We start from the raw sequence: 57,671 nt of genomic DNA on the forward strand, positions 1-57,671 counted from the left end.
AGCCGAAGCCGAAGCCGAAGCCGAAGCCGAAGCCGAAGCCGAAGCCGAAGCCGAAGCCGAAGCCGAAGCCGAAGCCGCTTCTGAGCCTGTCGAAGAGGTTGCACCTGCAGAAGAGAAAGTAGTCGAACGCACCGTCGAAAAGCGCGGCGGGTTTGTTCCGGCGCTGCTGGGCGGCGTTGTTGCGGCCGGAATCGGGTTTGCCGTGGGCAGTGGTGGTTTTATAACCAGTGGGACAGATAGCTCGGACGCGATTTCCGCGCTCGAGTCGAAGCTAGCGGAACAATCCGATCAGATTGCCCAACTGACCAAATCTCTTGCTGATGGCCCCGATGTCTCGGGCCTTTCGGATCAGATCAGGGCTTTGTCTGACAAGCTAACGCCGGTCGAAAGCGATCTGGGTGCCGTGAAGACAAGTGTCGAAGGTCTGACCGGTAAGGTCGGTCCGTTGGAGCAACGACTGACCGCGCTTGAGAAACAACCGCTTGAGGCAAATGTCTCGCCCGAGGCGACCGCCGCGTTCGAGTCAGAGTTGAAGAAACTGCAGGATTCCCTGGCCTCGCAGCGAAGCGAAGTGGAAAAGATGGTCTCAGATGCGCAGGCGCTTGAGGCGAAGGCCTCAGCCGAGGCTCGCGCGGCGACCAACGCTGCAATCCTGTCGCGTCTGCATGGCCAATTGGATGCCGGTCAGCCCTATGAAGAACTGGTTGCTGAGTTGAAAGCCGGGGGTGTTGACGTGCCGGATGCTTTGGCTGCGTCAGCGACGGACGGGGTTGAGACGCTCTCAGCCTTGCGCTCGACGTTTGCCCCTGCTGCGCGCACTGCGCTCGCCGATGCACGCGATGCCAACAAGGGGACCGGCTTGGTTGCCTTCCTGCAGCGCCAGACGGGCGCGCGGTCGGTGACACCGCAAGAGGGGGACGACCCGGACGCAGTCCTGTCGCGCGCTCAGGCGGCGTTGGCGGATGGTGATGTCTCAAAGGCGCTGACCGAACTGAAATCACTGCCCGAAGCGGCGCAGACCGCATTGGCGGACTGGGAGCAGGCGGCGCAGACGCGGGTCTCTGCCGTCGAGGCCGCAAATACGCTTGCTTCAAGCCTGAACTCGAACTGAAGGACCTGCCATGCTGTGGTCATTGTTAAAGATCCTTGTTTTTGTTGCGATTATCGGCCTGCTGGCCATGGGTGCAGGGTTCCTGATGGAATCATCCGGCGGGGTGCAGATCACCGTCGCGGGCACGGAATACACGCTTGGTCCGCTGCAATCGGTGATCGCGCTGGGCGTGCTGGTGTTTGCGGTCTGGTTGTTCTTCAAACTGCTGACGCTACTGATCGCGACGTTGAAATTCCTCAACGGTGATGAAACCGCCCTGTCGCGGTATTTCGACCGCAGTCGGGAAAAGCGCGGATATCAGGCGCTGGCGGACGGGCTGATGGCGCTGGCCTCGGGTGAGGGGCGCGTGGCGATGACCAAGGCCAACAAGGCCGAGAAGCTGCTGAACAAGCCGGAACTGACCAATCTGCTGGTGGCACAGGCCGCTGAGATGACCGGCGATACCAAGAAAGCAACCGAGACCTACAAGAAGCTGGTCACCAACAACGCCACACGATTTGTCGGCGTGCGCGGGATCATGAAGCAGAAACTGGCTGAAGGTGACGATGAAACCGCACGCAAGCTGGCCGAGAAGGCTCTGGCCTTGAAGCCCCGGCACGAAGAGACGCAGGATGTGCTGCTGAACCTGCAGACCAGAGCGCAAGATTGGGCCGGCGCGCGCTCCACGCTGACGTCAAAGCTGAAGGCCGGGTATTTGCCGCGTGATGTGTTCAAGCGGCGCGATGCGGTTTTGGCCTTATCCGAGGCCAAGGTGCTGCTGGATGATACGGCAACGGTCGAACAGCAGGAACACGCGATTGAGGCAAACCGCCTGTCGCCCGATCTGGTCCCGGCAGCTGCTATGGCCGCGCGGGCCTATATCAAAAAGGGCAAACCGCGCGCGGCAACCAAAATAATTAAAAAGGCATGGGAGGTTCAGCCTCATCCCGATCTGGCCCATGCCTTTGCTGAGATTGCGCCGGATGAAACCCCCGATCAACGCGTCAAGCGGTTCACGGCGCTGACTCGGATTCACCCGGAGAACATGGAGACCCGCTTGATCCTGGCCGAGCTCAACATCGTAGCCGAAGACTTCCCCGAAGCGCGCCGCGCGCTGGGCGATGTGGTTGAAAAGCAGGGGGATGCCAGGGCCTACACGCTGATGGCTGCGATTGAACGGGGCGAAGGTGCCTCGGACGCAGTGGTTCAGGGTTGGCTGGCCAAGGCGTTGAACGCACCGCGCGGGCCGCAATGGGTCTGCGACAATTGCCACGATATTCAGCCCGAATGGGGCCCGGTCTGCCAGAACTGCGGCAGCTTCGACACACTCAGTTGGCAGACACCGCAGACGCCTGAAATCGCCAGTGCGACAGGTGTGCACATGTTGCCGCTGATCGTCGGAGCGCTTGAGGATCAATCGGAAGCCGAGGAAGAACCAGAAGTCGACGATCCAGAGGTGGAAGAAGTGATTGAAGTAAACGCCGAGCCCGTCGAAATCGAGCAAGAGAAACGGGCCTAATGGTTCGATAATTCGTTAGGGCTGTTTATTAGCAAGCTCTGAGCTGTAATCAGGCGTGGTGGATTCTTTGCTACTACGTACTATCAGTCATTTCTGCGACGCCAACAGTCCCAACCAGGCTTTCAATCGTTTGGCAGCTCAGCCGATCGGCACGGGTTCCATGGCAATACAGGCCGCCTACCCCGATCGGTCACGTCATTCATATGATCCCTTCTTGTTTTAGTGCGTCAATTTCTGCGTCAGATAAGCCAAGCTCGGACCAGATCACAGCGTTATCGGCACCGAGGGTAGGCGGGGCAGCTTGGGGAGTTCTCCGCTCACCATCCATGACTATCGGACTGCCTGCAAGGCGCAAGTTTTCACCGTGAGCTGACAGGCTCGCTATCAATCCCCTCCCTTCCAGTTGTTTGTCTGACAAAGTCTCAGGCACTGTAAAAACCTGCCCCGTCGGAACGCCGAGCGCATTCAATTCGCGAACCCAATCCTCGGCCGGACGGGCGATCAACACACGTTCGAGTTCTTGTCGAAGGGCATGCCGGTTTTGTTTGCGATCCTCACGGGTCTGATAGTTGGGATGGGTCAGCAAATCGTCTCGGTTTAGATGCTTTGCCAGGGCCTGCCATTGCTCATCCCGATTGGCCGCGATGTTAATCGGGCCGTTGGACGTGGCGAATGTACCGGACGGGGCCGAGGTGGTGTTTTCGTTGCCATGGGCATCTGGCAACACGCCTCCCAAAAGATAGTTCGAAACGACCCAACCCATTGTCGAGACAACGGCCTCAGTCATTGCAACGTCCAGAAATGTGCCGCGTGGATTGGCGTTCAAGGCCGCGCTGATGGCAAAGGCTGCGGTCAATCCGCCCACAGTATCTGCCAGAGGATAGCCGACCCGGTAAGGTGCCGTATCGGGGGTGCCCGTGATCGACATGACACCGCTGATACCCTGAACAATCTGGTCATAGGCGGGATCGTCACGCCTCGGTCCGTCCTGACCGAATCCGCTGATCGCACAATAGATCAGGTTGGGATTTTCGTTGCGCAGAACCTCATAACCCAACCCCAGTCGATCCATGACACCGGGGCGGAAATTCTCAACCAGAACGTCGGCGGTTTGAACCAGCCTTTTGAGTAGCGCCTTCCCCTGCTCAGCCTTCATGTCCAGCGTAACAGACTTTTTATCGGCGTTTTGAGCCAGAAAGCTAATGCCCATTCCGGCCTTGTTGCGTTCAGAATCCGCGCCCAGCACTCGGGCCAGGTCCCCGCTGCCGGGGCGTTCAACTTTAATGACTTCGGCGCCCATCAAGGCAAGTTGATAGCAACAATAGGGGCCTGCCAGAACATTGGTCAGGTCAAGGACGCGGACCCCTGAGAGTGGCTCAGTCGCCATCGGCGATCCCGGCCGCCCGTGCCCGTGCTCGGCGGGCGCGGTAGCTGGGCAGCAGCACCAACAGCACGGCGATGACGAGTAGCGCCAGTGTCATCGGGCGCTCCCAGATAAATCCGATACCATCGTAAAGCTGCATGGAGCGTGCGAAGTTGTCCTCCATCATTCCACCAAGGATAAAGCCAATCAGCAGGGGAGCGAGTGGATAATCTGCGAACTTAAGAGCCGTCGCGCAGACCCCGAAACCGACCAGTATCAACAGTTCGGTGGCGTTGTTCTGGCCGATATATGCACCCATCAAGGTGAAGAATAGAATGAACGGGATCAGATAGTTGCGCGGAACGGCCAGCACTTTGGCGATATAGGGGATCAGTGGCAGGTTCAGGATCAGCAGGACGAGGTTACCGATGAACATCGACATGATGACTGCCCAGAAGATCTGCGGCTCATCAATCATCAAGCGAGGACCCGGAGTAACGTTCAGCGCAATCAGTGCGCCTAGCAGAATCGCGGTGGTGCCCGATCCGGGAATGCCCAATGTCAGCAGCGGCACAAACGAACCGGTACAGGCCGCGTTGTTTGCAGCCTCAGGTGCCGCAAGCCCTTTAATAGAGCCTTTTCCAAACTCTTCCTGCTCTTTTTTTGGCGCGATGTTGCGCTCGACCGCATAGCCAAGGAAGCTCGCAATAGTCGCGCCCGCGCCCGGCAGGACCCCGATGAAAAAGCCCTGAGTCGATTGGCGTCCAATAACCGGCGCGATGGCTTTTGCCTCGTCTTTGGTGATGCGCAGATCTTTGATTTCACCATCATCGCCTTGCAGATTCTTGGGCTTGAGGACGAGGAAAAGCGCCTCGGGCAAGGCAAACATTGCCATGGCCAGCGTGATGAAGCCAAAGCCGGATTGCAGGTCCATGATGCCCATAGTGAAGCGCGGCAGGTTGAACAGCGCACCCTCGCCAACGGTGGCCATGATCAGTCCGAGAATGGTCATGATCAGCGCCTTTGCCACCTGACCTGAACCGGCAAATGCCGCAATGGCTGACAAGCCAACGACCATCAGCGCGAAATATTCGGCGGAATGAAACAACAGCGCCACGGAAGACAGCGCCGGGGCGAATACCATCAACAAGATTGCCCCGATCGTACCTCCTGCGAAACTTGCGATCGCAGCAATGGTCAGCGCTTTACCGGCTTTGCCTTGTCGCGCCATAGGATAGCCATCAAAGCTTGACGCTACTGTGCCCGCGACCCCCGGCGCGTTCAGCAGGATTGACGAGGTCGAGCCACCGAAAATCGCACCATAGTAGACGCCCGCGAGAAGGATCAGAGCAGCGGATGGGTCTCCCATCGAAATTGCGACCGGGATCATGATCGCGATGATCGACATTGGCCCCAACCCGGGCAACATGCCGATGAATGTACCGATCAGGCACCCCGCGATGACCATCAGTAGGTTTTGAAGCGAAAAGGCCGTTTGCAGACCGATCAGAAGTCCTTCAAGCATGTCAGCCTCCGAAAATGCCGGGCAGTGGGCGCATGTAAATTCCAAGAACTTCCTGAACCAGATACCAGACCGATCCGGTTGCGATCAGGGCCACAGGCACCATGATATGCCATTTGCGTTCACCCAGAATGTACGAACCGATAATCAAAAAGCCCGATGTCGCGATCAGAAATCCGACGGGGCGCAGACATAGGGCGTAGACGACCATCAGAACCAGCAGCGAAATCGCCTGCCCAAGGTGGTATTCGCCAAGGCGGCGGTAGTCGATATCCGCCTCTTTTATTTCACTTTTCTCAAAGCCCAGAAGAATGATTGTGCAGGCGATTATCCCCAGTATGGACAGGACCTTGGGGAAGGTGCTGGGCCATATCGGGTTTCTTTGCATGAAAGGGGGCAGGCTGCCGTCCATCGTGAACCAGGCTGCATAGCCATAGGTTAGACAAATCCCCAGCAGAACAAGCGCGATCCAACGATCCAGCGCCATGGTGTCCCCTCCCGTATTATTGTTGTGAGTTTGGGGGCAGAGCGGAGGACCGCTCTGCCGAAGCCACCTTTAGAGGAAGCCCAGTTTCTTCATCAGATCGCTGATCTGCTTTTCTTGATCTTCAAGGAAAGCCGAGAAGTCGTCGCCCGAGTTGTGGATGTTCACCCAACCGTTGCGCGCGCGTACTTCTTCCCATTCAGGTGTGTCATACATTTTTGTGATGGCGTCCTGATAGGCGACCAGCTTGTCTTCGGGCAGTCCGGGTGCCGCAAAGAATCCACGCCAGTTGACGAAGGTGGTGTCGATACCCTGTTCCTTCATGGTTTGGGCATCAGGTGCCGCGTCTACGCGCTCCTCAGAGGTAACGCCGATGATCTTCACCTCACCCTGATTGGCCAGATCGACAGCTTCCGAGAAGCCAGTCGACAAGGCTGCGATTTCGCCAGACAGCAGTGCCGCCATGGCCTTACCGCCTGCGTCGTACGGGATGTATTTGACGCCCAGCGCATCTTTCCCGGCTGCTTCCATCACCATGGCTGCCACCAGATGGTCCATGCCGCCCGGAACCGAGCCGCCGCCAATGGCGGTGGCACCCGGATCGGCGTCATAGGCTGCCAGTAGGTCTGCCATAGAGTTGATCGGGCTGTCCTTGCCAACAACGATTGCTGCATAGTCACCGATGGTGCCAGATACCAAAGTCAGGTCGCGGAAGTTATGCGGGAACACGCCCGTCAGAGACCGGATTACGATGGGTGTCGAATTGACCATCAGCGTTCCGTGATTGCTTTCGGCGTTTTCGATCAGATAACCGATGGCTTTACCGCCACCGCCGCCTGACATGTTCTCGTAGGACGCCGTGCCCACAAGACCTGCATTGGTCAGGGCCTCGCCAGTTCCGCGTGCGGTTCCGTCCCAACCGCCGCCGGCGCCACCGGGGATCAGAAAGTGGATGCTGTCCACGACCTGGTCTTGCGCCAATGCAGGTCCGGTTAAACCAACGGCAGCAACGGCTGCGATCAGGGCACGACGGCCCAGTTTGAATGTTGTCATGATGTCCTCCCATTTGACATCCGGCCGCGGGGCGGCTCAGATTATTCTGAAGTTTAACCACACGAACCTGACATCAACCTGTCACGCGTTAGGATGCGACCCAGCCCTCATGAAATTCCTTCTGGTCGAAGATAACCTAGATCTTGCAAATGCGATGTGTGCCCGCATGCGCCTGGATGGTCATGTCGTTGATCATGCAGAGAAATTGGACGACGCAACAGCCTATGCTGAGATCGAGGAATATGATCTGATCCTGCTGGATATCATGCTGCCCGATGGAGATGGCCGGGACTTTTTGCAGCGTCATCGGGCCCGTGATCCGGATACTCCAGTTATCGTTTTGACCGCGCGTAGTCAGGTTTCGGATCGAATCGGATCGCTCGATCTGGGGGCGGATGACTATGTAACCAAACCCTTTGATCACGCCGAGCTAGAAGCCCGTTGCCGGGCCGTCTTGCGGCGCAAATCAGGGATTGCCAAATCAAGGATCGAGGTCGGCGGGATCGTGTTTGACCCTGTCGCAGGCTATTTGAGCGTGCGGGGAGAAACGATATCCTTGCGCAATCGCGAGCTGCGGATGATGGAGTTGTTCATAAACGCGCCAGGTCAGGTTTTTTCGAAACAGAAGCTGGCCGACAGGTTGTTTTCTTACGACGACAACATCTCGGACAACGCGATCGAGGTCTATGTGGGTCGACTGCGCAAGCACCTTGAGAAATCCGAGCTGAAAATCACCACGTTGCGCGGGCTGGGCTACAGGCTGGACCATGACGGTTAGTCCGGCTGTTTATGGATCGCTCAGAAATCGGCTTGTGCTGGCGCTGATCAGCGGCGCGGCATTATTGGCCGTTCTACTGTTCTTCGCGGTCCGAAATTATGCAGCGCAAGTGGCGCAGCAGGGGCAGGACAACATCCTTGGCGCGTCGGCGGCCTCGATCCTGGATGCGGCTGCGCTGCGTGATGGGCAGCTCGAGATCGATATTCCCTATGCCGCGTTTTCTATGCTGGCGACCCCGTCGGATGACCGAGTGTTCTATGCAATCTATCAGGATGGTGCATTCATATCGGGCTATGACGATCTTCAGCTTGCCCAAGATGCGGGTGATGGCAATTGGACCTTCGGTGCAGGTGAGCTTCGAGGTGAGCGCATTCGGCAGGTCAACGCCAGCCGCACATTGGTTGGTCTGGGCCGTCAGACCGAAATCGAGGTCGCGCTTGCGCAGACGCAGGATGCATTGGCCGAAACGCTGGATCAGATTTCACGCAATGCGGCCTTTTTGGGGATCGGGTTTTTTGTGCTGACAGCGGCGCTGTCTTTTTGGGTTACAACAGCAACCATCGGACAGCTGAACAAGCTGACCACCTCGGTGACCCGTCGCGGACCGCAGGACCTGAGCCCGTTCCGAAAACCGGTGCCCAAGGAAATGGCCCCTCTGGTGTCTTCGCTGAATTCCCTGATGGGGCGGCTGGATCAATCTCTCAGCCAGTCCGAGGATTTCATCGCAGAGGCGGCGCACCGGGTGCGTACTCCGTTGGCGACCGTCCGGTCCTATGCCGAGGCGACCTTGCAACGCGTCGAACGCAAGGAAAATCGCGAAGCTTTGCGTGCGATGGTGCGGGCTATTGACGAAAGCTCTCGGGCGGCAGGGCAACTTCTGGATCATGCCATGATCACATTCCGGGCCGATCATCTGGAACGAGAAGACCTCGATCTTGTTGCTTTGACCCATGAGCTTGTGCAGCGCCTGACGCCCATCGCCGAAATGAAAGACCTTTCGTTGTCTCTGACGGGTGACGCTTCGGTTCAGTACTCAGGTGATCCGATCCTGTTGCAGAACGCCGTGCGTAACATGGTCGACAACGCTCTGAAATACGCACCCCCCGACAGCACCGTTGAAATCAACGTCACCGCAACGCCTCAGATCCAGATCAGCGTCAAAGATTCTGGCCCGGGGTTTCCACCTGATGAGATTGACACGTTGACCCGCAGGTTTGAGAGAGGCCAGAACGCCACAGGGACCATTGGTTCGGGCTTGGGGCTGACCATTGTACAGGACGTGGCAACAGCCCACGGCGGCACGCTGGTTCTGACCAATCAATCAGAGGGCGGCGCATGCGTTATTTTATCGCTCTGATATTTTTGCTGCTTCCGCATGTTGGAACCGCGGACGACTGGGAAGATCGCCGGTTGTTCAACGATGGCGCGGAGGGCACGCCCTTGCGTGTCATATCGAGCACCGACACCGTTCTGTTCGCACCGTTCATCGAAGAGTTTGTTGCAAGAAACCCTCAGATTAGTGTCGAATATTTGGTGTCAGGGACTGCCGATATCTATGAGCGCGTTCGGGCAACACCTGATGCATTTGACGTTGTCATCTCAAGTGCCATGGACCTGCAATTGAAACTCGCCAATGACGGGTTTGCGCTGCCTCTGGACGGTATGCCCGTTCCTGTTTGGGCGCAGTGGCACGACAGTCTGTTTGCCTTTACCTCCGAGCCCGCCACCATTGTGGTCAACCGCGCTGCTTTCGAAGGCCAAACCATCCCGCAAACGCGTCAGGGCCTGATCGAAGCGCTGCGAGAACGGCCTGAGGTGTTTCGAGGCAAGGTTGGAACTTATGACGTACGACAATCCGGGCTGGGCTATCTGTTCGCCACGCAGGATGCGCGTGCGTCGGAAACCTATTGGCGCCTGATGGAGGTGATGGGCGGTCTGGGCGTCCGGCTATATTGCTGCTCTGGCGATATGATCCGCGATCTGGCTGACGGGAAAATTCTGGTCGCCTATAACGTGCTGGGCAGCTACGCGGCGGCTCGGACAGAAGGTGAGGGTGCTCTTGAAATCATATTGCCGTCTGACTTCCAGACTACGATGATGCGAACGGTCATGGTTTCTAAGGCGACACAAAAACCCGAGGTTGCCGAAGCATTTGTGCGTTATCTGATTAACGGTACGGCACAAAGTCCTGAGCGCTCGCCTCTGCCGGTCTTGTCTGCATCCGCCGATAGCGAACAGGAGGCAATCGGACTAAACCCTGCGCTGCTGACCTATCTAGACGTATTGAAACGCAGAAAGTTCATCTCGGCCTGGGAAAACGCTGTTATCCAATAGTGATGCGCGGGCCGATTGTACCAATCGGTTCCGTTTGCCAATGTTGCCGTCGCATTGGGCGGGCCGGTATCGAAATTGCCAATATGATCTGCAAGACGCAATTCGTAAGCCAGACAGCATCTGTCTTTCGACCTATGCCGACCCCGCAGGATAACGCATCTAAGCACAAGCGCTTTATGAAAAATTGTTACACATCTGCAGAGGATGCCTAGGACCAAAGCTCAGTATTGCTGCTGCGCCAAATCAAGTTTTGGGCGTGTACGTCGTAACGCTTGCGATCAGTGCATCTGCCCAAATAGCTCATACAGCTCGATGGTCGTTTTCACACCAACCTTCTGTTGGATGCGTCCCCGATGAATTTCCACCGTGCGAGGGCTTATTCCCAGTGCGGTGGCAATCTCTTTGCTAGATGTCCGCGAGGGGTGGGTCAGAATATGCTGCAGTACCTGTTCCTCGCGCTCGGTCAAAAGTCTGCGCTTATCTGCAAGCATCCGACGCCTTGTTTTCTCGGCGCGCAGTTTTGTGCCTAGTTCGAAAGCGGCCTGTATTCGTTCAACCAGCACCTGCAGGTCGAAAGGTTTCTCCAGAAAGTCAATTGCGCCTGCCTTTGTGGCGCGGACCGATTCCGGAATGCCCCCATGGCCTGAGATGAATATGACCGGGAGAGTCGAGTCGCGCCGGTTCAGATGGTCCTGTAGTTCCAGCCCGTCCATCCCCGGCATTCCGTAATCAAGGATCAAACATCCTTTTGCATCTTCATGCACTTGGTTTAGGAAGGCCTGTGCATCCGGAAAGTGTTCGACCTGCATCCCACGTTTGCTGAGGGAACGCGACAGGGCGATACGCACATCTTCGTCGTCATCGACGATGTATACAACCTGCGGATCAAAGATCATTCCTGATTTTCCTCGGATAAGTCACTACGGCGCAGGGTGAAACAAAAGCATGCGCCGGTTGTTTCGGTGGGTTCATACCAAATCGTTCCGCCATTGGCTTTGATAATGGTTCGGCAAATGGACAGGCCCAGACCCATTCCGTCGGTCTTTTGCGTGTCGAATGTATTGAACAAAGTGACATCATCACTGACGCCGGGCCCATTGTCCTGCACATGAACTTCGACCATTTCATCTGTGGGTCGGGTCATAATGTTGATCTGGCCTTTCGCGACCGGATCACGCGCCAGAGCATCAATTGCATTGCGCAGCAGATTGACCAGCACCTGCGCGATCTGTGTCCGGTTTCCGATCACCGGGGGAAGGCCGGATTCCTCGAAATGCAACTTGATCTCATGCAGTTTCGCCTCGGCCTCCATCAGACTGACGGTTTGCCGGATCAGCCCGCTCAGCTCAAACGGGGTTTGACGTCCGCGATCCTTTCGCACCACTTCGCGCAGGGCGCGGATGATGTCGCCTGCGCGGCGAGACTGGCGGTCGATATCCGAAAGGATCTCGGTCAGTTCAGGATCGGGATCGCCGATTTCATCCAACGTGATCTTCGCAGCGTCAACGTTATATGAGATCGCGCTAAGTGGCTGGTTCAGCTCATGCGCCAGCCCGGATGCCATCTCACCCATCAAGTTGACCCGCGCCACATGGGACAGATCGCGGCTAAGGCGGCCGGCCTCATCCTCGGCCTGCTTCCGATCACTCACATCATCGATAATGGCAACTGCGTGATCGGGTATGCCACTTTCATCGCGGATCAGGATTGCGTTGACCCGCAGCCAGATCGGTGATCCGTCTTTGCGGATAAACTGGCTCTCGATTATGAACTCGGAATCCTGCAGCAGGGTTTCGCGGAACTTGACCGCAATCTGATGACCGTCTTCGGGCAGAATGTCGGCCAGCGTCATCTTCTCCAGTTCTTCCGGCTGATACCCCATGATGTCGCAAAGCTGTTCGTTGGTCCGTAGAAACCGCCCCGTCTCGGGCGAGATCTGGGCCATCCCCCGCGAGGCCAGATCGAAGGTGCGGCCATAGGCGGTTTCGAACCGTTGACGTTGTTTGACCTCTTGCGTCAGAGCCACACCGGTATCTTCCAGCTCACGATAAGGGCTGTGCAAACCTTCTTCGGGCGTGATCTCCCCACTGAACAATTGCTGGCTCTGACTGGCAAAGGTGCGCACCGGGGCATAGATCCGGTCGGCCATGGCAAGCCCGATTGCGCCGGTCAGAATGGCGATGGCCAGCGCGATCCAGACGCCTTGTGTCCGGTTCTTCTTGATCTCGCCGATAAAGTTGTCCTCGGCCGCATAAAGGCCGATTAGCCAACGCAGCCCCGGCTCGGACACTTCGATTAACATCGCCACATAGTCTTGACCATTTAGCTGGAAATCCGTGTGGACAGGACCCTCAGTGTCGCTCAGATCGGTTTGCACCACATCTCCGAACGCCATTTGCGCGATGGGGTCCGCGATCTGATCCACCCGGGTCAACTCGGGCGCTTCCATATGGGCTTCCTGCCGGATCAATACGAGCGTTGGGTGCGCCAGAACCGCACCATCTTCGTTCAGAACCAGCGCGGCACCGCGTCGTTCAGACCAGATATCCAGCAGGAATCCCGACAGGGCGTCGATCTGGATATCGACACCCAAAATGGCGCGGATGTTTCCATCCTCGTCCAAGATCGGCACGCTATAGGTGATCCCCGGCTGGCGCGTCGTGAAGAAGATATAGGGTTCTGTCCAGATCGGCGCTTTGGTCTCAGAGACCATTCGGAACCAAGGCCTACTGCGCGCCTCATAGGTATCGGTTTCGGTGGCCGCCGTCTCAAGCAGAGTAAACTGATCGTTGCGCCATTTGAAATCGGCGGGATGCTCGGTCGTGCCCTCAAGAAATGGCGGAACGTACTTGGTGCGATAGCGCCCGGCCTCTTCTGCGCGCATTACATAGACAAACCTGCCCGTATTATCGGCCAGATACATCCCTGCAAGCTGTGGTGCGACCTGAAGCTGCTGGAAGAAATGGCTTTCCAAAACGGTGGCATCGCTGATGTCCAGAACGTCATTTTCGGCAAGACGCCTCGTAGCATCCAATGCCTGCCGGGCCGGGTTCAGGAAATTTTTGACCTGCCCGATTACGTTGACGCTAACCTCGTTCAGAGAATTGCGTGATTGCCGCAAAAGCGCGTTTTCCGAGCTGACAAAGGTCGACAGGATGACGGAAAGGATCGCGAGAAACTGCAACCCACCCAGGCACAATGCAAGCGTTGCACGCAGCGACCTGCGCCTGCGCGCGGGTTCGGCATGATCTGGACGAAGTTCTTGATGTCCTGCGTGGTCCAATTTCTGTCCAAACGACCTTAATACAAGTATCGCTACCTAAGACGCGACATGCGGCCGATTACCCTCATTCCCCTATCTTCGAATCCAAGCCTATACGTAATCAACCGTATAGACACCTGCTGTTTGGTTTCGCTTTCCTCTTATTCATCGGGGGGCCTGATTCCAGTGCGATTTTTTGTGTTGTGTTCTGAAAGGTTTCAGGCACCCCAACAGATTAAAAAAGACTGACAACAGGAGTGTCAAAGTGTTCAAGAAATCCTCAATCACCGCATTTGCCGCGGCGGCCCTGATGGCACCAGCGGCATATGCAGAAGAGTTTATCACGATCGGAACTGGCGGCGTTACGGGTGTATATTACCCGACGGGTGGCGCGATCTGCCGTCTGGTCAACAAGGGCCGGAAAGAGCACGGGGTCCGGTGTTCGGTGGAGTCGACTGGGGGGTCGGTTTACAACATCAACACCATTCGCGAAGGCGAGCTTGAGTTTGGTGTGGCACAGTCGGACTGGCAGTACCACGCGTATAACGGCAGCTCGAAATTCGAAGAAGCCGGCCCGTTTGAGAACCTGCGTGCCGTGTTCTCGGTACACCCAGAGCCGTTCACGGTTGTGGCGCGTGCCGACGCGGGTATCTCGAATTTCGAAGACCTGAAGGGCAAGCGCGTCAATATCGGCAACCCCGGTTCCGGTCAGCGCGGCACCATGGAAGTTCTGCTGGGTGAGATGGGTTGGACCACCGACGATTTCGAACTGGCGACCGAGCTGAAAGCGGCTGAACAGTCTGCTGCTCTGTGTGATAACCAAATTGACGCAATGGTATACACAGTTGGTCACCCGTCCGGTTCGATCCAGGAAGCAACCACCGCGTGCGACTCGGTTCTGGTGAATGTCAGTGGCGATGCGGTTGACAAGCTGGTGGGTGACAATTCGTTCTACCGTACCGCTACCATCCCCGGTGGTATGTACCGTGGTTCGGACGGCGACACATCGACCTTTGGTGTAGGCGCGACCTTCGTGACCTCGGCAGACGTTTCGGAAGATGCGGTTTATGCGGTTGTCAGCTCGGTCTTCGAAAACTTCGATGACTTCAAAAAGCTTCACCCGGCATTTGCCAACCTGAAACCGGAAGAAATGATCGCGGATGGCCTGTCGGCACCGCTGCATCCAGGTGCTGAGAAGTACTACAAAGAAAAAGGCTGGATTCAGTAACCAGACCTGACACGGGGCGCCTTTCGGGGCGCCCCGATTCATATCCGGGCTAAACCGGAGACAAGACGGCTGCAAAAACCAAGGCCGAAGGACAGGGAGATACCAACATGAGTTCCGACACACAAGGCAACCGCCCTCTTTCCGAAGAAGAGCTTCAGGAACTGGTTGCCTCATCAGATGCAGGCGCGCGTGATCCGGCGGGAAATGTCGGGCTGTTTCTGGCGATCGTTGCGGTCTTGTGGTCGGTGTTTCAGGTCGTTCTGGCCTCTCCCTTATCGAATTACCTGCTGCCGGGCAGCGTGGTGAATAACTCTCGCCAGATACATCTGGCCTTTGCGATGTTCCTGGCCTTCTCGGCCTATCCGGCGCTTAAATCCAGCCCGCGGAATTACATCCCGATTCAAGATTGGATCATGGGGATCGCGGGCGCGTTTCTGGCGCTGTATGGTTATTTCTTCTACCAAAAAATCGTTGATGCGGGCGGTCTCGCAGACGACACCGACAAATGGTTCGCCCTTGTTGGCCTACTGCTGCTGTTTGAGGCCGCGCGGCGTGCGCTTGGCCCTGCGATGGCTATCATTGCCACGATCTTTCTCGCCTACGTCTTCTTCGGTTCCTCCGAGTGGGTGCCCGAGGTGATCCGCTGGAAAGGGGCCAGCCTGCAAAAGGCGATGAGCCATATGTGGATCACGTCCGAAGGTGTCTTTGGCATCGCGCTGGGCGTTTCGACCAAGTTCGTGTTCCTCTTCGTCCTGTTCGGCGCGCTGCTCGATAAGGCGGGCGCGGGTAACTACTTCATCAAGATGGCTTTTGGTGCACTAGGACACCTGCGCGGTGGCCCGGCCAAGGCGGCAGTTGTCGGCTCGGCGGCGACCGGCCTGATCTCGGGTTCGTCGATTGCTAACGTTGTGACAACCGGCACATTCACCATCCCGCTGATGAAGCGGGTGGGCTTTTCAAGCGAACAAGCGGGCTCGGTCGAGGTTGCCTCATCAGTGAACGGTCAGATTATGCCGCCCGTGATGGGCGCTGCGGCCTTCCTGATGGTGGAATATGTAGGCATCTCCTACGTTGAGGTGATCACCCATGCATTCCTGCCTGCTGCAATTTCCTATATCGCGCTGGTCTATATCGTGCATCTTGAAGCGGTGAAGCGGAACATGCCGACATTGGGCGACCGCGTTGTTTCGATGGGTCGTACGATTGGCGGCATGGCGCTGTTCTTCGTGGGCTTTGCTGGGCTTTGCTACGGCATACAGTACCCGATCAAGGCGATTGTCGCGCTTATGCCCGACGCGTCGGGGCTGGTCCTGTCGGCGCTGATTGTGCTGGCCTATCTGATCCTACTTTGGCTGGCCTCCGGAGTAGAGGACTTGGTGCCTGACGATCCTAATGCCAAAGAGGTCGAACTGCCGGTGATCGCGGAGATCTACAAGGCCGGTCTGCATTACCTGCTGCCGATCATCGTGCTGGTCTACTTCCTGATGATCGAACAGAAATCGCCCGGCCTGTCCGCCTTCTGGGCAACCTCTCTGTTGTTCGTAATCCTGCTGACGCAGAAACCGCTCAAGTCCATCTTCCGCGGCGAAAGCGACACCGCGAATGCCTTCATGGCCGGTGTCACCGACCTGTGGAACGGGCTGATCGACGGCGCGCGCAACATGATTGGTATCGCTCTGGCCACCGCCACTGCGGGTGTGATCGTCGGCACCGTAACGCTGACCGGAGTGGGTCAGGTGATGGCCGATCTGGTCGAGTTCCTGTCGGGCGGTAATCTGATCGCCATGCTGGCGCTGGTCGGTCTGCTCAGCCTGATCCTTGGGATGGGTCTGCCGACCACGGCGAATTACATCGTCGTCAGCTCACTGATGGCGGGTGTGGTTGTGGAACTGGGCGCGCAGGATGGTCTGATCGTGCCGCTGATCGCGGTGCACTTGTTCGTGTTCTACTTCGGAATCATGGCTGATGTGACACCGCCCGTGGGCCTGGCGAGCTTTGCGGCCGCCGCCGTTTCGGGCGGGGATGCGATCAAGACAGGCTTTACCGCCTTCTTCTATTCCTTGCGCACCGTCGCGCTGCCGTTTGTGTTCATCTTCAACACCGATCTGTTACTGATCGATGTAGGCTGGGTACAGGGTATTCTGGTGGCCATCTCCGCCACCATCGCGATCCTGATTTTCACCGCTGGCACCATGGGTTGGTTCCTGACCAAGAACCGCATCTATGAAAGCGTGGCGCTGATTCTGATCGCCTTTGCGCTGTTCCGTCCGGATTTCTTCATGAACCGCATCGCACCGCCCTTCGCGCAGATCGAACCGGCACAGCTGACGCAGGCCGTGGGTGAGGCCGCGCCAGGTAGCACCATGCGGATCGAGGTCGCGGGCCCGGATTTTGACACCGGCAATATGACCGAAACCACCGTCGTTCTGGACATTCCGGAAGGGGCCGATGGCACAGCACGCGTTGACGCTCTGGGCCTGATGACGCTGGAAGAGGATGGTCTGGTCAAGCTTGACGAGCCGATGTTCGGTACGCCGGTCGCGGATGAGCTGGATATGTTCGACTATTATGCTGACGATGCCGTTCGCATCACCAGCATTCAGGCCCCGCAAAGCCAGCCCGCGAAAGAGCTGATCTTTATCCCGGCGCTGATCCTGTTGGGTCTTGTCGCCTTCCTCCAGCGCGGTCGCGCCGCAAAACAGGGAGAACCCGCATGACCAAAGCTATTCTGTGCGCCGTGGATATCAGCAATGGCGATCTTGATGTTGCTGTCCTAGAACGCGCCGCAGCGCTGGCCGAAATGGATGGCGCGCGGCTGGATGTGGTGACGGTGACGCCCGATTATGGAGAGGGGTTCGTCAGCAGTTTCTTCGAACCCCACCACCATGAAAAGGTGATTGAAGAGGCTCATGAAAAGCTGGTCGCCCTCTGCGCCGCAACGCTGGGTGAGGAACGCAATGCACAGGTTCGCCATGTGGTGGCCACAGGCAGCGCCTATCAGGAAATACTGAAAACGGCCGAAAGCGCGGGATCAGACCTGATCGTGATCGGTGCGCATAAGCCTGATTTTAAGGATTATCTGCTTGGTCCAAACGCGGCCCGGGTCGTCCGTCATTCGCATACCTCGGTATATGTCGTGCGATAAATCGAACGGACCGAAGGGGGCCGGGAACTTGAGATTGGTTGCTTTCGACGGGGCAGCCAGTTCACTCATCAAAGGTATGGCTGCGGGTGAGTTTGTCCTGATTGAAAACAGTTGCCCGACAAGTGAAAAGTTCTGTCCTTTCCTCTTGCTTTAGCCGCGTACCCGTCCGATAGGGCGATATGTTCAAAAGCCGAGCCATAACCTTCATTCTGATCACGCTGATGATCGACGCCATCGGTATCGGCATCGTGTTCCCCATCATGCCCGACCTGATGGATCGCGTTGGTGCTGGGGACACCGGGCAGGGCGCCTTTTGGGGCGGGCTGCTGATGGCGGCCTATGCCGGAGCGCTGTTCCTGTGCGGCCCCATTGTAGGCAGCATTTCGGACGCCATCGGACGCAGGCCGATCCTGATAGCCGCCTTGGTCATGCTCGCGCTGGATTACGTGATCATGGCATTGGCTGACAGCTTCTGGTTGCTTCTTCTCGGGCGCACGCTCGCAGGGTTGGCCGGGGCAACCTACATCACCGCGACGGCTTACATTGCCGACATATCCTCGCCCACCGAAAAGGCTGCAAATTTCGGTCTGATTGGAGCGGCTTTCGGGATCGGGTTTGTGCTTGGGCCAGCCATCGGAGGCATTGCAGCCGAGATCAGTATCACTGCGCCGTTCTGGATCGCTGCGGTTTTATCCGCCGCGAACGCCCTGTTCGGTGTGTTTGTATTGCCCGAAAGCCTGACACCCGAAAAACGCCGCCCTTTTGGCAAGCGCGATCTGAATCCGTTCAAATCGATCTTTGACGCTTTCCGGTTTCCAGGGCTGGCGATACCGCTGCTGTGCATTTTCATCTTTGAATTTGCCAACATGGTTTACCCAACCCTTTGGGCGTTCTGGACACGTGAAGTTTTCGACTGGCCGACACTCTACATTGGGTTGTCGCTTGCTGCTTACGGCGTGTTGCTGGCGATTGTGCAGGGGGGATTAATGCCCCTTCTTATCAGGTGGATTGGCGATTACCGCACATTGATGCTGGGGATGATATCCGCGCTGATTGGATTGATCGGATTTGGTTTTACCGCAACGATCACCGCCCTTGTGGTCTTTCTTTTGCTGGCCGCCTTGTCTGATCTTGTGCCCGCATTGATGACGGCAATGGCCTCGAACCAGGCCGACGAAGACCGTCAGGGTGTGGTGCAGGGGGTCATCGCGTCGCTATCATCTGTTGCTGCTGTCCTGTCGCCCCTGGTGATGACCGGCCTTTTTCAGGCTTCAGTCGATGCTGAAGGCGTCTACCTTCCGGGCGCACCCTTCTTTTTCTCGGCCGTTTTGGTGTTGGCGATGATGCCTTTGGTGGTTCGTTTGCGCGGGCACGCCTCGGTCTGAAAAAAAACGCACCCGCAGCGACCCGCGAGTGCGTTGGCTTTCGACGAATTGAAAGCGCTTACTGAATTTCACCCATACAGAGATACTTCATCTCAAGGAAATCTTCGGTTCCGTATTTCGAACCCTCGCGGCCCAGACCGGACTGCTTGACACCGCCAAACGGTGCAACTTCGGTCGAGATCAGGCCGGTATTAACGCCCACCATGCCCGATTCAAGCGCCTCGGCAACGCGCCAGACCCGCGCCAAATCGCGGCTGTAGAAATACGAAGCCAGGCCGAACTCACTGTCATTGGCCATGGCAACGACGTCGTCTTCCTCTTCGAACTTGAACAGAGGGGCAACGGGGCCGAAGGTTTCATCCTTCGCGACCACCATGTCGCGGGTTACGCCGGTCAGAACGGTGGGTTCAAAGAATGTCCCGCCCAGATCCGAGCGTTTGCCCCCCATCGTGACCGTCGCGCCTTTGGATACCGCGTCCGAGATGTGCTCTTCGACCTTGGCGACCGCTGCGTCGTTGATCAGCGGACCTGTGGTGATGCCGTCGCCAAAGCCATTGCCCACATTCAGATCTTTGGTTTTCTCGGCCAGCTTGGCAGCGAATTCATCGTAGACACCTGCCTGCACATAGATCCGGTTGGCGCAGACGCAGGTCTGACCGTTGTTGCGGAACTTGGCGATCATCGCGCCGTCCACAGCCGCATCCACATCGGCGTCGTCGAACACGATGAATGGCGCGTTGCCGCCCAGTTCCAGCGACATCTTCTTGATGGTGCCTGCCGCCTGACGCATCAGGATCTGACCTACACGGGTCGAGCCGGTAAAGGTGATCTTGGCAACCTTGTCGTTGGTGCACAGCTCATTGCCCACACCCGAGCTATCGGTACCGGGGATCACGTTCAGCACGCCCGCCGGGATACCCGCACGTTCGCCCAGTACTGCCATCGCCAGCGCCGAAAGCGGTGTAAGCGTTGCAGGACGCGCCACAAACGTACAACCCACGGCCAGCGCCGGGCCGACCTTGCGCGCGATCATCGCGTTGGGGAAGTTCCACGGTGTGATCGATCCCACCACGCCCACGGGCTGCTTTAGCACAACGATGCGCTTGTCACGCTGGTGGCCGGGGATCACGTCGCCGTAGATACGCTTTGCCTCTTCCGCGAACCACTCGATGAAGGACGCGCCATACAGAATTTCTCCGCGCGCTTCAGCCCAGGGTTTGCCCATCTCAGCGGTCAGGATAGTGGCCAAATCGTCAGCGTTTTCGACCATCAAATCGAACCACTTGCGCAGGATCGCGCCGCGTTCCTTACCGGTCTGCGCAGCCCATTCCTTTTTCGCAGCATAAGCCACATCAATGGTCTGCCTGGTGCCTTCGATGTCGATATCCGTCACATTGGCGATCAGATCGCCGGTGGCAGGGTTGTGAACCGGAAAGGTCGCCTCACCCTCAACCCACGCGCCGTTGATATAGGCGCGGGTTTCCAGAAGGCTGGGATCCTTCAGCTCCAGTTTCGTCACTTTGGTGTCCAGCATGATCAGGCTCCTTTAGTAGCGTCGACCGAGGCTTCGAGGATTTACATGGCCTTGGCGAAGATTTTGTCCTGTACCGTTAGTGGTGCGAGGAATCGGATTACGTTCCCATATACGCCACATGTCAGCAGGATCAATCCACGCCTCATGGCTTTCGTATACACAATCTCACCATTTCTGTGTTTGGGTCCTGTCTCCAGGCAGAGATCAAGGTCGTTACTATTGTGAATATCCGCGTATCTGTTCGATGGCTCGGGCAGCGAAACTCCCCGACAAGGATTTGTCAACGCTTGCTTCCAATGCGGGCAACGCAGATGAGGCACTTTCTCCAATTTCACCCAAAGCAATGGCTGCTTCTTTTCTGACAAAAACCGATGGGCTGTCGAGCAGCTTGATCAACTCAGGAACTGCTGGTGCTGCATTGGCACCAAATAGCGCCAATCTTTGAGCTGCTTCACGCTGTTCCTTGGCATCCCCGCGTGACAAATCGGCTTTGAGGCTTGCTATCGTTGTACTCGGTGCAAGCGCGGCCAATCGAAGACCTTTTTTCAAGCGATTGTTCAAATATTGCTGCGCGCCAATCCAGCGCACTATAAAGAAGTACTCGCGAACAACTTCGTTCAGAACCCGCTCATGCTTTCCCTTCTGCCATCGATCGATCATTGCCCGCGCAGAGCTCCGATCGCCATTTAAGGCCAAAACCGAGGCCGCAAATGGCATCAATTCAATTGCCTGAGGGTTCCGATCCAGTTCATGCAATATGGCCGCCTCTGCGCCGTTCAGATCATCCATTGCAAAAAGCGCAGCACCTTCAAACAACGCGTAGTGGCTGGGATACGCAGGGTCGAGACGCATTGCAGCCTGTACAAAGGCCAGTCCTTCCTCAGGTTCACCGCCCGCAATCAGGGCCCATCCCATTGTCAAATGCGCCTCTGGGTCGCTGGGCTGCAGGGCAATGGCTTTTGCAGCCTCTTGCCTGGCTTCATCCGTTCCCCGACTTACGCCCTGGGCACTGTCCCAATCCGGAAGGTTAAGACTGACTATCGCCCGGACGACGTGGATCAATGAGGTGTCCTGCTCCGTCAGTTCGCGGAAGTACTTATAGAACAGACCAATATGCATCTGTTCGTCAGCGCCTGCGAAGCCTGTCCAATGGTGGAAAATGTGCGGTCGTAAATGTGCCAGAGCAAGAGTCGCCCAGGCACGCCCATAATCAGGGTCCAACTCGACTGCGCGTTCAAAATGCGGAATTGCAGCCAGATTGTCGCGTTCATTGAAACGCGAATAAAGCTCCCAACCGCGCTGGAATGCTTCGCGTGCTTCGATGGTTTCCGTTTCTACGTTTTCGATTGCGATTCGACTTTGAGAATCGAGAGGAACATCAAGCTCCTGAGCAATCGCCAGCACAATGTTGTTTTGCAGGTCAAAAATCTCGTCAATTTCACCATCGAAACGTTCGGCCCAAATCAATCTACCGTTTACCGTGTCGGTCAGGCGGATATTGACCCGAAAACCTTCATCGGTGCGTCTAAGACTTCCATCGACGACGTAACGAACACCCAATTTTTCGGCAAAACCTGGAACATCAATGTCGCGGTCCTGAAAAGCGAAAGAGGTATTTCCCGCGATGACAAATAAACCGGAAATGCGGGATAAATCCGTAATCAGGTCCTCGGAAACGCCATCGATCAGCATCTTGTTGGACGGGTCGCTGGTAAAATTTGTCAACGGAAGCACGGCAATTGATGGCAGGTCTGGTAGCGGGTAGGCCAATTGCGCTTCTGAGGCGCGCAGTTGCCCCTTTTTCCAGTTCATTGCCCCGAAATAACCCATCAATATCAGCACAGCCATAACCGCAGCCAACTTAAGAAACCGTGACGCATTTTTCGCTTTCGGCTTTGTCGGCAAGGGTGCCGCATCAGTTTCTATTCGGAAAGCCTCAACCGGTTCTGCGATGTTCTTGACTGATTGCGGACCAATTGACGCAAAACTGAAAGGAACCTTGTTGCGGGCATATTCAACGATCGATTGCGATGCGATAATTCCACCCGGTTCCGCCAATGCCTCAAGCCGCGCGGCCACGTTGACGCCGTCGCCCAATATGTCATTCGCGTTCGAGACCACATCACCGACATTCAATCCGATCCGAAAAACGATGGCGCGGTCAGGTTCGATATCTGAGTTTCTTTTCAAAAGTTCCGATTGTATGTCGACCGCCGCACGCACCGCATCGACAGCGCTATGGAATTCGATCAGAAAGCTGTCACCCGCCGTGTTCGCAATGCGCCCCGAGTGCCCTGAGACCAATGGCTCGATGACTTCGGCACGGATCAAACGCAGCTTGTCTATGGTGCCTTCTTCATCCAAACCGATCAGTCTTGAATAGCCTGCGATATCGGCTGCTAAAATAGCTGCTAATCGACGATTTGGTCGGCTTTCCATAATATCTCAGCCTATCATTTGGGCATTTTTCTGGGAAATGGTTTTCACGGCAGAGCATTTTGCGCTGACATTTGAATGCTGCGCGCCAGCTATTTGGATTGAGATGAAGGTCTCAGGCCGTTGAATTTGGGCAATAGATGCCGCCGAAGAAGTGTTAAACTGAACGTCAACTCTGCCCGCCAATCGATCGATGGTCGTTGCGGGTTTTTATCAGCAACGGGCGTCGGCAGTCCTGCGGGCTGACGCCCCATTTGTCCTCAAAAAAAAGAAAAACCCCGCTGACGGCGCAGCGGGGTTTAATCGACTTTCGAAATTGTGCAGCCTCAGCCCTTTTTCAGAACCTCACGGCCCAGCAATTCTGCAATCTGAACTGCGTTCAACGCTGCGCCTTTGCGCAGATTGTCGGACACGCACCACAGGTTCAGACCGTTCTCGATGGTCGAGTCCTGGCGGATACGACTGATGAAGGTGGCGAAGTCACCCGCGCATTCGATGGGCGAGACGTAGCCGCCCGCTTCACGCTTGTCGATCACCATGATGCCCGGCGCTTCGCGCAGAATGTCGCGGGCTTCGTCTTCGTCCAGAAATTCCTCGAACTCGATATTTACGGCCTCAGAGTGGCCAACAAAGACCGGAACGCGGACGCAGGTGGCTGTGACCTTGATCGACGGGTCGACGATCTTTTTGGTCTCGACAACCATCTTCCACTCTTCCTTGGTCGAGCCGTCTTCCATGAAGACGTCGATCTGTGGAATGACGTTGAAGGCGATCTGCTTCTGAAACTTTTTCGGCTCAACCTCGGTCGTCGGGTTATAGATGGCCTTGGTTTGATCCCAAAGCTCATCCATGCCTTCCTTTCCGGCACCGGAAACCGACTGATAGGTCGAGACGACAACGCGCTTGATCTTGGCGCGGTCATGCAGCGGCTTCAGCGCCACCACCATCTGCGCGGTCGAGCAGTTGGGGTTGGCGATGATGTTCTTGTTCTTATAGTCGTGGATCGCCTGCGGGTTACATTCCGGCACGATCAGCGGAATGTCCGGGTCATAGCGATAGAGCGATGAGTTATCGATCACCACGCAGCCAGCTGCCGCCGCCTTGGGGGCGTAGACTTTGGTCGCCTCGGAACCCACGGCAAACAGCGCCATGTCCCATCCGGTGAAATCAAAAGTATCCAGGTCCTTGGTCGTGAGTGTCGTGTCGCCAAAGCTAACCTCGGTGCCCAGCGAACGACGGCTTGCCAGTGCGGCAAGTTCATCGACCGGGAATTGGCGTTCCGCCAGGATGTTCAGCATTTCGCGGCCCACATTTCCTGTGGCACCGACGACTACGACGCGATAGCCCATTTCATGTCTCCAAAGTTAAGGACGCGCGTTCATAGCCGCGTTGCGGCAAAGAAAAAAGAGGCGTTTCGGCATATTTCACCCCGTCACACCGATTTGACACAGTTCAGTACCGTTCAAGGTTGTTTCAGCAAGGATCGACAAACCTCGACAATTGCCTGCGCTTCGCCTTCGATTCGAAGTTCTGTTCGACATGGGTGCACGCGGCGTGTCCCGCGGTGGTTAATGCGGCGCGGTCATGCAGCATATCTTCCGGCGCACCGGCCAGCGCCTCAGCAATATCTTTTTCGACCAGTCGCCCGGATTCGTCATCTTTGATCTGCGCGCTGAACGCACCGACCCCATGGCAGGCGATGGCGGGAACGCCCGAGGCCATCGCCTCAAGCGAGGTCAGGCCAAATCCTTCGTGCCGCGCGGGGCCACGAACAGATCGAGCGCGCGATAGGTCTCGACAATCTCATCCCAGGGGTGTTCGCCCAGAAAATGAACGCGGTCTCCAAGCCCGGCGTCCTGCAATTTTTGTTTCTGCTAGGCTTCGAACGCTTTGGTGGTGCGGGTGCCGATCATCTTTTCACCTATCGGCAGCAGCCGGATAAACGTAGTCGTCACACCTGACGGGGAAAGTTTCAATTTGAGCGCAACCACTTCGATGTCCCGCACGGGTGGGCTCCGGTTTCAGTCCACGCTGTCCCGACTGAACAGATAGATCACGCAACCAATTGCAAGGGTGGCGGCGAAAAAGCCGAAGATTGCGGTATAGGGCGCCGAGGGGCTGATCGCGGCGCTGGCCGCATGGATGCGCCCGGTGGCAAATTGCGCCAACCCGACACCGCCGATGCCGAAGAGGTTCAGCAGGGTAACACCACGCCCGACCAGATGGGCTGGAATGAAGGCGCGACCATGCGCCATGATGACCGGAAAACTGGCGCCCAGAAAGCCGATGACCGCAAGCAGCAAGACCGAGAGCCAGACGCCCCCGTCGATCCAAAGGCACAGCAGTCCTAAAGTGGCTGCGCCCAGGGCGTTGCCACCGAAGATCACCCATTTGCGGGTCTTAAGGATGCGGTCCAAAGGCCCATAGGCAAAGGTGCCCGCAATCATCGCTGCACCCATGATCAGCGTTGCCTGCCCGATCTGAGTAGTGCTGAGGTCAAATACATCGCGCAGATAAGGCCCTGCCCAGAGACCGCGCAACGCCGCAGAGGGCGCATAGGCCACCAGCATAAGTGGCAGGATGGTCCAGAGGGCGGGCTCTTTCAGCAGGTCCAGAACCGATCCTTTGTGTTCGGTCTCGACCTTATTGGGATCATGCACCGTCAGCCAGATCCCTGCAGCCACCACGCCCGAAATGATCGCTAAACCACCCAATGTGGCCCGCCACCCCATAAGCTCAACCGCCAGAGCCGTTGGGTAAGAGGCCACCAGATTGCCGACTGACCCAACGCCCAGCATTACTGCGGCGAGCGTGGCGAATTTGGCAGGTGGAAATTCTCTGGCAAAGATATAATAGGACGCCATCAGGACAGGGGAACAGCCAACCCCGATCAGCGCCATGGCCAGCGCAACATGAAACGGAGTGGTTGCAATGGCGAACAGGCCAGCCCCGCCTGCGCCGCCAATCAGCAAAAGCATCGCAGAGCTGCGCCTTGGGCCGACACGATCCAGAGCCCAGCCCACCGGGATTTGCATTGCGGCAAAGATCAGAAACCAAAGCCCCGACGCAAAGGCCAGGTCTTCGGGCGTGGCCCCGATGTCTCTGCCCAGATCGGTAGTCAGCACGGCCAGGAATGCGCGAAAAAACTGGCTGAGGACATAAGCCAGACATAAAACTATCAAGCCTGCCTGCATCTGCTGCCTCTTTTGCCCGTATACCCTGCCGAGATGCTTTGCACGTTGTGCAGGCTTGCACAAGCGCTCGGGGTAGCGCTAAAGGGGCAGACATCCTTCACATTTGGGCTATCTTGAAAGCAGTTTTGGGAATTTCAGACAGTGTTATGCCCCCTTCAGACTCTTTATTTTATGACTCAGTCCCTATTTCAGACAGCTTCCTGCGACTGAGCGATCCGGTGCAGTTTACACCTTTGCCTGATACGTGGGTTTTGGGAGTCGCGGATATCGTGGACTCGACCGGAGAGATCGAGCGTGGCCGTTACAAAACCGTTAACATGGTTGGTGCTGCGGTTATTTCTGGCATGATCAACGCGCTGGGAGGTCGTGTATTCCCCTATGTCTTTGGTGGCGATGGGGCCGGCTTTGCAGTGCCGGGCGAAGATGCCAGGATAGCGCGCGAAACGTTAGCGGCTTTGCAGAGTTGGGCCGAAACAGAATTTGCCATCACTTTGCGCGCAGGGCTGGTTTCGGTGGCTGACATCCGCGCTGCTGGGCGCGATCTTCGTGTTGCCCGCTATGCGCCCTCTACTGGTGTTGACTATGCGATGTTTACAGGCGGTGGATTGGCCTGGGCCGAGGCGCAGATGAAATCCGGGCGCGTCGCCATTCCACCGGCTGGGCTTGACGCGCAGCCTGACCTGACGGGCCTGTCTTGCCGCTGGTCCAACAGTCCGGCCCGCCACGGTCAGATCGTATCTCTGGTAATTCAGCCAACATTAGAGTCTAGCGAAGCCGATTTCGCGGCTTTGAGCCAATCCGTTTTATCGATCGCCGAAGGGTTGGACCGGGCCGGTCATCCGGTTCCCCAAAAGGGACCACCGATGAGCTTTCCTCCGCCAGGTGTTGATATCGATGCCCATGTCTCACGCGCTGGGCGCAATCTGCTGGTTCAGAAGATACGGCTGATGATCGAAAATATGCTGATCGGGCTGTTGTTCAAAACTGGTGTAAGATTGGGGCAGTTCGAACCCAATCACTATAAAGAAATGGTCAGCCGCAACGCGGATTTTCGCAAATTTGATGACGGATTGAAGATGACGTTGGATTGCGACCCATCCACGTTGGAGCAGATCACCCGGATGCTGGAAGACGCCCAGGCAAGCGGTAAGATCCGATACGGCCTGCATGCTCAGCAAGAGGCGATGATGACCTGCTTTGTGCCCTCAGCAATGAGCGATGACCATGTTCACTTCGTTGACGGTGCCTCAGGCGGCTACGCGCAGGCCGCAGCTGTGATGCGGGCCTAAAGGCTTCGCGCGACTTCTGTTATCACGTCATATGCCATCAAAACATCGCTCTCAGTGGTTTCGAACTGCCCGGCCTGAAAGCGGATGACCAAATCACCGTCCATACGGGTCTGGGTCAGATAAATCCGCCCGTCATCATTAATCGCGTTCACCAGTCGCAAGTTCAGGTCATCCAGGTCGGTGGCGCCCTGCGGCTCATATCGGAAGGTCCACAGCGACCACATTGGCGGCGTGACGATCCGAAAGTCCGGCTCAGCTGCCAGTCGATCATGCAGCGCGACCGACCAGTTGACATGATTGCGCAGCCGTTCACGCAGCTCCTCCAGCCCGTAGGTTCGGATGACAAACCACAGCTTCAATGCCCTGAACCGACGGCCCAGTGGCACCGACCACTCCGAGTAGTTGATGATTCCGTCTTTCCCATGGGTTTTTAGGTACTCTGGGCTGATCGCTAACGTGCGGACCAAATCATCGGGGTTCTTCAAGAAATGTGCGCAGCAATCGAACTGGACACCTAGCCATTTATGCGGATTGAAGACGATGCTGTCAGCTTGTTCGATACCCGGCCAGTATTTGCGATATTCGGGACAGATCATAGCAGAGCCGGCCCAGGCCGCGTCGACGTGCGAATAGAGCCCGTATTTACGCGCAATCTCAAGGCAGCGATCCACCGGATCAGTCGCCCCGGTTCCTGTTCCACCAACGCAAAGGATCACACCAGCTGGCTGTAAATCAGTGTCTAAATCAGCCTGAATCGCTGCTTCGAACGCGTTTGGATCCATCCCACGCCAATCACCTTGAACAGGAATGCGCACAAGATTGTCTTGTCCGATCCCCGAAGCCCAAATGGCGCGGTCGATTGAGGTATGTACTTCGGACGAGCAATAAACACGCAGTGGTTTTTGGCCAAAAAGACCCTGGCTGTTTCCTTGCCAGTTCATTGCCTTTTCGCGCATGGTCAACACAGCCGCCAGCGTCGCCGAAGAGGCGGAATCCTGTATGACCCCGGCAAATCCTTCAGGCAGGTCCAGCGCCTCGCGCAGCCAATCCATCATCCGCGTTTCCATCTCGGTCGCGGCGGGAGAGGTCTGCCACAGCATACATTGCGGCGCGATGGCACTGGCCAGGAATTCAGCAAGCACCGACGGCGCAGACGCGTTCGAGTTGAAATAGGCGAAGAATCGGGGGTGCTGCCAATGGGTGATACCGGGCATCACGATCTGTTCAAAATCGCGAAAAATACTTTCGATTGCTTCACCATGCTCGGGCGGATGGGCGGGTAAGGCGTTCAGAATATCGCCAGGCTCAGTTCTTGCACGAACGGGCTTGTCGCCAACGGTCAGGTGATAATCTTGTGTCCAATCAGCGATTTTTTTGCCCCATACGGAAAATTCGTCCCAATTCATTGCGGTCTCCCTGCGGCCAATCTGATCTGCCTGCTGAATAATCACTTCGACTCACCATTAATAAACAAGTTAATTAAAATCCAGCCCTGCAAGTTTGTGTGAACTTAGCAATCTATTGCGAAACAAAGGGAGTCGCGTCAAAATTAACCATGACGAATAGTTTGCCGTTGACGTCTCGATCACTGCCGATTGCCTTGTTGCGTGCGCGTGAAAGGGTGATGGGGCCGATACGTGGTGTTTTAGCTGACGCTGGGATAACTGAACAGCAATGGCGCGTACTGCGCGTCTTGCAAGAAGAAGGTCCGCAAGAACCCACGCAGATCTCAGAACGCGCTTGTTTGTTGCTTCCCAGCCTGACTCGGATTCTGAAAAAGCTGGAAGATAAAAAGTTGATCAAACGGCAGGCCGTCGAAAAAGATCGTCGTCGCCAGATCGTCGAAATCACCAAAGAAGGAATGCAGATTATTCATGCCAACTTGCCGGAAATGTTGCGGTTGGCGGCACAAACGCGCGAATTGATGGGGGGCTGAGCAACACGAAACACTGCTGAATCTTTTGAGCGAACTACACGACTTAAAAAGCTAATTACTCAAGCTGAATAGACTCTAAACAATGGACTTTTATTTATTTTTGGGCAGCAATTCCTGCATCGGTTCCTGAGTTTGTACAATATCGATTGCCCGCGTCGTTCTAGCGTCGTAGCTTTAGGGTCACCTGGAACAAACGGTCTGACAAAGATGGATGGGCCCAAGCCGCAAAATCCGGCACAGACTAAAGAATTCGCCACGCAGGATTTGAGCGAGCGCGTTGGAGCGCGTGTGCGGAAGGCCAGGCAAATGCGCGGCATTCCGCGCAGGGTTTTGTCGGAAAGCTCGGGTGTTTCGCCCCGGTATCTAGCTCAACTCGAAGCTGGTGAGGGTAATATCTCGATCGGAGTATTGCATCGGATTGCGCAGGCGCTGGATTACAAGGCCGAATGGCTGATCGGCGAAGAAGATCCCTGGGATTCCGATGGTTTGCAGATGCTCGAACTGTTCCGGCAGGCCAGCGATGACATCAAAGACAACGTCATGAGGGCACTGCGTCCCGATCCTGCTGAGAATGCTCGGGCACAGCGGGTCTGTCTGATCGGTTTACGTGGCGCGGGGAAATCAACGCTGGGTGCTTTGCTTGGCGCTGCGCTTAAGCTGCCCTTTGTGGAACTGACGGCTCAGATCGAAGAAATGTCGGGGATGCCATTGGCTGAAGTCATGGCCTTCTACGGGCAAGAGGGATATCGCAACCTTGAAGCGCAAGCGTTGGACCGAGTCATTGCCGCCGATGATCGAATGGTTCTTGCTGTCGCTGGTGGGATCGTTTCAGAGCCTTCGACCTATACGACATTGCTGAGCCGGTTTCACACCGTCTGGCTTCGGGCGACACCCACCGAGCATATGGAAAGGGTGCGCGCGCAAGGCGACGAACGTCCCATGGCAGGAAATCCAAAAGCAATGGAGCAGCTCAAGTGCATACTCGCCAGTCGCGAGGCATTGTACGGGCGTGCGAACGCTCAGCTGGATACATCTGGGCAGACCGAGAATGAGTCGATCAGAGATCTGATGGAGCTTGTCGAAGAACATGGTTTCTTGAGGTAATACAGGCTCTATTTAGGGTCTTTCAGCCAGTTTCTAGCGAATTCTATGGTGTCTAGATCAGCGAATCGTCGAACCCGGTCAAGTTCCGACTCTAGCCGTCGGGTTCTTGCATCGGACCAGAGGACCGACTGCTCGGGCCACATTGCCCGAACATGCAGATTGCCGTGATTACGGTGTGCCTTCATGTCGATACGGCCGATCATGCGGTTCCGCTCCATCAAGGGGAAGACGTAGTATCCGTAAATGCGCTTGGGCTCGGGGACGAACACTTCGATGCGATAATGAAACCCAAATAGGCGTTCCGCGCGTTTACGATCGCGCAACATGGGATCAAAAGGACTAAGAACCCTGATCCGACCGGGCGCTTCTGGCAGCGCTGCCACCTGTTCGGATATTTCGGGCCGTGCAAAGACTTTGCGGTCATTCCCATCCGCACACTCTACGAATACTTCTGCGATTATTCCCTTTGTCAGAGCCTGATCACACCACGCCTTTGCCTCGCCGGCGCTGACGGTATCCCAAAATGCAGCCAGCTCTCCTGACGTGGCAAAGCCCAGCCGGTCGAGTGCCGCGTTACAAAGCCAATCCACGGTTGCATCTACGTCGCACGCTATGCTGCCGGGGCAAAGTTGGGTGTCGATAACCCGCTCCGTCAGATCATAGCGTTTCTGAAACCCCTCACGACCGATTACAGTCAGCGCCCCGGATCGCCAAAGGTATTCCAGCGCTGTTTTTGACGGATGCCAATCCCACCAACCACCAGACCCCTTTTTTTCATCCTTGCCCACATCAGATGATCCGACGGGACCATGATCGCGAATGTGCTGAAGAACAGATTCGAATCTCTGTTCAAAGCCATCACGTCGCCAGTTCTTCCATCGGGCTTTCAGCATGTCGGCATCGCGAAGGAACCGCAGGTGCCAATGGCGATAGAAATCCATCGGGATAACGGCAGCGTCATGGGTCCAGTGTTCGAACAGCGCCCGATCACGCTCGTAAAGTCGCTTGAGGTTGCGCGGGCGATAGCTTGGTCGCCGCGCATACAGGATCATATCATGGGCGCGTGCGACCGTGTTGATGCTGTCGAGCTGCACAAAACCCAGGCGGTGGATCAATCGCAACAGATCCTCACCTTTAGAACCGCCTGCCGGCTGCTCCAGCAGCGCGTGGCGATCCATGAACATTGTCCGCGCTTGGCGGTTGTTCAGGCGTTGCAGGGTCATGGGATCCTAGCGTCGTTTTAGCGTGTCACCAAAGCTGATCTTAGGGGTCAAGGTGACACGGGCATCAACCTCTGACTCTGGATCGGCCAGCTTTGCCGCGATGATTTCTGCAGCGGTGCGCCCGATCTCGGTTCGGCAGGCATCCATCGTCGCCAGCTTACGCGGTAATCCTTGTAACAGCTCGACGTTGTTGAACCCGGCGAGGCCAATCTGACCAGGCACGTCTATCCCCTGATCCAGCAAATAAAGCAGCCCACCCGCGCCAATCATGTCGTTGGAATAATAAAGAAAATCTAACTCAGGCGAACGTTCCAGCATGGCATGCGTCATCTCTCGGCCCTTGGCCAGCGCTGAGCCGCCCGAATAAAACTCGCGATCTTCGATCTCGATCCCGTGCTTGCCGAGCACTTCGGTAAAGCCTTCAAACCGTTTGCGGGCACGGTGATCCAACGGCATCTTGGTACCCATGAAACCGATATGCTCATATCCAGCCTTCAGGATCGCCTGTGCCATCTCGCGTCCGGCGCGGCGGTGTGAGATTCCTACCATGGCATCGACGGGCTTGCCATCGGTATCCATGATCTCGACCACCGGAATGCCTGCCGAATCCAGCATGGCGCGGGCGGCTTCAGTATGTTCCAGCCCAGCAATGATCACGCCCGAAGGCCGCCACGAGAGCATCTCGTAGAGCACCTTTTCTTCCTTTTCAGGCAGATAGTCCGTGACACCGACCACCGGCTGAAGTTCAGTATCTTCCAGTACCTGATTGATGCCTGTCAGAACCTCGGGGAAAACCATGTTCGACAGCGATGGAATGATCACTGCCACAAGGTTCACCCGGCTTGATGCCAAGGCACCGGCGATCTTGTTGGGCACATATCCCAATTCCTTCGCAGCAGCCAGAACGCGGGTACGGGTGGCGTCCGATACATCTCCGCGATTGCGTAGCACCCGGCTGACTGTCATCTCCGACACTCCGGACGCTTCCGAAACATCACGAAGGGTAAGCGGGCGTTTTGTTTCTATTGTCACCGGGGATACCTGCATTGTTTGTTTCCGCGATGGTAGCGTGAACAGGGTGATCTGTTCAACTGTTGTGCAAAGCCGATGACAATCCGAATAAACCCGGTTACAGAAAGCGAAACGCGGCCCCGTGGCTCAACTGGATAGAGCAGCCCCCTCCTAAGGGGCAGGTTGCAGGTTCGAATCCTGCCGGGGTCGCCAGACTATTCATACAAATACTGCGCTTTCTAGCACTTAGATGCTTCCTGTACCCCGAATTGTGACATACATCGAAGAACCGGTTTAGCTTCCGCGACGACCTATGAGTGCTTAAGTCACCGCAAACAGGCTGACCTGAACGGTTTCAGGCCAAATGAATAGAGCAGAAGGTTTAAGTTGGTGACGCCACTGGTTTTAGATCAAAGCACTTTTGCAACACACTCTATTGAGCTGCACGGCGCTCTTGTTCTGGCCAAAACTCATCGACCACGACATATGCGATGATCACGAAAATGGCCGCGCTGGCGACCTGCAATACTCTTGTGATGCTCTTGACGTCAGCCTCATCGGAAAACGGAGCGATCGAACCACCGTAAACGATCAGAACCGTTGTTAATGCCGAACCTGCAGCAGCGGCGAGCGGGACCTGCGATTTGCCAAGCGCTCCGAGTGTCAGGCAAATGAAAAAACCCAACAAAATTGGGGTAAGAATAACCGGAGCTATTACGTTTATTTCATAGCAGATGATTGAAACCGCCGCCCCGAGGAGATTAGCCGTCAGCATGGCTTTGGCCACCGTTTTGCCCATCGACGGCATGGCTGCAAGTTGTTGGCTAAGAAGCGCGACAAAGAATAGGACCAACAGGGCTGAAGCGCCGGACACAAAAAACGCCATCGCGAACGGAACCGTGACAAGCGACATTCTGGCGATCCGGCGATGCGGGTCAAAGTCAGGCGAAGTATTGGTCTTTTTCTGAGCCGCTGTGGGGGGGGCAGCTGGTATCAACACAAACATCAGCGTTGATATGAAACCTGCAAATAGCAGGTTCAACGGTATCCAAAATACAAGCACCAATGCCAGATCCTGTGACTGCAGAACAAGGTTTGGGATCATCAATGCACCCATGAGGGCTATGACACCAGGCAGGACGCCTGCACCTGAAACGGACCACATGAAAGACAGGATGATCCCAATGGCAACTAGAATCAAAAACACCACGGGATATGGGGCAAAGACTGACGACAGCAGGAATGAAATGAACATCAGCCCGATCGAGAAGACAAAGAGCTTTGCAAATGCTGCCAAGGGCAAAGCCGCGGGCGCCTGAAGAAACAGTGCGGTGAAGACCGCTCCTACCACCGCAAGTGGCCACCCCAGAAATAAGCCCAAGGAGAATACCCCGGTGACGCCGAGTGCCAGGCGTACAACCGAATTTCGATCCTCAGTACGCATAGGACAGGATTGATACCAAACGGATATAGGTCCGACCTACCACGTTCAGCAGAGTGTTTTCGCTCAGATACATGATAACGTCGGCCTGCCCATTAAGCTGGAAGCGCAAGTCGTCTTCGGCATTCCCGGCTTCGTAGCCAGGCAATACGATCCGCACTGGAAAGCGTTCAGGCTCACGAAGAAATCCTTTGGTGCTGGGCGGGCTGGCCAACTGGCCGGGCTCATCCCCACCGCTCAGGGAGACTGCTGCGCTGAAGCTCTCGATCACGCCTGGAACAATCTGGCCGGGATGCATGTCCAGTACCACATCGACAGGTGATCCTACCGAAGCCCGACCAAGGTTGTTTTCGGTAAAATACGCTTCGATCCAAACGTCTGTTGCATCCAGAAAAGTCAATAGGTTCTGGCCAGATCGCGCATATGTTCCGGGTGCGATCAACAAATTGGATATGACGCCTGTCGCTGGAGCACGCAGTTCTGTCCACTCGAGATTAAGCTCTGCATCCGCTAAGGCAGCCAACGCGCGCTGGATTTTCGGGTTGTCAATTCCGTCGTCGCCTAATCGCTGTTTGGCTTTTTCCAGATCCGCTTTGGCGTTTTCAAAATTTGCCTCGGATTCTGCCAGTTGCCCACGCGCGTCATCGGCCTTTGAAATTGCAATCAACCCTTTCTTTTCAAGCGCAAAAACACGCTCGGACTGAATGCGCATCGTGTCTAGATCGCTTTGTGCCCTTGCCAGCTTTGCTTGTGCAGCGCTCACCTCTGCCGAAGATGCACCCACCTCCTGCGTGGCTGCCTCAAGATCAGCCTCGGCCTTGTCGCGATCAATTTCGTAGGGCCTTGGGTCAATTCGAACCAGAACATCACCGGCTGATACGACCTGACCGTTTTCGACAAGAACTTCGGTGACTGTACCGGTGACCTGTGGAACGATCTGTGTCGCAATTGCTTTTACTCGGGCATTCCCGGTAAATGGCGTTTTTCGGTCAGCGATCAGGTACCAGATTAAGAAGATAAGAATAACGGTCAGCGTGGTCCAAATCGTCTTTCTCATTTCGCCGCTCCTTCAGCGGCACTCTCGGCTTCGGGTGAGGTATCAATCCAAACCTTGAACAGTTCATAGAAGACAGCGAAGAGAACCGGCCCCATAAAGACGCCGATCAAACCGTACGCCATCATACCTCCGAGAACACCGATGAGGATGACCAACATAGGAGTCTCAAGGCCTTTTGAGATGAACACGGGTCTTAGGAAGCTGTCCATTATCATGACGGGAACGGCCAATAGGGTGAAGATCAAAGCAGTACCGCCGGACATGGAACTCCATGCGTAGATAATAACCGGTATAAGAACCAATCCGGGCCCGATTTGGATAATCGAGAGGATCAGGCAGATAAATGCGAGAGTGGCGGCCGAAGAAATCCCAAACAAGGCCAATAGTATCCAAACGCAGACAGCTTGAATGGCTGCTACGCCAATCACTCCTTTTGTCACGTTCCGAATTGTTGCGCCCGCCAATGTTACGAATTCTCCACCGCGCGGGGCGAAAACACGGTTTGCAAAGCGCTGAAGACCCTTGACCAAATTTGGCCCGGGGCTGAACAACGCCCCCATAATCAACACGGACAGAGCTAAGCCAAGTAGCCCGATACCGATGCCCAGCACTTTTCCGAAGAGCGATTTGGTGATCTCAAGGATTTGCGCACCGTATTTGGCAAGCGCACCATCCAGGTTCCGTTCAAACATTCCCCACACGTCGGCAATTTTGCCCCCGACTAACGGTATTTCTTTCAGGCCTTCGGGTGCCGGTGGAATCTTTAATTCACCCTTGTCTGCTTGTTCCGCGAATTCGGACCCAAGTTCCGCGGCACCAGACACCGCAGTTGCGACTGGCCCGAGGGTTAGAACAAGGCCCAACAAAACCAAGATCGTCGTGGCAAGTTTTTTCCGACCTCCCAGCTTGGACTGCAGCCAATCAAATGCCGGGTAAAGCGCCACACATAGGATCGTTGCCCAGATAACCACGCTTGCAAGCGGCGCCACCATGACCAGGGCGCTGTAGAGGAATAATCCGAGAAAAAGCAATCGTATCGCTAGATCGACAATCTTTGCGTCCTGGGTCTTTTCCATTCCATCCCTCCACTATTTGTTATCTCAACATTACACTCAAAAAACTCGATATGTATATTTATAATCTACCAAAGATCTTACAGTGGCCTGAAGACACAGATGAATCCGGATTAGCGCTTTAGCTGTTCTGGCTATAAAGCGATTGCGCATGACTTCTTGTGGGTTGAACCTTACGAGGCTTATTTTTCTGATTTCTCATCGTTCTGGGACAAAATGGTATCCGCCACAGTGGTTGCCGTGGTCACAAATATACCCAGGCCGACGATGATGTAGATCATCGTAAAGATCTTCCCCGCCGCGGTTTCCGGAGAAAAGTCACCAAATCCCACAGTCGAAATCGTCACGACAGAAAAATAGATGGAATCGAGCCAGCTCCAGCCTTCGACATAATGATAAAACACCGATGCCCAAAGGATCATACCGGCCGTAAAGGCCAAAAGTCCCTTTACTCTGCCGTCCTTGAAGGCGACACCGATCCCTCGCGAAATTCTGGTTAGTGCATTCATTGCGATCTCACTTTCGAATAATTGCATTTGTATCAGAATTGAGGATTTTCGGAAGAAACAAAGCTGATGAACATGCCGCTAATTTCACGGAATGTTCCATAACTGCCAAAAAACAAACAGGGGCTTAAGGTCGTCACCGCTCTGGCGAAGGTTCTCGTTCGGAATAAACACCTTACCGATCTTCGGGATGGGAAACACTTCGATTCCGAAGAACTTTGCCCGCATGCCACCGCAAATAGCTTGTTTGCGAGCGAATGGGATTGTCATCAATCAAGGCGCAAACCGCGTGCCGTCCAATAGACAAAATCTGTGCCTTCAATAGATTGCCGATCCAATCCGGAAAGCACATCTGAGAACTGGTTAAGTTCTTGGGCTCGGCAAACCCCTCTCAAAGGACCGGAAGTATAGCCAAATCTTTTGAGGTAGCCCGGTAAATCAGAGTGCCTCATATACACGAACCGTCGGTCGGGTGACGCGTACACTGAGGCGGCACCCAAGGGCAATCGGTGTCTGTTTTTGAAACCGCATACAACAAGTGTTTCATCTGGCTGATGGGTTGATTGCAACGGCGAAAGCAGATCCTGCAGGTCTATGCCGAACTGTTCTGCAGTGTTGGGATGACTATAATCAACCGTACGTTTGATCGGACCCTGCTCGGAAAAACACAACACCGCCAGCAGTAAGGCCCGCACCCAAAGCCGTTTTGAGATCAGCAAGATGCCCCAAGCTGCGCCCACCATCAACATTGGCAATATCAACAAAGTATAGCGATCATAGACCTTTCCCGATGCCATCCACATTGCCAGGAAAAAGAACAATGCGATCCCGGCAGGGGCAAGCAGCCGTGGTCGGCCGAGTGCGAAGGGCAGGGCGCAAAGGCCTAAAATACCCGCAAACCTTAAGACTGGTGCATTACCCAGGATGATTTCTGACAGCTTCTTTAGACTTCGATCTGACACGGTGGGCGCAAACCGGTGTAGCATTTCACCGCGCACACTGCCTTGAAACTCGGTACCAAAACCTAAGCGCAGGTACTGGAACAACGGCCATAGAAATGCCAGCAGTAAACAGGCCACCATGGTCCACTGGAAGGTTTTGTTTCTTAGAATCTCGCTTACGGGTCGATCCTGCCAGCGCCGGGTTAGAGCAAGTGTCAGGAGTGCCAGAGCCAAAAATGCGAGTGGGGTCGGACTTTTCTGCAATCCAGCCAGAAACACAGTGACCCCGAACCATGGCCACAACTTTGGACGCTCGAACGCGGCAAGCATCGTGACCACCCCCAAGGTGGAAAAAAGCATTGCCCCGCTATCCAGCATGGCCGATGTCGCATGTCCCCAGAAGTTTTTTGAACTGGACACAAGCAACACCGCAGGCAACATCAGCCAAGGTTGATCGGGAACCATAACTCGGGCGAGCAAAGCCGTTGCAATCAGCGACCCAAGCGCAAACAGCATCGAAGGCAGATGCAGGGCCAGCATGTGCGACATTCCCTGCTCGATCAATGCCGCTGTCATCCAATATTGAAGGGGTGGTTTTTTTAGGCTGGGCTCATTCTGAGAATATACGGTAAGCCAGTCATTGTTGCGGATGAAACCCAGGCTGCGGTCATAAGTAAAAAATTCATCAATCTTTGACAGGCCATCTTGCCCCAACCCGGACATGTACCAGCACCACAACAATGCGATGGTGATGCCTGTTATTGCATAGGGTAGCCATTTGTGGGTCTGCAAATGTTCGATGCCCGAATTTTGGACCACTCTGGTTATCCTCTGACTTGTTGTAATATGATGTGTTTTGGACTAGGCGAGTACTTGAATTTCGGGGTCTGATCAATCACAAACCCCGGTGACTGTATCCAAGAAGCTTTGATTGCGATGTCGACCGAACCTAAGGAAAACGCTGATAATCGACCCACAGTTTCGGTTGTGATTCCCATGCATAATGAGCAAGGGGCCGCTGCTGGATTGATTCAGGGGATCTGCGACGCCGCTTCTGATCTTCCTGCGTTCGAGATCATCGCGGTTGATGATGGTTCGACCGATGGTACCTTTGCGGCGCTGCAGGAGATGCAGAAAGAATGCCCGCAGTTGCGCATACTACGGCATAAAACGGCAGGTGGGCAAAGTGCCGCTGTCCATTCTGGCGTCAAGGCCGCGCGCGCCGATATCTGTTGCACTCTGGATGGCGATGGACAGAACCCGCCAGAAGAACTGCCCAAGATCTGGGCGCCGCTGGTATCTGGCGATGATGCGCAGGTCGGTCTTGTGGCGGGGCAACGGGTCGGTCGGAAAGATACCGCATCAAAAAAGCTCGCCTCGCGATTTGCGAATGCCTTGAGGGGCTGGATGCTGAAAGACGGTACTCGCGATACGGGTTGCGGATTCAAGGCGTTCAGAACGCAGGCGTTCCTTGATCTACCGTTTTTCAACCATATGCATCGATACCTGCCAGCGCTGTTCAAAGCCTACGGATGGAATGTTGCACTGGTTGATGTGGCGCATCAGCAGCGCATGACCGGTGAGTCAAAATACACCAATTTCGGGCGGGCCATGGTCGGCATTTGGGATTTGTTCGGCGTTGTCTGGCTGACCCGCCGCGCCAAATCTGTTTCAGCAACCGAGGCAAACCGGTCGTGAAAGAAACCATTCTGGAAATCCTGCACGTCGACAGCCCGACCGAGGCCCTTTGGGTATTCATCGGTCTGGCTGGTCAATTGATGTTCAGCGCTCGTTTCATCGTTCAGTGGATTACATCAGAACGCGCAAAGAAATCGGTCATACCGATGGCCTTCTGGTATCTTTCGATTGGCGGCGGGCTGATACTTCTCAGCTATGCGATCTATCGCCGTGATCCAGTGTTTATTCTGGGCCAGTCGATGGGTTTGTCGATCTACCTACGCAACATCTTCCTGATCCGGGCCGAGAAGCGCTGATTAGGACTTCGCTTGCACTATTCAAACATTCTTCGGACTTGACTGGTTGCCCCGTTCAGCGGGTCGCAGCCGACGTCAGGCTTGTGTGAATAACCCTTTCTTGTTTCTGGGATATTTGTGCTAGTATCGCACGCATAGATTATTTCATTTTGTTTCAGGAGGTCGTTTCCTTTGCCCGATACCTCATACCGGCAGTTCAAGCTGCGCCCTCTGGAAAAGGCTGATCTTGAGATCGTGACCCGCTGGTTTCAGGATGTTCAAGACCTAGCTCTGTTCGACAGAACCACGCGAATTCCGCAAAATTTGACGCAAACCGAACACGCATGGGAAGGCGCTGTTGGCATTTCTAACAGAGAGGAAAAATGTTGGTTTGTGATTGAAAATGATGATCGAGATGCGGTGGGCGTGGTTGGTCTCGAATCGATTTCACCCTTCAATCGGGATGCGGTTGTTCCGGTTTTTGTAGAAAAGTCATTGCGGCGTCAGGGCGTGGCGGTGCGAGCTGTTGCATTGATGTTAGATTTTGCCTTTCAGCAATTAGGACTTAACCGGATAACTTCTTATTATCGGGCCGACAATCACGGCAGCCGCGATCTGATCAGTCGATTGGGTTGCCAGATCGAAGGCACGATGCGGCAGGCTTGGTTCGCGGACGGGCAGTTTCACGACATGGTGGTCGTCGGTATGTTGCAACAGGACTGGGCTGAGCGTCGGAACGTGTTGGCACAGGAACTGGGCCGGGAAACGGTGGTCAGTTTTGGGGCAACAGGCATGTCCTGGCCGCCTGAATGCGGTTCTGCTACTTGAAATGATGCGAATTTTGCTTGGTATATTATTAAAACGCTCTTGTCGGAATCGACGAGACCACGCAGTTGAGTGCACCCAGTGAATACGACCGGTTCGGACACTTCAATCAGACAAAAGCTTGGGGCGGTGCTGTTTGCCGATGTTGTTGGCTATTCCCGCTTGATGAGTGAGAACGAGATGGATACGTATAACGCGTTGAAATCTCTTTTGTTCCAGCTCGAAGAGACTTGCTCGAAGTATCAGGGCAAAATCATTGAGGTGCGCGGCGACGGCATTCTTGCATTGTTTGATACGGCCACCAGCGCGGTTGAATTCAGCATCGAACTGCATCGAATTGCGGCCGAGCATAATCTGACGCGGCCGGACGGCCAGCACATTAAATTCCGTGCGGGCGTTCATTTGGGCGAGGTTTTGATGGATGAGCGTGGCATCCACGGCGACAACGTCAACATCGCCGCCCGCCTGCAAGAGATTGCCGAGCCCGAGCGGGTTTTTGTCAGTGCGGCCGTTTATGAGCAGATCCGCAACCGGCTGCGTTATGGCTATGAATTCCTTGGCCCCAAACAGCTCAAGAACATCATGTCTCCGGTCGCGACCTACTGTGTTCGAACCGAGGTCGAAGGAGCGACAATGGCCGCCACCTTGCGTCCTGAGATGCAGTTGGAAGTGCTCGAACGGCCCGATATCCCCTCGGTCGCAGTATTGCCGTTTGCCAGTCAAGGTGGTGAGGAAGATGATAACTGGGTCGCCGAAGGGCTGACCGATGACATCATCATGAACCTGTCCAAGTTCCGGAACCTGTTCATCATCGCCCGAAACTCGTCCTTCTTCTTCAAAACCCAGTCAATGTCGCCTCAGGAAGCTGCCCGGCGCCTAAACGTGCGCTACATCGCGCGCGGCAGCGTGCGCCGATCATCCAGCAGAATCCGGATCACGGCCGAGCTGATTGACGCCAACACTGAACGCACCATTTGGGGCGAGAGGTTTGACCGCAAGCTCGACGATATATTCGACATTCTGGACGAAGTGACTGAATGCATTGTTGCAGCCACCGCGGTGATGATCGAGTCGCATGAAAAACAGCGTATGGTACAGGCGATCCCGTCGGACTTGCGGGCCTATGGGTCTGTCCTTCAGGGGCAGCATCATATCTTCAAGTACACACGCAACGATAACCGCAAGGCACAGCATTGCTATGAATCCGCTCTTGAGCGTGACGGCGGCTATGCACGTGCTGCAGCAGCCCTGTCGCGCACGTTGAATATTGATTGGCGCTATTCGTGGACTGAAGACCCAAACAGCGCGCTCGACAAGGCACTATCGTTGGCCCAACGTGCCGTGGAACTCGACCCGACCGATGCACGGGGGTTTGGAGAGCTGGGTTATGTACAACTCTATCGAAAAGAGTTCGATTCCGCGATCGAATCCTACAAGCGCGCCCTGCAGCTGAACCCCAACGACGCGGATATGCACTCGGACTACGCAGACGCACTAGCTCATTGGGGAGATAACGATACTGCGATTAAGCATCTGCAACAGGCAATGCGCCTTAACCCGTATTTCCCTGATCAATATCTGTGGCATCTAGGCGGAGCCTATTACAACCTCAAGCGCTACGACGACGTGATCGCGTGCGTGAACAAGATGAACAACCCGACCGAAGGGCAGCGCGTACTGGCCGCCAGCTACGCTCATAAGGGCGAACTGGATATGGCCCGCCAGATCGCTGACAAACACCGTGCGGCGCATCCTAATTTCTCACTCTCGCGCTGGGCCAAGGTTCAACCAGACCGCCTGTCCGACGATACGCAGCATTTTGTCGAAGGTTTGAAAAAGGCTGGATTCTGAGAGGCAAGAACGGATGCGTCCTGCGCCGCCGCCTTTCATCCGGCGCGGTGTCCGATGCAACGACGCACAATTAGAAGTTTCCGCAGGTAACCATGAATATATCAATAACTGAACAACGCGTCCTGCACATGTTGGCTCAAGGCGGAACAATCCGCCACGAACGCAATCCCAATGGAAAAATAGTGCATGTTGTGTGCAATACGCTTGACAGATCCCTGCTATCCGACTGCACGTTCGACATCATTGGTAAACTGCGCCGTAAGCGCTTGACCGTGTCGCGAAACTCCGGCTCTAACAGCATATCGGCTATCGGTCGCCGCTCTGTTGGGCGACAGCTAAGCAACAGAACAGCATGATGATGTTATGATAATACGTAACGAAACAGGCGCTGACATTGCGCTCATTCAGGCTGTCACTGAGGCAGCATTTGCTACAGCAGAGCACAGTTCAGGCACGGAAGCTGCTATAGTCGATGGCCTGCGCAAAGCTTCCGCTCTCACCTTGTCATTGGTCGCTGAGGAAGATGGGGAGCTGTTAGGCCACGCTGCATTTTCCCCGATCCTGATTGATGGCAAAGACATGAATTGGTATGGCCTGGGGCCAGTATCCGTCCGCCCTGACCACCAGGGCAAAGGAATTGGTGGCGCTCTTATCCAAGATGGGCTGGGGAAGCTCCGCGCTCTGGATGCAAATGGATGTGTTGTTATGGGGCACCCGGATTATTATCCGCGTTTCGGGTTTGTACGAGATGACAGGCTTCGATTTGAAGGCGTGCCGCCCGAGTATTTCATGCAGCAAGTCTTAAATGGCAAACAACCTGACGGCGCGGTAACTTACCATCCCGCGTTTTTCATTGAGTAATAAGTTTCGAAGCTTCGCCCCATGCAGAAATAGGGCGGTGCGACAAATCCTGGATTGGGTTCGAAGCTGACATAAAGTTGCTGCTGCCCACACACCTGCACGTATGTGGCCAGCAACACTTGTCATATCAGGCTTAACCCAACAGCGCTTTGCTTAATCAGGCCCTATTCCCCGCGGGCCTTTGCACCGCTGACTTTGGCACCTGAAACTTTAGCACCCGACACTTTGGCTCCGCTGACCTTGGCGCCAGAAACCTTGGCCCCGCTCACCTTGGCACCCGATACCTTGGCTCCAGCCATCATTGGCGCGTCGTATTCGAAATAGACGTCCAGAAGTACTTCCTCGATCTGACCGGCGGCAATATCCATGCGGATGGTGTAGTCGGCCTGATCATAGTTCCAGACACGGATGTCATTCGCCATCTGGTAGTCCGCGGCTGCAACACCTGATACCGATGGGTTCATCGGGGCACGTGCCGCCTGTTGCGTGGTGTCCTGGGCGTCGGCGTCATTGCTGGTTTGCAGCTTGAACCCATAGGGCAGGTTGCCACCCGTGGCGCTGTCGCCTGCACCATGTACTAGAAAGATCGTCGGTTCCGGCATTTCGTAATAGGTGCCGTCATATGCGAAGCCATAGATTCGGGCCAGCCGGGCATCGCCTCCGAACTGGTCCCCGATGAAGTTGTTGACGCCGCGACCCTTTCTGCGGTCATCTTGTTCAACAAACAACTGCTTGCTGTGGCTGTTTGCTGTCTGCTGCCAGAATGTGTGTTTGAAAACGCGTCCCCGACGAACGTAGACAAATGATTCAAAAGAGACCTTCTTACGTTTGTCCAGTTTCAGCTTGTCGCCGTCGTTCTGGTCCTTGATGATCTTGTAAATCCCGGACTTGTTGTTTGCGCTGTCTCCAACCTGCACAAGAATCCGATCATCTTCGCGGACAGCCACACCATCAATCTTGGTGATCTCATCTGAAAAATCAAAATTCGTCGCCACCTCAATTGCCAGCCGGACCGATTTCTGCCGCAGTTTAAGATCGCTTAACTCTCGCCCAAACAATAATACCTCGGAAAAACTGAGTAACGACTCAGACATATCACTTTCTCCCTATCGGGGGCTGACGGAGCTTTATGCCACGTCCGTCCCGGTTTGCGCATTGGTCTGCGCTTCGTTTGTCGAATTATCACCCCGTGCCCGTAACCTGACATAAAACCGAGGTAAAAACAAAGACTTTAAGGTTCTTTTGGCTCGGGCGCTAGTGTTCGAACCGATGCTGCATGGCTCGACCCATCCGGCTTAGTCAGACGTGGGCCAGGGCGTGCCAATCCGATGTCGCGCATGCGGAAATTGCCTTCGATGATCTGGCGGAATGCCCCTCCCGTGATCTCTTGGTCAACAACAACCAACGCACGCTCAACCCCGAAGTAGCTCAACATATCTGCATCCAGCATGTCCAAAGCGTCGGCAAGATAGGTTCCCAGCAAATCCCGCGCTTCTATCAGCGCAACGCGGAATCCTTCCGGGTCAGCGGCGTAATGCTCGTCGAATAAATCCTGCATGATCGCGTTGTATTCGTCAGAGCCTTCCAGCTCATCCGAAAGCTCCTCCATCTCGGGGTCGATCACATCATGTGCAACCAGCCGCTCGTGGTAGATATCGACCAGAATGTCGAACATCGCCCCGGTCAGCGGTTCCGACAGCGCGTGTTCACTGGACCAGCCATGTGAGAACTCGGACAGAGTCCGGTCATTAGCGGCGATGCGGATTTGCGAGTTTTGGGACAGCTCAGCAAAACGGCTGAGCCGGTTATAGGTATACAGGTTCCCGCGCGTGTTCTTCAGCAGTTCATCTACGACTGAACCGAAATGCAGTGATGCAAGCAGTGCCACCATATCTGCTGCTGATTCATGAAATCCATAATACTCACCAGTTGCGTCCTCTTCTGACGGCATGCCGATGACGCTGTAGATGATGGCATGGCCGATCTCATGCGCCACGACGTCAAAATTAAGGCTATAGGGGCGGTATTCGTCGCCATGTTCTCGGGTGCCGCCGGTTTCCAGAAATCCCCAGCCGATATGCGCGTTATCAAGGCTGGGCAGTAGGGAAAGTTCCAACCGTTCAAAATCACGCTCGAAATGCCAGGGGATAGGGCGGCCGAAATAGCCCTCCCATACATCCATCGTAAAATGCGCTGCGCCAAACAGATGGGCAGCTTCAAAGGCCGGATCGTCGGGATCGATATGGATAAAATTTCCGAACTCGTCGGGTTCAGGGGGCGGCAAGATATAGCCATCCCAGGCGGGCAGATACATCTCGGGCCCTTCTTCGCCTTCAATCATCGCGCCATAGGGGATCGTCTTGTCGACCGGGTACATCGCATACATTCGCGGTCCCGATGGGCCGGGTCCGATCGTACCCTGCGGGGCAGAGATCTCGACCAGTTCAGGTTTCGAATTCGGCTCTAAGAAGGGCGATTGCGGGTAAAGCAAGAACCGTGTGCCCGGAGTTTCGTTGTCCGAATAGTCGGGCCAGATCGTCATTGTCCCCTCCCGTTATTGTCCCGGTTCACCTTCGGTGTGGCAAAACATGTATTCAGCTTCAATCAGATCAAGAAACGCCTCGCGCCCGTCAAGACCAAGCGCGATTGCATGGGATTCAAGATCATCTGGCACCGCCTGGTCAAGCCGCGTTTCAAAATACCAGAGCAGCGATTGCATTCTGTTTGCAGAACCATTCACCCGATCCAGCCCCGCTATCCGGCTGGCCTTGCGTCGCGCCCGATCACGCAGCGCGCCATAGCGACCATCGTGGCGCAGCTGGGCTAGCAGGGCAAAGTCGAGCTCATCCGCGCGCGCTGTGATGGCCGTATCTTTGTAGGAACAGTCCGCCAGCAATGCCTCGTATTGAGCAAGCGTCAGATCGTTGTCCTGCAACCATTCCATCAGATCGGAGTGGCGGGGCAGGCGGGCCGCGCGACGGTGCTGAGCCATCTGTTTTCGCAAGGTATCCCGATCAGGCAGGTGATTTATCCGATATGCTTCGTCGCGCGCCAACAGGTGCAGCGCGGCGCGGTCGCGTAGTTGGACATAAAGGGCTGGGTCCAGCCGCAGCTCGTCCACCAGTGCCCACGCATCCGGGTCATGCGGAGCGGTCTCGGAATCCACACGAGTCCGCAGTTCACGCCAGACCAGAGTTCGTTCGACGCGTGTCGATTCCGGCGCGTCGGAACCTGCTTCCAGGTACCGCGCCATCTGCGCCAGCATCTCGCGTGCATCGTCGCCTTTGGCATCCACTTGCCCGCCGGGCAACCAGTTCCGAAACGTCGCCGAGTCTGTGTCGGTCTTTGCAGCCGAAATCACCTTGTCCCAAACTCGGTCGCGATAGTGCAGCGCCTTGGCTGCACCCAGCAATATCTGTGCCTCATCCTCCGACACCACTTCGGCCTTCACCGCTGCGGACAGCGTGGCCCGGATCGAGACCATAGGCTCACTCAACGGTATGAAGCCAAGCTCGGCGGGGCCGTGCAGCACCGCGACCTCATCGTCATCTGCAATGGCGCCGCTCAGGTAATCCTCGAACACCCGTCCGACGCCGATCATCCCGAAATCAGCCAGTTCCGCCGCCCGTAACGCACCCATGCTGGCGCTGCCGAATACCGGAATGCCCTGTTCCAGCGCCCACAGGATTTCCTTGTGCCAGACCGAAGGCACCCCGTCGAAATACCCGTCGATAATGCCAATTGCTTGCGGCCTGTCGCGCACCGCACGATACACATCGCCCTGCTGAACCGGGGGCAGGATTGTTGCATTCAGATGCTCCTGCACGGCTTCGGGTCGCAGCGTGGGTCCAACAAAAACAACGACGGTCATGCCGACACCGCCCGCACCCTCGGACCGGCGATGAAGTCAGGATCGTCATGCGGGGCTTCCAGCCCCGGAATGACCGCGCGGACGACCGCGATGTCGATCCCGGGTCGGGACAAATCAACCGTTATCACTTGGTAGATCCCGGCCTCAGACAGCCGGGACAAAAGCAGATCGAGATCCTCCGTGAAAGACCCTGTTACATGCGAGGGGCAATCCGTAAAACGCTTTGTCGGCTTTGCGCCTTCGATCAGCTCGCGAATATACCGTCCGCGCCACTGGCGCGCCTCGTCGATAAACTCCTCAGGGTCCAGGTCGTCCCGCGCGCCTGAGATATAGGTCAGCCGTGTTTGCGCCGCCTCGGTCAGCGCGCGTAGCAGCGCGATGGCGCGGTCGGGGTGACAGCCATCCCCGATCCCGATATGGCCGTTTGTCTCGCCGGTCTCGCAGATTACACAGCGAAAACTGGCGATGCCGATATCCGAGGTCGTGTCCCAGATCCCCAGCTCCAGCCCCGCCTCTGCGATCAAGCTCATGGCCTGACGGCAGCGCGGGTCATCGACTGTATCAGGATCGACGCGGGGTGTTGGACCCCGATGATGCCACAGCGTCGTGGCATCGCGCTCGATCAGTTCGCAGATCGCGTGGCAGCTAGCCTCAGCGGCATCGTTTCCCGATGCCAGACCATTTGTCGTACGCGGAAACGCGCGCTGTCCGTTGGCCATAGAGGTCGTGTAATCCGTATCCACCATCTCATAGGGCACCCAGCAAGCAGCATCCGCGTTCAAGTCCTTCCCCTGCACCCACAGCATCGCACGATGCGGGTCAAACTGCCCGCCGGTTACGCGGGGCAGGCGGTCCACATTGACCACGTATTCCTGCGCCAGATCGGTGTGGCTGCACAGCCGCAGCGGCAGCTCGATCCGTTCCGCATGCCACGACTCGATCGCCTCCATCACCCCCGAGGCCTGCGCCGCACTCAGCGACAATCCCTTGCCCAACGACACCGCAACCGAGCGCGAATTGGGCCGCGTCACCATCACGGTCGGCAACCCGATCCGATCAAGTCCGGTCAGATTTGCGATCCGTGTGATGCCCATCTCTTTGAGAAACGGTTTGACGATGGCAAGGGTCTCTTCTGGATCGCGCAGCCGGTGGGTATCCAGCACATAGGTCTTCTGCGATTCTCCGAGCATTCAATTGACCTTGGTAAATATGTGATTAACCAACCAAACCCGCCAGGCGGATCAAGTCGGGGTCAGGATGCGGGATGATTGCGAATGGGTCAACACCACTGCCTGAGCGAACCGGCGATGCATGGCCCGCATCGCGCTACTAGATGGAGCGCCTCAATAGCTCTACCGGTAGAGCAGATTCTTCGTAATCGAAGGTCGGGAATTCCAGCCCCCTCGAAGCGCCATATTTGCCAGTTAGATACCTCTAGGTTCCAGACTCATTGATTTACAATCAAAATAGCACGGTAGCTGCTAGAGCGATGGCAGAGAGGAAGACCTTTGGGCATCGGTCAAAGCGCGTAGCAACCCCGCGCCAGTCTTTCAGACGTCCAAACGTAATCTCGATCCTGTTGCTACGTTTGTAGCGACGCTTGTCGTACCGGAAAGGTTTATCGCGTGATTTGCGACCCGGGATACAGGGATTTATTCCCCTGTCCTTAAGGGCTTCGCGGAACCAGTCCTCGTCATAACCTCGATCTCCCAGCAGCCAGTTAGCCGATGGCAGACTGTTCACCAGATCCCTGGCCCCCGTGTAATCGCTCACCCGCCCAGCGGATATGAAGAAGCGGATGGGGCGTCCCAGACTGTCGGTAACGGCATGCAGTTTCGTATTCATACCACCCTTGGTGCGCCTTATCAGCCTGCCACACTCCCCTTTTTAAACCGCAGGCTGGAAGCCCTGCGGTGCGCTTTGAGGTAAGTCGCGTCAATCATGATGGTCTTAATGATCGCTTCCCTCCGCAGAAAGCCCAGTCATGATCCGAGCGAACACTCCCATATCGCTCCTCCGCTTCCACCGGTTGTACAGCGTCTTTGGTGAACCATACTCGCGAGGGGCATCGGACCACCGCAACCAATTGCGATTGATGAAGATAATACCACTGAGCACACGCCGATCGTCCACCCTTGGCTTGCCATGGCACTTTGGAAAGTAAGGCTGAAGGCGAGACATCTGCTCGTCGGTCAGCCAGAATAGATTGCTCATGATACACCCCTGAAACTCACGGGCATGAATCACGCAGGCGGGATGACGGCAACCAAATTAATAGGTCCAGAAGCTAGACAAGCTCGGTAACAGTTTTTTGTTTGCCATCCTTGTGCAAATATATAAAAGCCGACCTAAAGAGCCCGCCGGGAAAATTCTCTCGGTCTGAAATAACTTTTAAAAAATGGTCTGTATGATTCAATGAACGCTTCTTCTTCACAAAAAATGTGTTTGGATAATCTACTCAAGAAATTATCGGACAAAACTGCCGTAATCGGTATTGTTGGACTAGGATATGTCGGCCAACCTCTGATGCTTCGGTACTCAGAAATCGGATACAAAGTTCTGGGCTTTGATCTGGATGAAGAGCGTGTTCGCCAGTTGAATAGCGGACATAGCTCCATTGAACACATCGAAGATGCACGTATTGGACAAGCGCGCGAGAATGGCTTTGAAGCGACAACCGATTTCTTACGGATTGCAGAAGCCGATGGAATAATGCTCTGCGTACCGACTCCTCTGAACAAGTATCGCGAGCCCGACATGAGCTTTGTCACGAGTACTTGCGATCAGATCGCTCCGTACTTGCGTGAAGGGCAGGTCGTAGCATTGGAAAGCACCACCTATCCAGGCACAACGAAGGATGAAGTTCTGCCACGTCTGGAACGTAATGGTTTAAAGGCTGGCGAGACAATTTTTGCTGTCTACTCTCCAGAACGCGAAGACCCGGCCAACGCAGATTTTACTACCCATACTATTCCGAAGGTCGTTGGAGGTCACACCGAAGCTTGTCTTGAAGCAGGTCTCGCTCTGTATAATCACGCGATTGACAGTCTGGTACCAGTAAGTTCGACTGAGACCGCCGAAATGACGAAGCTTCTAGAAAATATCCACCGCGCAGTGAACATTGGTCTTGTAAACGAGATGAAGATCGTAGCCGATCGAATGGGAATTGATATCTTTGAAGTGATCAAAGCAGCGGCAACAAAACCGTTTGGATTTACACCCTACTATCCTGGCCCTGGCCTCGGCGGGCACTGTATACCGATTGACCCTTTTTATCTGACCTGGAAGGCCCGTGAATACGGTGTAAATACGCGTTTCATCGAATTGGCCGGTGAAATCAACACCGCAATGCCGGACTATGTCTTTGGCAAGCTCGCCTCGGCTTTGAACGAGCGTTCCAAATCGGTTCGCGGGAGTAAAATCATGGTTCTGGGGATCGCCTACAAGAAAAATGTAGATGATATGCGTGAAAGCCCATCCGTTGCGCTGATGGAGAAAGTTCGGGACCGGGGTGGTGTCCTAAGCTATTCCGATCCACATGTTCCGGTTTTCCCAAATATGAGGGAACACCAGTTCGACTTGTCGTCCGAAGCGCTGACGCCCGACGTGCTGGCCGCGCAAGATGCGATCATTCTTGCGACCAATCATGATAAGTTTGACTATGAAATGATCACCAAGCACGCCCAGCTCATCATCGACACAAGAGGTGTATATGTTACTGGTGCGAAAAATGTCGTAAGAGCCTAGCAGGGTGACTTTGCGCACGCATGTAATTGCGTCTGACGTGGACAGATGCGGAAGAGGGATAGAAGCTCAAAGATCTACTATGTGCTATGTAATATCCGCGAGCTGACAAATATCACCAGACAGTTGTGACCGCGAAGCCGTCTTTGGTTGCAGGATTCGTATATCGATAGATTGAAAGTTAACAAATGGAACCCATGCGTCAAAACGGGTCTGACAATCTTGATGAACTTCAGCACCGCTCTGCAGTTGGGCGATACGGTTCGGAGTGGTCAGCATGGGCAATTTTTGTCGGCGTGGCGTTTCTCCTTCAAATGTTTCTCGCCTTGAACACACGTGCGCCATTCGTGATCGAAAACGGTGACAACGGTTCCATTCTCTATATCATCGCGCATTGGATTCAGCCCGAAGCGTTCATGGATGATGTGTTGTTGGGCGTCGATGGCACAACCAGTTTTTATCAGGCAGCTTTGATGTGGCCCAACTATCTGCTTGGGCTAGCAGGGGTTGAGCTCGGCTTTTTTTATGTGATCATATGTTTCCCAATAGCGATGGCGCAGATGGGCGGCTTTTACCTTCTTGGTAAACAGCTCTTTTTAAATCGGAATGTTGCGATCGCTCTTGCACTGATCAGCATTCCCACGGTTTTTACGATTTCCGGTGATTTATGGGGTCACTACTATTCACCGCTTCTGCGCAGCGCATACGGTGCAGCGTTGCCCTGGCTTTTGTTGATATTGATATCACCCTCCCGACCCAGACCCTATGCACTGATGACCGCCGCTGCCGCTGCGAGCTACCTGCATCTTCCTTCTGGCCCACCTGTTGCTCTGGCTCTTCTGTTTGTCAGTTTGTTGCGGCGAAGTGAGGGCCAAGGCTGGGGTTATGCTTTCGTTCATCATGTGCTTGCCGGGGTGCTATATCTCGCGCTGATGAGCCCGTATGCTTTGTTGTTCTCTCAAACCTTCGCTGCAGGGGACAAGGAGGCTTTGCAGCAGTTTGCAAATTCTCCTTATGCGAATGTCGGCATGGCGATTGATCATCTATCAACATTGCGAGGCGTCAGACGCATGTCTATCTTGATTTCTCGCGTACCGGGCATGGAGTGGGCGGATCGAGTTGTGGTACCTTTCTTCGGCGTGTTGTTCGTTGTTGGGGGATTATCCTTATTGGTCGTCACCTTTACAAGCGTTCTACCTTCGCATCTACGGTCACGTCTGTCTTTTTCGCAGTCGTGGTATTGGGTTGCTGGTTTCTTTACCACCACGATTTTTTTGGCATTGGGTATTTCTGCTATTGATCAAGCTATTGCGGCGGCGCAGGCGCGTGGCCCTCTGCAGCTTGATTTCATTCGAGCCACGCGTTTTGGAGTTCCCGCAACATATATTGGCATGTTTATGCTGATCACATATCTGGCACAGCGGTTTAAGCCCAAGGCCTCGTGCCTTGCTCCAACTTGTACGATAGCGCTCGCCGTCTGGGTCTGGTTGTTTGCCTACCCGTCTACCAGCCACGGTCTGTATCGCATGACCAAAGGTCAGAGCATAGAAGATACCAATCTGACGCAGTTTGGACAATTCTCTCAGAAGATGGCTGAAATCGACGGCGTTGGTCCGATCACCCCAGTTTTGCGCTATGATTATCTTTCTAGCGCATTACGTTATGTCGCGTTCTTACCGCTGACTTTTAATCGCAAGGACAATAACTTCATATCGTACAGCGGTCGCCTTGATTCGCGCGAGCATCGCGCATTGATGGACCAAATTGATGCCATCCGCAAAGCGCGACGTGATCCCGACGCTCAGGTTCCAATCATTACTGGATTTGTGGATGTGCTTGGTTCACCAGATGTGGTGATTGATCGTCGCGTCGTGCAAGAACTGGCAGAAGCACGGCTTGTCTCCGAGTATGGCTTTGACTTGCAGTTGGAACTTGGTCCATTTGCATACTACCGACGCGCACAATAGCAGCCACGACCGCGCTTGTAAGAAAGCATGTCCCCTGTTAACAGCAATATCGATGAGGCCATAGAAAGCGCTGAACCGTGGAAGAATTTTCACCGGAAAATATCACAATCATATTGCCTGCCTATAACGAGGAACAGGCCGTCGGTTCGGTGATCCGCGATTTGCGGGATGAGCTTCCGGAAGTGACGTTACTGTTGGTTGACGATGGAAGCGTTGACAATACGGCCCAAGTTGCCCGTGCGGCAGGGGCTCATGTTATTTCGCACCCTCGCAATCGTGGTTATGGGGGAACATGGAAAACAGGTTTGAAAGAGGCCACGACTCCGTTTGTCATGTTTTTTGATGCTGATGGTCAGTTCACGGCCCAACAGGCCCGTGCATTGATCAAGCAATGGCAGCGGACCAAGCCCGCGCTGATTTCTGGTGCACGCAGCAGATCTTCTCATGTGGACCCGGTTCGCAAACCCGGTAAGATGATACTGTCGGGGTTCTCGAGGCTTCTGGTGGGGCAGCAAATCCCCGATCTGAATTGCGGCTTGCGGATCTACCGACGCACTCAGCTGTTGTCATTCGCAGAGTTGTTGCCCAATGGATTCTCAGCCTCCGCAACATCGCTGATCCTTTATCTCAAACAAAAATTCGACGTGAGCTTCATGCCCATTGAAACTCGCAAAAGGGTTGGCAAGTCATCGGTTTCTGTAATCAAGGATGGCTTTAATGTGCTTCTCCTGATCACCCGTCTTGTGGCCTTATATGATCCAATTCGCTTGTTCTTGTTGCCCTCGTTTACGCTGGCCGCTCTGGGTATTGTTTACTCGGTGATCGTGATTGTCGCACAGGGGCTGGGTCTGCCGGTCCTTGGCGCTGTGATGCTTCTGACATCTCTGATCCTCTTTTTCATGGGGATCGTTTGCGATCAGGTTTCAGCCATCCGTATCGCACAAGCCCGTACCGACGCGGCCTTGGCGCGTATAGAAGCAGGCACCACGCAAAAAGATGAAGCTGCATGAACGGTGCCGCCTGTGCGGCGGTACAACAGAACTGCGATCGGGCTATCGCTTTGGACAGTTTGACCTGTTCAAATGTGGCGCATGCGGGTTTCAGCAAATAGACCCAGAGCCTTCTGGTGCAGAACTTCAAGAGCTCTATGGGACCCTCTATTTTCAGAAAGCCAAATATACCGATCCAAAAGCCATAGAGCTTGAGTATGAGCGTCGCCACAATTTGATGGCTCGCGCCGGATTCAAACCCGAGGATAGTCTGCTGGAAATTGGCTGTGGAGCAGGGCAGTTTATCGCAACCTGTGCAGATACTTACAACTGGTATGGTATGGACTTTTCAGAGGCCGGAATCGAGGAGGCACGGACCAGGCTTCCGAATTTACCTGCCGACAGGCTGAGATCACAATCAGTTGAAGATTTCAACCCCAGTCTCCCGGACGGTGGTTTCGATGGTGTGTTGATTTTTGACACAATTGAGCATGTATACGATCCGCAACCAGTTTTGAAGCGCGCAGCAAGCTGGCTCAAGCCGGGAGGTCGTATGATCGTAACAACCCCAGATATTGGCGCGAATATGGCTAAGCTTACAGGCCGTCGGTGGCCATTTATGACACCACCGGAACACCTTTCATTTTTTACTCGTCCCGCGATGGTGCAGGCGCTGAAAAGTGCTGGGTTATACACATCATATTCCAAGTCTATGGGCAAATACGCCAACGTCGCGTTCATTGTCTACAAGGCGGGTAGGGTTGGCCTGTTGCCGAAGTCATTGGGAAAGCTCGCGGTGAAGATGGGTCTGGGCAAGCTTACCATCTATGTGCCGACCGGCGATGTAATGTATATGATTGCTGAAAAACAGCGGGACGCCTGAGGAATGTGCGGCATCGCAGGTATCTTGGCGCTAACGCAGACCATTGACCCAACAAAAGCTGAAGCTTGTCTCGCGACGATGTTGGATCGGCTTCATCATCGTGGTCCTGACGAACGTGGACAGTTTAACGGTGATCGCGTCTGGATGGGTAACACACGTCTTGCGGTCGTCGGTGAGGAGAACGGTCGCCAGCCGATCTGGAACGAAAACCGCACTGTCGTCGTCGTAATGAATGGCGAAATCTATAATGCTCCAGACCTCGTACGCAGCCTGACGGAAATGGGACACAGGTTTTCCACCGACACTGATACCGAAGTTCTGGTTCACGGATACGAGGAATTTGGGCTTGAAGTTCTGGATCATCTCAACGGAATGTTTGCCTTTTCAATCTACGATTTGCGCAAGGGCAAGGTGATCATTGCCCGCGATCGCTTTGGCATGAAACCCCTTTATATTCTTAAGAGCCTGTCGGTGCCTGGTGATCTGCTATTTGCCAGCGAGCTCAATGCGCTCAAATCGGTCAAGGGCTTCTCGAACAAATATAGCCCCGAAGGGCTCGCCACCTTTCTCGGCAGTATGTATGTTTCCGAGCCCTTTACGGCATTTGAGGATATACGGGCGCTGGAACCGGGATGTGCTTTGGTTTGCACTGCGCAAGGTCAGGAAAAACACCGCTATTGGGATATGACTTTCAATCCCGACAATAGCCGTCGCAATGAAGCCGATGCGATTGCGGCAGTTGCCGATGTGCTTCCACGGGCGGTAGGCAGGCACCTGATGGCGGATCGACCTGTCGGGACACTGTTGTCTGGAGGTCTTGATAGCCGGGCAGTCTCTGCGGCGGCCTGGGCGCAAGGGGGGACCGGCCGAGCTTATACGGTCGGATATGACGAGGCCGCTTTTGACGAAAGCCCATTGGCTGCTGCCTGGACCAAGGCGCTGGATCGTGAGCATCATGTTTTACGTCTTGGCGAAGCACAATTCGCTAGCATTGTCCCAAATCGCTATGCTGGACATGGTCAGCCTTATGGAGTCTGGGTCAATTCGGCGTCCGAAGCCCTTGCCGGAGAAATTCGCGCGCAGGGCTACAAGGCGGTGCTGACCGGAGAAGGTGGTGACGAGTTGTTCTGCGGCTACCCGACTCTTCATGCTGCGAATATCGCACGCTACTACCGATACCTTCCCGCGCCCGTCAGATCTCTGATCGCCAATGCCACCGATCTGCTGCCAGCTGGATCTAGCCGACTTCCGCTTAGTTTCATGGCGCAAAGCTTTGCAAAATCCGTGACGGGTGATCTATTACGCAGCTTCTACGGTTTCAAAGAAGTCATTCGCTATCGTGATTGGAAAGAGGCGTTGACACCGGAAGCCTATGCGATAGTTGGTGAAATTGATCCAGCGATTGCGTTCACCCAATACCGCGAGCGGATCGAGGACTGGCCCCTGATAGACCAGCTTTCATACATTGATATCAAGAGCTTTCTGGCATCCTGCAGTCTGGTTCCGAACGACAACGCCTATATGTCGCAAAGTGTCGAGACGCGGATTCCGCTTTTGGATGTTGAAATGGCGGAGCTGGTTAAAACTCTGCCATTGGGGGTCCGGTTCCACGCGACAGATCCCAAGCGGCTTTTGAAGAAAGCCTTGAACCACTATTTGCAGCAGAGCGCACCCGATGCCGTAGCCGCGCTTGGTCCGTATAAGAAGATGGGATTCGAGGTTCCGACTACTGTTTGGATAAATGGTCCCCAATTCGGACCCGTGATCGATCATTATCTCAGCCGTGGGGCCGTCGAGCGCGTTGGCTTTTTCAATCCTGATTACATTGAGCGCATTTTGAGCGCGCAGCGAACTGGGCGTGCAAATAACGAACGCATCTTGCAAACAGCAATGGCGTTGCAGCATTTTTTGGGATAGCGAAGTCAGGGTCCGAATGCCGAACAACGAACTAAAGGGTTGAACGCCTATGTGCGGGATTTTCTGTCTTTCGCTCGATGCCAATCACAATCTCGACGCGGCAATCCTGACCCGATTGACGCGCGAAATGCTCCTGATTGCCGAACGGCGGGGCCGGGAAGCGGCGGGAGTCTGCACCTATCAAAACGGGCGGACTTTTTACATCAAGCGCCCAAGTTCTGCGTCTGCAATCGTTCGAGGTCCGGAATTCGCCGAGTTTTCCCAAAAAGCCTTTGTGAATCCCGACAACGGCGGTGTTGCAATTATTGGTCACGCAAGGCTGGTTACAAATGGTCTCAGAGCCTTTCATGACAATAACCAACCCTTTGATGACAAAGGATTTGTGGGGGTGCATAACGGGGTGATTGTCAATCACAGCGAATTCTTTGCCCCTGACCTTCCCGTGCCCGAGCTGGACAGCTTGGCAATCCCAACCCGGTTGCGCCACCATCTTGATGCTGGCAACTCCGCCGAGGACGCCAATGTGGCCACGCTGAACGATCTTCAGGGGGTCGTATCATACCTGATGGTTGACACCGTGTTCGGTCAAATACATGCGGCATCTAACAATGGCTCGCTCTATGAGGCGCGGTTGATGCGTGATGGTGCTCCGGTCGGCCGGATTCTTATGTCCGAGCGGGAAATGCTTCGGTTGATGGAAGCGCATCTTGCGAGCGTTGGTATCCAGAAAGGTGATGTCCGCCGCTATGATCCGGGCACTGTAGACAGCTGGTGCGTGACCGACGGCCAAAAGGCAGTCAAACCAGAAGCGCCTACGAAACCGGTGGATCTAAGCGCGCTTACGGACCCAAGAAACGCCGAGCTACGCCGCTGCACAAACTG

The 57,671-nt window shown here is 55.1% G+C and carries 49 protein-coding genes, 1 tRNA gene and 1 pseudogene (1 of these 51 running past the window's edge); 25 read left to right on the forward strand and 26 right to left on the reverse strand.

Translation table 11 applies throughout. From position 1 onward, the window contains the following. Both AC2FI7_RS18295 and AC2FI7_RS18300 read left to right on the forward strand, forming a co-directional pair. Positions 1–1,111: COG4223 family protein (locus AC2FI7_RS18295; RefSeq protein WP_496833552.1), on the forward strand; the 1,111-nt coding region annotated here is incomplete at its 5' end. A 10-nt stretch (positions 1,112–1,121) separates the two neighbouring features. Beyond that, the gene (locus AC2FI7_RS18300; protein ID WP_010443026.1) at positions 1,122–2,609 is read left to right on the forward strand and encodes a heme biosynthesis protein HemY; all 1,488 of its coding nucleotides are present in this window, start codon (positions 1,122–1,124) and stop codon (positions 2,607–2,609) included. Between the two features lie 199 nt (positions 2,610–2,808). Here the strand turns inward: AC2FI7_RS18300 and AC2FI7_RS18305 are convergent, their stop codons facing one another. The 4 genes from AC2FI7_RS18305 to AC2FI7_RS18320 all read right to left on the reverse strand — a co-directional run bounded on the left by AC2FI7_RS18305 (position 2,809) and on the right by AC2FI7_RS18320 (position 7,031). Next, positions 2,809–3,996: a CaiB/BaiF CoA transferase family protein gene (locus tag AC2FI7_RS18305; RefSeq protein WP_496815693.1), complete on the reverse strand. Its 1,188-nt coding sequence runs from the start codon at positions 3,994–3,996 to the stop codon at positions 2,809–2,811. Further along, complete coding sequence (locus tag AC2FI7_RS18310) at positions 3,986–5,497, reverse strand: tripartite tricarboxylate transporter permease (protein WP_010443028.1); 1,512 nt, start codon at positions 5,495–5,497, stop codon at positions 3,986–3,988. The genes AC2FI7_RS18305 and AC2FI7_RS18310 overlap by 11 nt, the downstream gene beginning before the upstream one ends. Before the next feature lies 1 nt (position 5,498). After that, positions 5,499–5,981, reverse strand: a complete 483-nt coding sequence (locus AC2FI7_RS18315) for a tripartite tricarboxylate transporter TctB family protein (RefSeq protein ID WP_010443029.1) — start codon at positions 5,979–5,981, stop codon at positions 5,499–5,501. A 69-nt stretch (positions 5,982–6,050) separates the two neighbouring features. Then, positions 6,051–7,031, reverse strand: coding sequence for a Bug family tripartite tricarboxylate transporter substrate binding protein (locus tag AC2FI7_RS18320; protein ID WP_010443030.1), 981 nt, complete (start codon positions 7,029–7,031; stop codon positions 6,051–6,053). A gap of 109 nt (positions 7,032–7,140) precedes the next feature. Between AC2FI7_RS18320 and AC2FI7_RS18325 the strand changes: the two genes are divergently transcribed. Genes AC2FI7_RS18325 through AC2FI7_RS18335 form a run of 3 tightly spaced genes read left to right on the forward strand, consistent with a single transcriptional unit; the run spans position 7,141 to position 10,143 of the window. Next, positions 7,141–7,809, forward strand: a complete 669-nt coding sequence (locus AC2FI7_RS18325) for a response regulator transcription factor (protein WP_010443031.1) — start codon at positions 7,141–7,143, stop codon at positions 7,807–7,809. Then, positions 7,799–9,166 carry a sensor histidine kinase gene (locus AC2FI7_RS18330; protein WP_010443032.1) on the forward strand — a complete coding sequence of 456 codons (1,368 nt, stop codon included), beginning with the start codon at positions 7,799–7,801 and terminating at the stop codon, positions 9,164–9,166. The genes AC2FI7_RS18325 and AC2FI7_RS18330 overlap by 11 nt, the downstream gene beginning before the upstream one ends. Next, positions 9,145–10,143 carry an ABC transporter substrate-binding protein gene (locus AC2FI7_RS18335; protein ID WP_010443033.1) on the forward strand — a complete coding sequence of 333 codons (999 nt, stop codon included), beginning with the start codon at positions 9,145–9,147 and terminating at the stop codon, positions 10,141–10,143. The genes AC2FI7_RS18330 and AC2FI7_RS18335 overlap by 22 nt, the downstream gene beginning before the upstream one ends. 278 nt (positions 10,144–10,421) lie before the next feature. Here AC2FI7_RS18335 and AC2FI7_RS18340 read toward each other — a convergent pair whose 3' ends face one another. Both AC2FI7_RS18340 and AC2FI7_RS18345 read right to left on the reverse strand, forming a co-directional pair. Beyond that, positions 10,422–11,039 (reverse strand): response regulator transcription factor, encoded by a 618-nt coding sequence (locus AC2FI7_RS18340; protein WP_010443034.1) that lies wholly within the window; start codon positions 11,037–11,039, stop codon positions 10,422–10,424. After that, a complete protein-coding gene (locus AC2FI7_RS18345; RefSeq protein WP_010443035.1) occupies positions 11,036–13,426 on the reverse strand; it encodes an ATP-binding protein in 2,391 nt (796 codons plus the stop codon). Before AC2FI7_RS18345 ends, AC2FI7_RS18340 begins: the two co-directional genes overlap by 4 nt. Positions 13,427–13,670: 244 nt before the next feature. Between AC2FI7_RS18345 and AC2FI7_RS18350 the strand changes: the two genes are divergently transcribed. The 4 genes from AC2FI7_RS18350 (at position 13,671) to AC2FI7_RS18365 (ending at position 19,163) form a co-directional block, all read left to right on the forward strand. After that, positions 13,671–14,633 carry a TAXI family TRAP transporter solute-binding subunit gene (locus AC2FI7_RS18350; RefSeq protein WP_010443036.1) on the forward strand — a complete coding sequence of 321 codons (963 nt, stop codon included), beginning with the start codon at positions 13,671–13,673 and terminating at the stop codon, positions 14,631–14,633. A 107-nt stretch (positions 14,634–14,740) separates the two neighbouring features. Beyond that, positions 14,741–17,350 (forward strand): TRAP transporter permease, encoded by a 2,610-nt coding sequence (locus AC2FI7_RS18355; RefSeq protein ID WP_010443037.1) that lies wholly within the window; start codon positions 14,741–14,743, stop codon positions 17,348–17,350. Beyond that, a complete protein-coding gene (locus tag AC2FI7_RS18360) occupies positions 17,347–17,778 on the forward strand; it encodes a universal stress protein (protein ID WP_010443038.1) in 432 nt (143 codons plus the stop codon). The genes AC2FI7_RS18355 and AC2FI7_RS18360 overlap by 4 nt, the downstream gene beginning before the upstream one ends. A gap of 179 nt (positions 17,779–17,957) precedes the next feature. Continuing rightward, positions 17,958–19,163 (forward strand): tetracycline resistance MFS efflux pump, encoded by a 1,206-nt coding sequence (locus AC2FI7_RS18365; protein ID WP_010443039.1) that lies wholly within the window; start codon positions 17,958–17,960, stop codon positions 19,161–19,163. Positions 19,164–19,221: 58 nt separating this feature from the next. Here AC2FI7_RS18365 and AC2FI7_RS18370 read toward each other — a convergent pair whose 3' ends face one another. The 7 genes from AC2FI7_RS18370 to AC2FI7_RS18400 all read right to left on the reverse strand — a co-directional run bounded on the left by AC2FI7_RS18370 (position 19,222) and on the right by AC2FI7_RS18400 (position 26,327). Then, a complete protein-coding gene (locus AC2FI7_RS18370; protein ID WP_010443040.1) occupies positions 19,222–20,697 on the reverse strand; it encodes an NAD-dependent succinate-semialdehyde dehydrogenase in 1,476 nt (491 codons plus the stop codon). A gap of 216 nt (positions 20,698–20,913) precedes the next feature. Continuing rightward, positions 20,914–23,136 carry a HEAT repeat domain-containing protein gene (locus AC2FI7_RS18375; protein ID WP_010443041.1) on the reverse strand — a complete coding sequence of 741 codons (2,223 nt, stop codon included), beginning with the start codon at positions 23,134–23,136 and terminating at the stop codon, positions 20,914–20,916. Positions 23,137–23,459: 323 nt separating this feature from the next. Beyond that, a complete protein-coding gene (locus AC2FI7_RS18380) occupies positions 23,460–24,482 on the reverse strand; it encodes an aspartate-semialdehyde dehydrogenase (RefSeq protein ID WP_010443042.1) in 1,023 nt (340 codons plus the stop codon). Positions 24,483–24,606: 124 nt separating this feature from the next. Further along, entirely contained in the window at positions 24,607–24,873 is a 267-nt protein-coding gene (locus AC2FI7_RS18385; RefSeq protein WP_324292956.1) for a glycosyltransferase, read from the reverse strand. After that, positions 24,870–24,995, reverse strand: a complete 126-nt coding sequence (locus AC2FI7_RS18390; protein WP_010443044.1) for a hypothetical protein — start codon at positions 24,993–24,995, stop codon at positions 24,870–24,872. Before AC2FI7_RS18390 ends, AC2FI7_RS18385 begins: the two co-directional genes overlap by 4 nt. Before the next feature lie 12 nt (positions 24,996–25,007). Further along, positions 25,008–25,139, reverse strand: a complete 132-nt coding sequence (locus tag AC2FI7_RS18395; RefSeq protein WP_010443046.1) for a hypothetical protein — start codon at positions 25,137–25,139, stop codon at positions 25,008–25,010. Positions 25,140–25,154: 15 nt separating this feature from the next. Then, entirely contained in the window at positions 25,155–26,327 is a 1,173-nt protein-coding gene (locus AC2FI7_RS18400; RefSeq protein ID WP_010443047.1) for an MFS transporter, read from the reverse strand. A gap of 146 nt (positions 26,328–26,473) precedes the next feature. On the opposite strand from AC2FI7_RS18400, the gene AC2FI7_RS18405 reads away from it, so the two are divergent. Continuing rightward, entirely contained in the window at positions 26,474–27,616 is a 1,143-nt protein-coding gene (locus tag AC2FI7_RS18405; protein ID WP_029622193.1) for a DUF3095 domain-containing protein, read from the forward strand. On the opposite strand, the gene AC2FI7_RS18410 is transcribed toward AC2FI7_RS18405, so the two are convergent. Continuing rightward, on the reverse strand, positions 27,613–29,022 hold the full coding sequence (locus AC2FI7_RS18410) for a pyridoxal phosphate-dependent decarboxylase family protein (protein ID WP_029622194.1): 1,410 nt from the start codon (positions 29,020–29,022) through the stop codon (positions 27,613–27,615). The genes AC2FI7_RS18405 and AC2FI7_RS18410 overlap by 4 nt on opposite strands. A 98-nt stretch (positions 29,023–29,120) precedes the next feature. Here AC2FI7_RS18410 and AC2FI7_RS18415 point away from each other — a divergent pair, with 98 nt between their 5' ends. Beyond that, a complete protein-coding gene (locus AC2FI7_RS18415) occupies positions 29,121–29,552 on the forward strand; it encodes a MarR family transcriptional regulator (RefSeq protein ID WP_496815694.1) in 432 nt (143 codons plus the stop codon). A gap of 207 nt (positions 29,553–29,759) precedes the next feature. Continuing rightward, a complete protein-coding gene (locus AC2FI7_RS18420) occupies positions 29,760–30,656 on the forward strand; it encodes a helix-turn-helix transcriptional regulator (protein WP_010443051.1) in 897 nt (298 codons plus the stop codon). A gap of 8 nt (positions 30,657–30,664) precedes the next feature. Here the strand turns inward: AC2FI7_RS18420 and AC2FI7_RS18425 are convergent, their stop codons facing one another. Then, positions 30,665–31,879 (reverse strand): winged helix-turn-helix domain-containing protein, encoded by a 1,215-nt coding sequence (locus AC2FI7_RS18425; protein ID WP_496815695.1) that lies wholly within the window; start codon positions 31,877–31,879, stop codon positions 30,665–30,667. Between the two features lie 6 nt (positions 31,880–31,885). Then, positions 31,886–32,911, reverse strand: a complete 1,026-nt coding sequence (locus AC2FI7_RS18430) for a LacI family DNA-binding transcriptional regulator (protein ID WP_029622196.1) — start codon at positions 32,909–32,911, stop codon at positions 31,886–31,888. Between the two features lie 115 nt (positions 32,912–33,026). Between AC2FI7_RS18430 and AC2FI7_RS18435 the strand changes: the two genes are divergently transcribed. Then, a tRNA-Arg gene (locus AC2FI7_RS18435) sits at positions 33,027–33,103 on the forward strand. 220 nt (positions 33,104–33,323) lie between these two features. On the opposite strand, the gene AC2FI7_RS18440 is transcribed toward AC2FI7_RS18435, so the two are convergent. From AC2FI7_RS18440 to AC2FI7_RS18460, 5 genes are all read right to left on the reverse strand, one after another. After that, a complete protein-coding gene (locus tag AC2FI7_RS18440) occupies positions 33,324–34,334 on the reverse strand; it encodes a DUF2955 domain-containing protein (protein WP_010443054.1) in 1,011 nt (336 codons plus the stop codon). Then, positions 34,324–35,388 (reverse strand): HlyD family secretion protein, encoded by a 1,065-nt coding sequence (locus AC2FI7_RS18445; RefSeq protein WP_010443055.1) that lies wholly within the window; start codon positions 35,386–35,388, stop codon positions 34,324–34,326. Before AC2FI7_RS18445 ends, AC2FI7_RS18440 begins: the two co-directional genes overlap by 11 nt. Further along, positions 35,385–36,464, reverse strand: coding sequence for an AI-2E family transporter (locus tag AC2FI7_RS18450; RefSeq protein ID WP_480607260.1), 1,080 nt, complete (start codon positions 36,462–36,464; stop codon positions 35,385–35,387). The genes AC2FI7_RS18445 and AC2FI7_RS18450 overlap by 4 nt, the downstream gene beginning before the upstream one ends. Before the next feature lie 179 nt (positions 36,465–36,643). Beyond that, positions 36,644–36,970: a potassium channel family protein gene (locus tag AC2FI7_RS18455; RefSeq protein WP_170471240.1), complete on the reverse strand. Its 327-nt coding sequence runs from the start codon at positions 36,968–36,970 to the stop codon at positions 36,644–36,646. Positions 36,971–37,236: 266 nt separating this feature from the next. After that, positions 37,237–38,727, reverse strand: a complete 1,491-nt coding sequence (locus tag AC2FI7_RS18460; protein WP_010443059.1) for an ArnT family glycosyltransferase — start codon at positions 38,725–38,727, stop codon at positions 37,237–37,239. 117 nt (positions 38,728–38,844) lie between these two features. Here AC2FI7_RS18460 and AC2FI7_RS18465 point away from each other — a divergent pair, with 117 nt between their 5' ends. From AC2FI7_RS18465 to AC2FI7_RS18490, 6 genes are all read left to right on the forward strand, one after another. After that, complete coding sequence (locus tag AC2FI7_RS18465) at positions 38,845–39,606, forward strand: glycosyltransferase family 2 protein (RefSeq protein ID WP_010443060.1); 762 nt, start codon at positions 38,845–38,847, stop codon at positions 39,604–39,606. Next, a complete protein-coding gene (locus AC2FI7_RS18470) occupies positions 39,603–39,902 on the forward strand; it encodes a lipid-A-disaccharide synthase N-terminal domain-containing protein (protein ID WP_010443061.1) in 300 nt (99 codons plus the stop codon). The genes AC2FI7_RS18465 and AC2FI7_RS18470 overlap by 4 nt, the downstream gene beginning before the upstream one ends. A gap of 171 nt (positions 39,903–40,073) precedes the next feature. Beyond that, complete coding sequence (locus AC2FI7_RS18475) at positions 40,074–40,709, forward strand: GNAT family N-acetyltransferase (protein ID WP_496815696.1); 636 nt, start codon at positions 40,074–40,076, stop codon at positions 40,707–40,709. 78 nt (positions 40,710–40,787) lie between these two features. Further along, positions 40,788–42,557, forward strand: a complete 1,770-nt coding sequence (locus AC2FI7_RS18480) for a tetratricopeptide repeat protein (RefSeq protein ID WP_010443063.1) — start codon at positions 40,788–40,790, stop codon at positions 42,555–42,557. Positions 42,558–42,649: 92 nt separating this feature from the next. Beyond that, positions 42,650–42,913, forward strand: a complete 264-nt coding sequence (locus AC2FI7_RS18485) for a YjhX family toxin (protein WP_010443064.1) — start codon at positions 42,650–42,652, stop codon at positions 42,911–42,913. 7 nt (positions 42,914–42,920) lie between these two features. Beyond that, on the forward strand, positions 42,921–43,418 hold the full coding sequence (locus AC2FI7_RS18490; RefSeq protein ID WP_496815697.1) for a GNAT family N-acetyltransferase: 498 nt from the start codon (positions 42,921–42,923) through the stop codon (positions 43,416–43,418). Between the two features lie 164 nt (positions 43,419–43,582). Here the strand turns inward: AC2FI7_RS18490 and AC2FI7_RS18495 are convergent, their stop codons facing one another. From AC2FI7_RS18495 to AC2FI7_RS18515, 5 genes and pseudogenes are all read right to left on the reverse strand, one after another. Beyond that, on the reverse strand, positions 43,583–44,512 hold the full coding sequence (locus AC2FI7_RS18495; RefSeq protein WP_010443066.1) for a pentapeptide repeat-containing protein: 930 nt from the start codon (positions 44,510–44,512) through the stop codon (positions 43,583–43,585). A gap of 137 nt (positions 44,513–44,649) precedes the next feature. After that, positions 44,650–45,960: a gluzincin family metallopeptidase gene (locus AC2FI7_RS18500; RefSeq protein WP_010443067.1), complete on the reverse strand. Its 1,311-nt coding sequence runs from the start codon at positions 45,958–45,960 to the stop codon at positions 44,650–44,652. A 12-nt stretch (positions 45,961–45,972) separates the two neighbouring features. Beyond that, positions 45,973–47,289 carry a TfuA-like protein gene (locus AC2FI7_RS18505; RefSeq protein WP_010443068.1) on the reverse strand — a complete coding sequence of 439 codons (1,317 nt, stop codon included), beginning with the start codon at positions 47,287–47,289 and terminating at the stop codon, positions 45,973–45,975. Then, positions 47,286–48,479, reverse strand: a complete 1,194-nt coding sequence (locus AC2FI7_RS18510; protein ID WP_010443069.1) for a YcaO-like family protein — start codon at positions 48,477–48,479, stop codon at positions 47,286–47,288. The genes AC2FI7_RS18505 and AC2FI7_RS18510 overlap by 4 nt, the downstream gene beginning before the upstream one ends. A 271-nt stretch (positions 48,480–48,750) precedes the next feature. Next, positions 48,751–49,503, reverse strand: a pseudogene (locus AC2FI7_RS18515) (IS5 family transposase). Positions 49,504–49,704: 201 nt separating this feature from the next. On the opposite strand from AC2FI7_RS18515, the gene AC2FI7_RS18520 reads away from it, so the two are divergent. From AC2FI7_RS18520 to AC2FI7_RS18545, 6 genes are all read left to right on the forward strand, one after another. Beyond that, positions 49,705–51,036, forward strand: coding sequence for a nucleotide sugar dehydrogenase (locus AC2FI7_RS18520; protein WP_238528835.1), 1,332 nt, complete (start codon positions 49,705–49,707; stop codon positions 51,034–51,036). 185 nt (positions 51,037–51,221) lie between these two features. After that, a complete protein-coding gene (locus AC2FI7_RS18525; protein WP_010443073.1) occupies positions 51,222–53,000 on the forward strand; it encodes a hypothetical protein in 1,779 nt (592 codons plus the stop codon). A 77-nt stretch (positions 53,001–53,077) separates the two neighbouring features. Next, positions 53,078–54,010: a glycosyltransferase family 2 protein gene (locus AC2FI7_RS18530; protein WP_496815698.1), complete on the forward strand. Its 933-nt coding sequence runs from the start codon at positions 53,078–53,080 to the stop codon at positions 54,008–54,010. Further along, entirely contained in the window at positions 53,997–54,872 is an 876-nt protein-coding gene (locus AC2FI7_RS18535; protein WP_010443075.1) for a class I SAM-dependent methyltransferase, read from the forward strand. Before AC2FI7_RS18530 ends, AC2FI7_RS18535 begins: the two co-directional genes overlap by 14 nt. 3 nt (positions 54,873–54,875) lie before the next feature. Next, positions 54,876–56,789 carry an asparagine synthase (glutamine-hydrolyzing) gene (asnB, locus tag AC2FI7_RS18540; RefSeq protein WP_010443076.1) on the forward strand — a complete coding sequence of 638 codons (1,914 nt, stop codon included), beginning with the start codon at positions 54,876–54,878 and terminating at the stop codon, positions 56,787–56,789. Between the two features lie 49 nt (positions 56,790–56,838). After that, positions 56,839–57,671, forward strand: partial view of a hypothetical protein gene (locus tag AC2FI7_RS18545; RefSeq protein WP_496815699.1) — the start only. 1,051 nt of this gene lie beyond the right edge of the window; the window shows 833 of its 1,884 coding nt (coding positions 1–833); its start codon is at positions 56,839–56,841; the stop codon falls past the right edge of the window.

This window comes from Ruegeria sp. YTSA064 (assembly GCF_059610325.1).

Coding starts and splice junctions, on each gene's coding strand:
- AC2FI7_RS18440 (WP_010443054.1), bottom strand. CDS start 34,334: ATGCGTACTGAGGATCGAAATTCGGTTGTACGCCTGGCACTCGGCGTC.
- AC2FI7_RS18310 (WP_010443028.1), bottom strand. CDS start 5,497: ATGCTTGAAGGACTTCTGATCGGTCTGCAAACGGCCTTTTCGCTTCAA.
- AC2FI7_RS18400 (WP_010443047.1), bottom strand. CDS start 26,327: ATGCAGGCAGGCTTGATAGTTTTATGTCTGGCTTATGTCCTCAGCCAG.
- AC2FI7_RS18425 (WP_496815695.1), bottom strand. CDS start 31,879: ATGACCCTGCAACGCCTGAACAACCGCCAAGCGCGGACAATGTTCATG.
- AC2FI7_RS18325 (WP_010443031.1), top strand. CDS start 7,141: ATGAAATTCCTTCTGGTCGAAGATAACCTAGATCTTGCAAATGCGATG.
- AC2FI7_RS18520 (WP_238528835.1), top strand. CDS start 49,705: ATGAACGCTTCTTCTTCACAAAAAATGTGTTTGGATAATCTACTCAAG.
- AC2FI7_RS18490 (WP_496815697.1), top strand. CDS start 42,921: ATGATAATACGTAACGAAACAGGCGCTGACATTGCGCTCATTCAGGCT.
- AC2FI7_RS18465 (WP_010443060.1), top strand. CDS start 38,845: ATGTCGACCGAACCTAAGGAAAACGCTGATAATCGACCCACAGTTTCG.
- AC2FI7_RS18410 (WP_029622194.1), bottom strand. CDS start 29,022: ATGAATTGGGACGAATTTTCCGTATGGGGCAAAAAAATCGCTGATTGG.
- AC2FI7_RS18505 (WP_010443068.1), bottom strand. CDS start 47,289: ATGACCGTCGTTGTTTTTGTTGGACCCACGCTGCGACCCGAAGCCGTG.
- AC2FI7_RS18320 (WP_010443030.1), bottom strand. CDS start 7,031: ATGACAACATTCAAACTGGGCCGTCGTGCCCTGATCGCAGCCGTTGCT.
- AC2FI7_RS18340 (WP_010443034.1), bottom strand. CDS start 11,039: ATGATCTTTGATCCGCAGGTTGTATACATCGTCGATGACGACGAAGAT.
- AC2FI7_RS18305 (WP_496815693.1), bottom strand. CDS start 3,996: ATGGCGACTGAGCCACTCTCAGGGGTCCGCGTCCTTGACCTGACCAAT.
- AC2FI7_RS18510 (WP_010443069.1), bottom strand. CDS start 48,479: ATGCTCGGAGAATCGCAGAAGACCTATGTGCTGGATACCCACCGGCTG.
- AC2FI7_RS18335 (WP_010443033.1), top strand. CDS start 9,145: ATGCGTTATTTTATCGCTCTGATATTTTTGCTGCTTCCGCATGTTGGA.
- AC2FI7_RS18330 (WP_010443032.1), top strand. CDS start 7,799: ATGACGGTTAGTCCGGCTGTTTATGGATCGCTCAGAAATCGGCTTGTG.
- AC2FI7_RS18380 (WP_010443042.1), bottom strand. CDS start 24,482: ATGGGCTATCGCGTCGTAGTCGTCGGTGCCACAGGAAATGTGGGCCGC.
- AC2FI7_RS18375 (WP_010443041.1), bottom strand. CDS start 23,136: ATGGAAAGCCGACCAAATCGTCGATTAGCAGCTATTTTAGCAGCCGAT.
- AC2FI7_RS18445 (WP_010443055.1), bottom strand. CDS start 35,388: ATGAGAAAGACGATTTGGACCACGCTGACCGTTATTCTTATCTTCTTA.
- AC2FI7_RS18300 (WP_010443026.1), top strand. CDS start 1,122: ATGCTGTGGTCATTGTTAAAGATCCTTGTTTTTGTTGCGATTATCGGC.
- AC2FI7_RS18495 (WP_010443066.1), bottom strand. CDS start 44,512: ATGTCTGAGTCGTTACTCAGTTTTTCCGAGGTATTATTGTTTGGGCGA.
- AC2FI7_RS18500 (WP_010443067.1), bottom strand. CDS start 45,960: ATGACGATCTGGCCCGACTATTCGGACAACGAAACTCCGGGCACACGG.
- AC2FI7_RS18485 (WP_010443064.1), top strand. CDS start 42,650: ATGAATATATCAATAACTGAACAACGCGTCCTGCACATGTTGGCTCAA.
- AC2FI7_RS18420 (WP_010443051.1), top strand. CDS start 29,760: ATGGATGGGCCCAAGCCGCAAAATCCGGCACAGACTAAAGAATTCGCC.
- AC2FI7_RS18360 (WP_010443038.1), top strand. CDS start 17,347: ATGACCAAAGCTATTCTGTGCGCCGTGGATATCAGCAATGGCGATCTT.
- AC2FI7_RS18315 (WP_010443029.1), bottom strand. CDS start 5,981: ATGGCGCTGGATCGTTGGATCGCGCTTGTTCTGCTGGGGATTTGTCTA.
- AC2FI7_RS18535 (WP_010443075.1), top strand. CDS start 53,997: ATGAAGCTGCATGAACGGTGCCGCCTGTGCGGCGGTACAACAGAACTG.
- AC2FI7_RS18370 (WP_010443040.1), bottom strand. CDS start 20,697: ATGCTGGACACCAAAGTGACGAAACTGGAGCTGAAGGATCCCAGCCTT.
- AC2FI7_RS18405 (WP_029622193.1), top strand. CDS start 26,474: ATGCCCCCTTCAGACTCTTTATTTTATGACTCAGTCCCTATTTCAGAC.
- AC2FI7_RS18355 (WP_010443037.1), top strand. CDS start 14,741: ATGAGTTCCGACACACAAGGCAACCGCCCTCTTTCCGAAGAAGAGCTT.
- AC2FI7_RS18365 (WP_010443039.1), top strand. CDS start 17,958: ATGTTCAAAAGCCGAGCCATAACCTTCATTCTGATCACGCTGATGATC.
- asnB (WP_010443076.1), top strand. CDS start 54,876: ATGTGCGGCATCGCAGGTATCTTGGCGCTAACGCAGACCATTGACCCA.
- AC2FI7_RS18525 (WP_010443073.1), top strand. CDS start 51,222: ATGGAACCCATGCGTCAAAACGGGTCTGACAATCTTGATGAACTTCAG.
- AC2FI7_RS18455 (WP_170471240.1), bottom strand. CDS start 36,970: ATGAATGCACTAACCAGAATTTCGCGAGGGATCGGTGTCGCCTTCAAG.
- AC2FI7_RS18450 (WP_480607260.1), bottom strand. CDS start 36,464: ATGGAAAAGACCCAGGACGCAAAGATTGTCGATCTAGCGATACGATTG.